Source organism: Variovorax sp. YR634, assembly GCF_900106655.1.
In the GTDB taxonomy this organism is placed as follows: Bacteria; Pseudomonadota; Gammaproteobacteria; order Burkholderiales; family Burkholderiaceae_C; genus Variovorax.
The window spans coordinates 222166-265053 of the sequence record NZ_FNOL01000007.1 but is presented as its reverse complement, the minus strand read 5'-3'; the positions used below and the strand labels follow the sequence as shown (position 1 = coordinate 265053).

The window sequence follows — 42888 nt, the reverse complement described above, 5'->3', positions numbered from 1 at the left end:
GCCAGCGTGTAGTCCCGCTGCGTGCGTTTGATGCCTGATTCCATTGACTCGCCTTTTCTGAGGGAAAAGGTGTCAACCCAGGTCAGGACGGGTCAGCCCCAAAGAAAAAGGCGCCCCGCGGGGCGCCTTTTTCATGGCCATCGATATCTGGCCGGAGGCTTTGGAGGTTGGCTCTTACTTGCGCAGCAATGCCTTCAGCGCATTCTGCAGGCGGCGCGCACTGGAAGCATCGTGCGCCGCAGCCAGCACCTTGCCGGCATCCTGGCCCCAGGTCTGGGCCGGGGCCGGATCGCCGCGCTTCGTCAGCAGCTTGAGCTGAAGTGCACGACGCGCGTCGAGTTGCTCGGCAGGCGTCGGCACTTCGGCGGCCATTTCGAGACGCAGCAGCGCTTCGGCGGCATCGTTCGCGGCGGCCGTCGGCGCAGAGCCGATGGCCTGCGACCATCCAGTGCGCACCGCGGGCGTGACCGCGCGGCCCAGTTCCTGGATGCTCGGCAAGCGGCTGGCGTCGCGCTGTTCCCATGCGCCCAGCACCTGCGTCAGGGCTTCGCCATGCGCTTGTGCTGCGAGCTTGCGCAGCGCCATGTCGGCGCGTTCGAGCGCTTCGCGTTGCGCGCGGAAGGCCGCGTCGCCCAGGCGCGGGCCGCGATCTTCGAAGCGCGGCGGACGATCGCCGAAGCGGCCGGCCGGTGCACCGCGATCGCCACGCGCGTCACCACGGGGCGCCCCACGGTCGCCGCGATCACCAGGGCGACCCGGGCCACCGGCACCAGGACGTCCACCATCGCGACGGTCACCGAAACGGCCACCGGCGCCGCGGGCTGCGGGCGCTGCTTCGGCCTTCTTGCTACTCGGGCGGTCGTCGCCGCGCATGGCCACGACTGGCTTCGGTGCGGGCTTCGGCGCCGCGGCTGGCGCTTCCGCAGCGGCGGCTTCGCCGGCGTCATGCGCCTCGCCATCGGTGCGTGCCGAAGCATCGGCGCCGTCGGCGGGCGCCACGAGATCGGCCGAAGCGGCGGGCGCTGCATCGGCGGTCGTGCCGGGCGAGGCTTCCGCATCGCTCGGGCTCGGTGCCTGCTCGGCGCTTTCGCCGAATTCGGCGGCCGCCTGCCCCGGGGCCACGACCTCGGTCGCGCCGACCGATGGGCCGTCGGTCGCGACAGCAGCCTGCTCGGCCTTCGGCGCGGGCGGCGGCGCTTCACCGCGCAGCGCGCCTTCCAGGCGGGCAATGGCGGCACGGATCTTCTGCACGTCGCCGCCGGCATTGGCTGCGTCGAGCGCCTTGGACGCTTCGAGCACATAGCGGTCGTGCTCGCTCATCGCGGCCGACGCCTTTTCGCGCTCTGCCGTCTTGCGGTTGAAAGCTTCGTCGATGGGCGCGCGGAACGCGTCCCACAGCTTCTGTTCGTGGCGGCGGTCGAGCGGCACGCTCTGCGCCTCGGCCTGCCAGCGCTGCTGCAGCGCCTTCACGGCGTCGATGCGCAGCATCGGCTGGGCGCCGAGTTCAGCCGCCTCGGCGATCATGGCCTGGCGGCGTTCGACGCTGGCCTTCTGCGCCGTCTCGAACGGAGCGCGAGCCGCGCCGAAGGCTTCGTTCCACAGCGGCTGCAGCTCTGCGAACACCTTTTCGCCCACGTGACCGGCATCGCGCCAGCGGTCGGCGAACTGGTGCAGCGCGCGGTTGTGCGCCTTCAGGTCGGTGGCGCCGGCATGCTCGGCAGCCCAGGCCTTGACTTCCTCGATCAGCGCGACGCGGAGCGCGCGATGCTCGGCCGCATCGGCGCGAACCTTTTCGAGCCAGGCCTCGACCACCTTGTGGGCTTCGTTGCAGGCTTCGTCGAAGCGCTTCCAGAGCGCGTGGTTCGGCACGCCGCCTTGGTCGGCCTGCTTCCACTGGTCGCGCAGAGCGCGCAGCGTTTCCTGCATCTTGCGGCCGCCAAGGGCCTGGCCTTCGGGGCGCTTGAGCAGGCCTTCGGCCTTGGCCACGAGGTCTTCGCGCACCTTGTCGGCGCTCCAGCGCTGCCAGCCTTCGAGTTCGCCAGCGGCCACCAGCGCGGCATGCACGCGGGCTTCGAGCGGCGCTTCGACCAGCTTGCCGTGCTCCTTGAGCACGGCGCGCAGCGCGGCAGCCGCGCCGGCGCTGGCCTTGCCATGGCCTTCGGCGGTTTCCTGTTCGAGCTTGGCGAGCGCGGCCTGCACGGCGTCTTGCGCGGCGGCGCGCACGGCCGGATCGACCTTGGGTGCGGCGGGGCGAGCAGGCGCGGCGGGCTTGGGCGCCACGACCTCACCGCGCGCGGCGCGCAGTTCGTCGGCCCACACGGGCACGGGCGGCAGCGGCGCAGCAGCATCGGCGGCAGCAGCAAGGGCCTGGGCCAATGCGCTGTGGAACGCATCGGACACCACCAGCAGTTGCGACTTGGACGATTCGAGCTGCGGCGCGAACTTGGCGTCGAGGCTGGTCCAGTTGGCGTCGGTCGTGATCTCGGCCGCCTGCTGCTGCCAGTGGGTCACGTCGGCGCGCAGCGATTCTTCGGCGGCCTGGGCGTCCTGCCAGCCCTTGGTGGACAGCACTTCGAAGCGCTGCGCCAGCAGCACGGCGGCTTCACGGTGCACCTGGGCGCGGTGCTGCAGGTCTTCGATGCCCTTGACGCGTTCGGCCAGCTTGAGCTTCAGGCCGGCCAGCGGCTCGCGCGACAGCGGCGCGCCGGCCTTGGCGGCGTCGCGCTGCCAGGCCAGTGCATCGGCGATGTTGAGCTTGGACTGCCCCAGCAGGGCCTCGGCCTTTTGCGCCCATTCGGCGGCAATTGCCTCCTGCCCCTTGGCGCGCTTGAGTTCGTCGAGCTTTTCGCGCAGCAGGCGCGCGGCGCCCTTGTCACGACCGCTCAGCTCCTTGAAGACCTCCTGCATCTGCTCGGCAGTGGGAGTGCCCGCGAGCCAGTCGCGGATGCGCGCGGCGCGCTCGCCGGAAGTCGGCGCGGTGAAGGCGCCGCCGGTGAGCGTGTCGAGGGCCTGAAGGTCGTGTGGCTTGGAAGAAGTAGAGGTCACTGCGCGAAATCGTTGTCTTGGTAGAGAAAGCGAAGGCGCCGGCAAAGGCCGGCGCACATCGACATTTTCACCCACTTGCGGCTGGCCATTGAATTCCGTCCAGAAACGGTGGCGTACGCGGGGTTGTGGGCGTGGAGGTTAACGGACTACATATATAGCAAGCTGGAGAAAAAAACCAAGTCCGCGGACCGGATCCTGATCGGGTCGTCGCGCCTCACTTCATGGTCAGGCTGAGCTCGGCGCCCGGTTTCCAGTCGCTGCCGCTGGCACTTGTGCGCACGGCTCCCAGGAAGAGGCGCTCGCTCGGCAGCTTCTTCGCGAGCAGGTAGTCGCGCACGGCCGCGCCGCGCTCGACCGCCAGCTGGCGCATCGACTCCTCGTCGACCGGCACGCTGGCGAACAGCAGCTTTTCCATGTCCGGCACGGGCAGGTCTTTGGCCAGGCCGACGAGGTTGCGCGGCTTGGTGATGTCTGCGCGCTTGTACACGGCAGTCAGCAGTTCGGGGTATTCAGCGTCGGTGACGGGTGGCACGTCGGTGCCGGTCTGGCCGCCGCGCACCGCAACGCGGCGCTTCTCGGCGTAGGCGAGCTGGCGCACGCGCTGGCGCTGGTAGGCGTCGCGCTCCTTCTCGAGGCTGGAAGTGCCGATCACCGTCATCTGCAGCGTGGTCCGGTCGGTCAGCGCCTTCGCGACCTTGTCCAGGCCTTCTTTCGCGGCGGCGCTCAGCTCGGAACTGCCGGGCTCGAAGGTGATGGCACTCGATTCACCGCTGCCGCCGCCCAGGCCGCCGGTAAGCAGGCTGAACGGTGCCGTCACGGCCTTGACGATCAGGTTGACCACGGCCTTCCAGATCAGCGGGCCGACGCTGAACTGTGGATCGTTGAGCGAGCCGCTGAGCGGCAGGTCGACGTCGATCACGCCGTTGCGGTCGGCCAGCAGGGCCACGGCCAGCTTCACCGGGAGGCTGGCAGGCGCGCCCGCCACCTCGTCGCCGAACTGCAGCTGATTGAGCACCAGCTTGTTGGTGGCCGTCAGCTGGCCATCGGGGGCGACCTTGTAGTTGACGTCCATGCTCATCTTGCCGCGCTCGATGCCGTGGCCGGCGTAGCGCACCGAGTACGGCGACAGCGGGGCCAGGTCGAGGTCGCGCATCTTGGCGGTGATGTCGAGTTCGAGCGGTTTGGCCAGCGGGTTGAGCTTGCCGGTGATTTCCAGCGCGGCTGTCTGCTGCGCCTTGCCGCGCAGCTCGAGGTCGGCCAGCGCGGGCCGGCCGCTCTCGCCCTTCGGCGGGTTCGACGAGAACGAGCTGAGCTTGCCGGTCAGCTCGCTGAGGTCGGCCGAGTAGTTGGGCTTGACGAACAGGTCGGTGAAGTCGATCTTGCCGTTGACCAGGCTCATCGGGCCGAAGTTGATGACGGGCGCAGGGCCGCTGTCCGCCTGCGCGGTGGCGACTGGCGCGGCGGCTGCCACCGGCTTGGCCGGCTCGGGCGCTCCCCCAACCATGTTTTCGGCCGACACCGGTGCGCCGCCCGAAGGCCTCGCCGGCACGGCTCGTGTCGTGGTGGTCGTGCCACCCGGGCCCTTGCGGGTGGAGGCTTCGCCCGCTGCCGCGGCAACGGCGTTGGCTTGTGCCTCGCCCTTCTTGGTCAGGTTCAGCAGGTTGAGCCGGCCGGTGGGGTCGATGATCACGCGGGCGAAGAAGTCGGTCAGCGTGGTCTCGCGCACGTCCACGTTCGGCGGCGCGTTGGGCGCCATGCTGACCTGCAGGCCGCGCAGGCTCAGGGTCTTCCAGCTCAGCAGCTGGTTGGTGTTGCGGTCGAAGCCGGGCGACTGGGTGAGCGAGACGCTGTTTGCGCGGAAGTCGTCGAGTGCGGTGTCGCCCGACAGCTTGATGCTCATGCCCGCCGGCAACGTCGCATAGCGCACCGTGCCGCGATAGCTCGCGAAGGCGCGGCGGATGTCGACGTTGAGCGCATCCGCGTAGTAGGCCTTGAAGGTATGGGCGGGGAACGACACCACCTCCAGCCGGCCCTCGGCCGCGAGCGGCTTGAGCACGACATTGCCCTTGTAGTCGAAGCGCCCCGGGTCGGAGCGCCCTGAACCGATGCGGCCGGAAACTTCGAGCGGCGACGTCGTATTGGTGTCGGGCGCGATCTTCTGGGCGTGGAGCTTGAAGGCAGTGACTTCCACGGTCACCGGGTTCGCGCCGGCCTTGTCCGCATAGGAGAGCGCGCCGTTGTCGACCGCCAGCGTGCCGATGGTCAGCGCCCAGGGCTTGGTGTTGGCGCCGGGCTGCGGCATTTCGGCAGCCGCAGGCTTGGGGGCAGCGACCTTCGCTTCGGCTTCCTTGGTGCCGCCGCCGGCCGGCGTCTTGAGCCAGCGCTCGAACATCCAGCGTTTCTCGCTGTCGCGCTCCACGCGCACCTTGGGGTTGGTCGCTGTGAACGAGGCCACGTTCAAGGTGTGCTTCGTCATGTCGACCTCGGCGTCGACCAGCTCGAAGCGGCCGACGCTGGCCAGCGCGGTCTTGGCTTGGGTCAGCGCAAGCCCATCGGCGGACAGGCGGCGCGCCTTGAACTTCAGGTCGGGCTGGGCCCAAGCGATGTCGATCTGCCCGCTAAGCTTGCCATCCAGCGTGGGCTCCAGGCTCTGCGCCAGGTAAGGTGCGGCCAGCGACAGCGGCAGCGCATCGACCTCGGTCTGCACGTCGGCCACCTTGTCTGTAGCGCTGCCCTTGAACTTGAGCGAGGCGCCGGCAATGGCCGTGCTGCCATTGAATTCGGCCGGCTTTTCCATCGGCCAGGTGACGCCGGTGACGTCGAGACCGAGGTCGGTCACGTCGACGGCGGCAGCAGGATTGACGGTTTCGTCTCGCCAGCCGATGCGCCCGCCGTTCAGGGCCACCTTGTCGACCTGCACCTTCAGAACGGGCTTTGGTGCCGGCTTGCCGGCCGGTGCGCTCGCTGCCGCGGCGGGTGGTGACGCGACCTTCTCGGTCGCGCCGGTGGCGGGGTCGGTGGCCAGCAGATTGAGCTTTCCGGCCGCGTCGCGCGCCACCGCCAGTTGCGGCTTGACCAGCGCGACTTCGCTCAGATGAAACACCGACTCCAACGGGCGCACATCGGCCAGCGCCAGCTTGAGCGAATCGAAGGCCAGCAGGTCGCGGCCACGCGCATCAGCCACCTTGGTGGCATGCGCCTCGACCGTGCCGGTGATCTTCAGGCCAGTGGTCGCGGCTTGCTCGAAGCCGATCTTCAGGTCGGCATCGAGGCTGCCTGCCTGGAGCTTCACCGGCAGGCCGCCCGGGATGTAGCCGAGGTACGGCACGAGGTCCAGCCCCTTGAACTGCACGTGGGCGTCGGTCTTGCGGTTGTCGGAGAAGGGTGTGGTGAAAGCCGCCGAGTCGAATTTGCTGCCGTTGAGCGCGAAGGCGAGCTTGGGCTCGGTGTTGATGTCGCGCTTGGAATCGAGGTTGCTCAGGAAGGGCACCTTGAGCACGAAGTCGCGCAGTTCGTGCTTGCGCTTGACGGTCTGGTCGTCGAAGTCGACGGAACCACCATTGATTGCGATGTTGTAGATGGCAAAGCGCGCCGGCTTGGCGTTCGGGTCGGGCGGCGGGCCGGCCGAGAGCTTGGCAAGGATGTCGTCGATGTCGTATTTGCCGTCGGCCTGGTGCGTGAGCAGGATTGCAGGCCCGTCGACCGTGACCGCGTCGATCACTGGTGCGAGCCGGAAGATCGACTGCAGTTCGGCGTCGGCGTAGATGCGGTTGATGGCCACCTGCGACTTGCTGCCATCCGCGGTGGCAATGCGCAGGTCGTTCAGCGTGAGTTCGAGCGTCCAGGGCTTGAAATCGATCTTGCCGACTGTTACCTGCCGCCCCAGCTTCTCGCTTGCGATCTTCTGAAGCTGGCTCTTGGCAATCGGCGGCACCGCCAGCCAGGCAATGACCCAGAAGGCCAACAGAACCAGCACCGCGACGATCCCACGTCGCACCCATTTGTTTTGTTTGATCGAAGCTACGTCCATCGCCAGAGTGTGCCGCAAACAAGCGGCAACGCGAGGTACGCAAAAAGGACGCAAGCCCACCTCCGGAAGAAATGCCAGAAACACCGAGGAACCGGCTTTGCCGGGCCTCAGGCGTTGCCCCCGGCAGGGGGGTAGGAGAAGCGACACGAAGTGCGCGCAGCCTGGGGGCGAGCCAAAAGAAAGCCCGGTGATTCGACGGAGTGTCTTGTCACCGGGCTTGATGGCGGGCACAAAACCCATGCCATCGATTCGCGCGACCGGAAGTCAATGGTTCCTGCCGTGCTGGCAGCAAGAGATTGCCACCGTGGATCCTCGGACGCTGAACCCTTGACTTGCACCTCGGGCTGCCGGACCTCGGAAAAACACCTGAAAAGCTCAGGCCCGTCCAGATTAGGCGTCGCACCCTCGGATTGCAAACGCGTTTTACAAAGGGATTTCCCTTAAGCCGAAACGCCTCGAAACGGCAACTTTTTTAAACAACTATTAGCATAACGAAGCAAATCCTTATGCTTGACCGGGTATTTAGCCACGCTAGAATCCGCCCTGCTCTGACCGCCCGACGCGGCAGAGCCACCCTGAATCCGCTGCCGAACTCCCCCGGCTTGATCAGGTCGCCGCGCCCCTAACCCCCTTCACTCCATGCGCGGAGCCTGATTCGTACCAATCCAAGCGCCGCTGCCTTCATCCATCGCCTTCCGTGGCGTTGCGACTCGGGTGCCGCACAGAAAGGAAGAGCGATGAACAAGGCGTTTGATGTCACGGCCCGCGGGCTAAGGACCTTCGTGTCCGATGTGGCAGACGGCTTTTTTGAAATTACCCACAACGGGTTTGCACTGGTCGGCCTGGCCATTGTGTTCGCGGCCCTCGCCCTGGTGGCGCGGCCCGACCTGCGCAAGACCGGCGAGGAGCAACTGATGGGCTGGCTGCAGTCGCGCAAGCCTGCGCCTGAAGTCACCGATCTCGAGCCCACCGCCATCGAGCGCACCACGGCCGCGAGCCCCGCCGATCTGCCCAAGCAGCAGGCCGCCGTGGCTTACTGGCTGAGCAAGAAGTACCGCGTGGCCGCCGAACCGCTGAGCGTGCTCGTGGCCGAGGCCTATGGCATCGGCAAGCGCACGAAGATCGACCCGACCCTGATCCTCGCGATCATGGCCGTCGAATCCAGCTTCAACCCGTTCGCCCAGAGCCAGGTCGGCGCGCAAGGCCTCATGCAGGTCATGACCCGCGTGCACGGCGACAAGTACGAAAGCGCGGGCGGCACGCTCACCGCCTTCGACCCGGTGACCAACATGCGCGTCGGTGTCAAGGTGCTGCAGGAATGCATCTCGCGCGCCGGCTCCCTCGAAGGCGGCCTGCGCTACTACGTGGGCGCGGCCAACCTCGAGGACGACGGCGGCTACGCCGCCAAGGTGATGGCCGAGCACGAACGCCTGCTGCAGGTGGCCAACGGCCGCGCGCCGTCGACGGTCACGCCGCCAACCGTGCGTCCGCAGCCGATCCCTGTGGCAACACCGCCCAAGCCTGCCGAAGAACGCACTGAGCCGGCCAAGGTGGCCCTGCTCTCCTCCGTTTCCTGAAGAGGTTTCGGGCCGGGTGTGAGCTACACTCGGCGGGTACGCGACTGGCGATAGGCGCAGCACCCGAACACGGTGCCACGCGCTGACGTGGAATACCACTGGGAAGCGTACCGCCTGACCACAACAGGCGTTCAGCCGTTCGCCTGGGCAGCCCTTGTTTGGTTGAAGAACAAGGACCTCGTCTTCAAAGGACTGCCATGTACCAACGCAACATCCTGGTCGAACAGACCGATCCCGAAATCTGGGCCGCGATTCAAGCCGAAAACGCGCGCCAGGAACATCACATCGAGCTGATCGCCAGCGAGAACTACGCCTCGCCGGCCGTCATGGCCGCCCAGGGCTCGCAGCTCACTAATAAGTACGCCGAAGGCTACCCGGGCAAGCGCTACTACGGCGGCTGCGAGCACGTCGACGTGGCCGAGCAGCTGGCCATCGACCGCGTCAAGCAGATCTTCGGCGCCGACGCCGCCAACGTGCAGCCGCATTGCGGCGCCTCGGCCAACGAAGCCGTGATGCTCGCCTTCCTGAAGCCCGGCGACACCATCATGGGCATGAGCCTGGCCGAAGGCGGCCACCTGACCCACGGCATGCCTCTCAATATGAGCGGCAAGTGGTTCAGCGTCGTGAGCTACGGCCTGGACGCCAACGAAGCCATCGATTACGACGCGATGGAACGCAAGGCGCATGAGCACATGCCCAAGCTCATCATCGCGGGCGCCTCGGCGTATTCGCTGCGCATCGATTTCGAGCGCTTCGCCAAGGTGGCCAAGGACGTCGGCGCGATCTTCATGGTCGACATCGCCCACTACGCAGGCCTCGTGGCCGCGGGCGTGTACCCCAACCCGGTGCCGCATGCCGACGTGGTCACCTCCACCACCCACAAGAGCCTGCGCGGCCCGCGCGGCGGCATCATCCTGATGAAGTCGCAGCACGAGAAGGCCATCAACAGCGCCATCTTCCCCGGCCTGCAAGGCGGACCGCTGATGCACGTGATCGCCGCCAAGGCAGTCGCGTTCAAGGAAGCCATGGCGCCCGAGTTCAAGGCTTACCAGCAACAGGTGGTCAAGAACGCCCAGATCGTGGCCGACACCCTCACCCAGCGCGGCCTGCGCATCGTGAGCGGACGCACCGAAAGCCACGTGATGCTGGTCGACCTGCGCGCCAAGGGCATCACCGGCAAGGAAGCCGAAGCCGTGCTGGGCAGCGCCCACATGACGATCAACAAGAACGCGATTCCCAACGACCCGGAAAAGCCGATGGTCACCAGCGGCGTGCGCATCGGCACCCCCGCCATGACCACCCGCGGCTTCAAGGACGAAGAGGCCCGCATCACCGCGAACCTGGTTGCAGACGTGCTCGAGAACCCGCGCGACGCGGCGAACATCGACGCCGTGCGCGCCAAGGTTCACGCGCTGACGAGCCGCTTCCCTGTCTACCGCTGATTCCGAGCAAGAAGACCTGACCGCATGAAATGCCCTTTTTGCGGTCATCTTGAAACGCAGGTCGTCGAGACCCGCGTTTCGGAAGACGCCGACTTTGTCCGCAGGCGCCGCCAGTGCAGCGCCTGCGACAAGCGCTTCACCACCTACGAGCGGCCCGACGTCAACTTTCCCGTGGTCGTGAAGAAGGACGGCAGCCGCGCCGACTTCGACTCGACCAAGGTTCGCGCCTCCATGATGCTGGCGCTGCGCAAGCGCCCGGTGAGCATCGAGCAGATCGACAACGCCCTGCTGCGCATCGAGCAGAAGCTGCTGGCCAGCGGCCTGCGCGAAATCGACTCGACCAAGGTCGGCGAGCTCGTCATGCGCGAACTCAAGAAGCTCGACAAGGTCGCCTACGTGCGCTTTGCCTCGGTGTACCGCAGCTTCGAGGACGTGGACGAGTTCAGGCAGTTGCTGCGCGACATCTGAGCCGCGCCGGCAACGGCCGTACTCTCACAGGCACCTCAACGGTTCCAGCAAAGCTGCACCAGCGCACTCGAAGCGTCGGTGCTGCTGCCCGCCAGCTTGACGCCCTGCTGGTTGACCGTGAGGGTTCCGCACTCGTCGTTGCGCGAAGCCCCCGCAGGAACGGCTTGCAAGGTGTAGCTGGTCTCGTTTCTTGCGACATAGCTGATGGAATAGTTCGCCGTGCCGGACGACGGCGACTGCCCCAGTCCGGCCGGCAGCGCGACGGTCGCCGGCGGATAGCGTCCGTTGGCGGTCATGTAGCGCTCTGTCCACTGCGCCGCCTGCAGCAACTGCTGCTTCGCGTCGGCCCGCTTGGCCCGCAGCACGTAGCGCGTGTAGCTCGGGTAGGCGATGGCGGCGAGGATGCCGATCACCATCGTCACGATCATGAGTTCGATCAGCGTGAAGCCGCGCGAGCGGCCCCGTCTACCAGTCTGTGTCCTGGATTGCTTTTTCATGGTTCTCCTCCCTTCAGTCGGTCGACATCAGGCTGCGCCAGCCGAAGCGGCGCACGACGTCGGGCCGTGTCAACGTCTTGCACTCTCCGGCGGCATTGCAGATCACGTCCTTGCCCTTTTCCTTGTTCTTCGGCTGAAGAACCATGTCGTCCTTGCCGGAGCGATTCCGGAAGCCGGCATAGGCCCCCACCGCGCCGGAAGTGGAATACGCAATGCCCTCGGGCGCCGAGCCGCTGAAGAAGTCGATTACCAGCGACCAGCCGTCGTCGCCCGTTCCGGCGGTGCAGGTGACCGAATTGCTGCCTGAGCCGGGAATGGTGCTCGAGAACAGCCCGATGCCGCTGGTCAGCACGTCACCCGGATAGACGACACGCTCTCCCGACGCAGGCAGCTTCAGGTGCCAGCCGCGCTTGGCCTCCGAGCCGGTGTAGCTCACGGCGTTGTGGGAGACGGTGCGCAACTCGGCATCGCCCTCCTCGACCGGTGTGGCGCCGATGGTCTGCGCCACGAGGTCGTTCCTCGTCGCGGTGCCCGAGCTTCCGTTGACCGGGTCCCAGATGCCGTACAGGTACTGGTCGGCGGTCGAGCGCTCGTCCCCGGAGGCGAACAGCCGACCGGTGCCGAACACCACCATGTAGCCACCGCGCGGATGCCCCACAACCACCGGCGCCGTCGTGATCGGCTGGCTGGCGCCGGCCGCGAACAGCGGCTTGTTGTCGAGGCCGGACGGGGTCGCGGCCCCGGTTGCGGCCGGACGATTCGAGCTGAGAGGCCCCATCGTGGCTTTCCACTGACGGCTGTCGGTGCCGCCGAGGTCGAACTTCCAGAGATTGCCGAGCAGGTCTCCGGCGTAGACAAGGTCGACCTTGCCATCGCCATTGAGGTCCACCGGACGTGGCGCGGACAGGCCGTTGCCCGTGTCCTTCTCCTGCGTGACCGGCGCCGGAATCTTGAGCACCGCCTTGTCGCCATCGAGATACTGGATCCACAGCACCGCCTTCTCGCTCTTGCTGTTGTAGCCGTTGCCCAGGATCAGGGCCTTTCGTTCGTTGCTCAACCGGGCGATCTGCAGCGCCCGCCCCGAGAACGAATCGAGCGCAGGCTGCTGGAACTGATGGCCCAGGTCGTCGTCCGCAAGCGCGGTCGTGTCGATCAGCGCGACGCTGGCGGCCTTGCCCTCGTCGACGCTCTCGGGCCTGGTGGCGTCGAGCACGAAGTAGCCCTTGCCACCCGCGCCCAGCGTGCCCACGAGCAAAGACTTCCAGTTCGCCGCCTTCTGCTCGTCGGTCGTCTTGGCCGAGGATGTCGGCCCCATGTAGATGTCGGCGACGAAGGCACTGCCGTCGACGTAGTACCGGTGGGTGTAGCCGCCTTCGCTGAGCCGCTTGAGATTCGGCGCCGCCGCCGTGCCGTAGAGGCCTTCGGGCACGTAGGCGAACGCCTCCTTGCCGGTGCTCGCGTTGAAAGCATGCAACATGCCGTCGTTGGCGCCGACATAGACCATCGGCGCGCGGGGGATGGCCGCGAACGCCGCATAGGCGTCGCCAGTGAAGCCGCTCTTCGGCTGTCCCGCGTACCAGACGCTGGAGCCCACGATGTCGCCGAGCACATGGCCGCGCTTGCGGAACTGGCGGCCGGCGCTCTCGTTGCTGCGGTCGCCGCGCAGGAAGTCGAGCACGGCCCGGCCGAGGGCGGTGCTCTCGGCGTCGGTGTCGGTGCTGGCCTTGAGCGCGGCCCTCTGCGCGTCGCTCAAGTCGACCCACCTGAACGGCACGCCCGCGCCGGTGGTCGCTGCGCGGCCTGCCGACGCAGCCGTGGTGCCGGAGAAGCTGAGTACAACGCGGTCCCGGTCGTGTGCGCCAGCGCTTGCCATGCGGGTATCGAGCAGATCGCGCGCCGACCAATCGGCTTTGGCAGCAAGCCGGCCGTCGGTGCCGAACTTCGTGGCGCCGAGCCTGCCGGACCAGTCGGCCGTGTCGTAGCCGGCCTGATAGACGGAAGTGCCTGTCGAGACTCGGGAAGCGCTGGCGGAAATGGAGGTCAGCGGGGTGCCGGTGTTGACCAGGACCTGTCCAAGGATGGATTTGAAGGCGCTGCTCAGGGCTTTGGCATTGGAAGCCGGCGTGAAGGTGCCACGGCTGTTCAGGGCGGCATGCCAGAGGTCCATGCGTGCATTGCCACTGAACGGATCCAGCCATTGGATCGAGCCGTCGACCACGCCGGCATAGTCTCCGCTGTAGGTGGGGTGCAATGCAGTCGTCGAGATTTTCGGTCGCGACCACCAGTCACCCGCAGCACCGAACCCGATGAAGTAGGTCGTCAGGTGCTGCCAGGTGGCCGGATCATTCTTGGGATTCCAGTACTCGGGAACCTTGGCACGCCCCACTGTCACATCGCCCGGTTCGGCAATGATCTTCTTCAGGTTGTTCGGCACGCCTGGTTGCAGATCGCGGGCCCAGTACTCGAAGGTCAAGTCAGCGAGCGTCGGACGCTTCATCCTCCCGAAGTTGTCGGCATAGGGTGCGTACGGCGCGTAGAGGGTGCCGTCCGGGAGCCAGCGGTGCGTGCCGTCTTCGTTGGCGACGATGGGCATGAAGCTCTCCAACCCCGAGGGAGGCCAGTAGTCGCCATCGGTCATGAAGATGTGGAACGACCTGCGGCAACCCGACTGCGGGGCTCCAGCCACACCCGGATCATCCGAGAAGGGGCTGTGCTGGCCGGTGATCTGCATGTACTCGCCGGCACGGGTCATCATTTCGTGAAGAGGCGTGCCCCCCGTCGCCTGAACGGCATTGACCCAGGCCATGAAATTGGCGCGGTGCGTCCGGTCCAGCGAACGCATCAGGTTCGCGTTGACACGGCCGCCGATCCTGCAAGGAAGCGCGGCGCTTCTGAATGCAGCGCAGTTGCGATCACTGCGATCGTCGTTCAGCGCCTGCCAGGCGAGGCGGATGCGGTGATCGGGAATGTTGGCCTCGGAGAAGTTCTCCCTGAGAGCAGCCTGCAGGGCAGCCATGCCGCTGCCGTACATGCTTCCGGAGTTGTCGACGGAAACGATCACGTTCGGCGCCGGCTCCGCGACCGCGGCATTTCGCGGCACCTGCGCCAGCGGATACTGCGCGGCGTGCACGACGGTCTGTGCCAGCACCAGGCCGGACACGACGGCGCGTCCCGGCAGCTTCCTGATCCTCATCTCTTTCTCTCCCTATATTCAGTTCACCCCGGAGACCGGGTCCGGATCGAAGGACACCTGCAGCTCGACCTTCGTCGCATCCCCTTTGCCGGTGCCGCTGCGCGCTCCCGTGGCAGTCGCCGTGATGCGATACAGCGGGTATTTGCTGTTCCTTCGATCGATCACCTCGATCCAGTACCTGGCGCCGCGCAGCGCCGGACTGCCGGCACTGGGCGCTCCGGTGAACTCGCCGTACCTGGCGTACTCGGCCTTGTAGGCATCGCCGCGCCAGAAGCGGTAGGCCTCGCTGCCGGCGGCGGCGGCGACCGAATCGGGTTCGGAGAAATAGCAGATGCCCCGCTCGCAGCTGTTGGGGCCGGCGTTCATGTAGGCGGTGACCCAGCCCGTATCCCGGTCGGGAAAGACGCGGACGTCTTCCGCCTTGCGGCAGCGCGCCGCGGCAAGTGCCGAACACGCCACGTAGGTCTTGCTCGCGGAATCGAAGGCCAGCTGCCGGATGTCGCGCTCCGCATCCAGCAGCGCTGCCTCGGCGGCCTCGAAGGCGCGCTGGTATTCGCGCTGGTTGCCCGCCATCGACTCGAGAAGCACCGCGGTGCGCGCGCCACCGATCAGCAGCAGGGCCGAAAGCAGCAGCATGATCATCACGATGAACAGCGTGAAGCCATGCTGCGCCGGCAGTTCGCCGGCCAGCCTGCGGGCGGGACCTGTCGCCTTCGCCGTGCTCACAACGCCCCCAGGTCGTTTCGCAGCGAGAACACTGCCGTGTAGACGCGCCGCAGCCTGCCGTCGCCGCTCGTCTTCGAGACCCCGTCGCAGTCGACATGGCTGCCTGCAGGGTTGCTCCTGGAAGTGCCTGCGAGCTGCAGGCAGAGGCGAACCGTGCGGACGTCGCGGAAGCCCTCATCGACGTCGTCGGCCGTCACGTAGCGCACCACCTGCCGGCTTCCGGATGTGGCGCTGACCCCATACATGACGTCGAAACGCTCCACACCGTCGATGACCGGCTGCGGGGTCGTATTGCCGCTGCCCCGGCACCTGAGCGCGCCGTCCGACACGGAGAACTCGCTGGTGATGAGCCGCGCGTTGCCCTGCGCTTCGGGGGCGGCCCTGTCGTATTCGCCGCCCGAAGACCGCCCTGGCTCCTGACCCAGGCAGTCCTTGAAATAGTCGGGGTTCGGCGCATAGCCCAGCTTCAGCTTGTCATTGGCGGAGCCTCCCGCAGACTCCACGCCCTTGATCGCGAAGAAAGCCCGCTCGTCGTTCAGGTTGGTGCCCCGGTCGGCACTGACGTTGAAGTAGTAGAGCGGCTCGGTGGGATCGATGGGGATGTAGCCGGCCTGCCGTATCTGCTGGCCCAGCATCCTGAAGGCCAGCGCCGAGGACTGGTTGAGCGTGTTGACGTCGTCGCCGGTCATGGCGGCGCTGCGCGTGCCGAGCATGGCCGCGATCGCGGCCAGCACGATCAGCATGCCGACGACCAGCGCGACGAGGAACTCGACCAGCGTGAAGCCGGATGGCGTTCGGCGCTTCATGGCTGCGGCACCGCGACGGCGACTTCGAGGCAGGCCTTTCCCGTGGGGCACTGCCAGTTCGGGTCGGGCGCGATCGGGTCGATCACCGCCGGCTCGTCCCAGGCAACGTGTATGAACAGCATGCCGCCCGCCGTCGCGCTGGCCTTCACGTCGGCCATCCCGCCGGGCAAGGCGGCAGCTATCGCACGCTTCCAGCTCCACAGATCGTGCGCCGCAAGTTCGGCGGCATTGCAGGCGGCCCTGGCCCCCTCGCAAGAAGGGCTGGGCCGGTCGGCTGCTGCAGCCGACCAGTCTGACACGTACCGGCTGGGCTTCGCCGCCGCTGCTGCGGGATTGGCACGGATGCGATCGGCCATGTCGCCGGCCAGCTGCATTGCGAAGTTCTGGTTGCTTACGCCGACGCTGTCGACCAGCACGCGAACCTGGAAACCGGCCAGCGCCAGCAGGCCCAGCGAGAGCACGAGCAGCGCGACCAGCGCTTCGATCATCGAGAAGCCCGACTGCACCCGATGCAGCCGGCGAACGCAAAGACGCTGCATCAGCACGAGCCGTCTCCCTTCCCCAGCCGTACGCGCCCGCCGAGCGCGAGGCATACCGCAACGATGTTGGATGAATCGGCGCTGTCGGCCGGACGAAGGCGAAAACGGCCCGCGCCGGTCGAGTGGCCCATGGGGTCGAACGACATGGTGCCAGCCGGACTCTTCTCGATGGAGACACGGCCGTCGGGGTCCTGGCGCTTGAGGATTTCGGTGGCGTCCCCGCTTCCGACCTGAGTTTCCCAGCCGCAGCTCCAGTCCCGTCCCCGGCATTCCGTTCGCTGCTGCATGGTCACCTTCACCCCTCGGCGAGCCGCCTCGGCGCGGGCATCGCCAATGCTCGCCATCAGCGCCTTGGCCATGGCTTCGACCCGATACCGTTCGACGAGGCCGTTGAAACTCGGCAGCGCCATTCCCAGCATCACGGCCATCAGTACGATCACGACCATCATCTCGATGAGCGTGAAGCCTCGTTCGGACGCGCAGAATCCGTTGTTGTCCATGTCGTGCCGCCCGCCGCCTTGCACCTGTGTGCCGGACGGGCGCTCCTCCCTGATTTCGATGGGTGCGAATTCTATTTTTCCGATTTCCCGTTGGCCGGCCAATAACGTCAATTGCGCGACAGACGGTCAAAACAAATGGATTGGCGGCGAATTGTTTTCAATGGATTTCAAAATTGACATTTGCAAGGCAATTGATTTAACAAAAGAATGACAAAAGAAAATCCGAATTTCATGATTCAGGCCCTGGATCTCGCGCGCCAGGCCGGCCCAGAGACCGATCCGAACCCCCGCGTCGGCTGCGTGCTGGCTGCGCCCGACGGCACGGTGATCGGGAGGGGCCACACCCAGCAGGTCGGCGGTCCGCATGCGGAGGTGATGGCGCTGCGCGATGCGGCGGCGCGCGGCAATTCGGTCGCCGGCGCGACGGCCTGGGTCACGCTGGAGCCCTGTTCTCATCACGGCCGTACAGGCCCGTGCTGCGATGCCCTGGTCGCGGCCGGCATCGGCCGGGTCGTGGCGGCGATGGCCGATCCCAACCCGCTGGTTTCGGGCCAGGGCTTCGAGCGGCTGCGTGCCGCGGGCGTGGCGGTCGAGGTCGGGCCTGGAGCTGATGAGGCTCGGGAGCTCAACCTCGGCTTTTTCAGCCGGATGGTGCGCAAGACGCCGTGGGTGCGGCTCAAGGCGGCGGCCTCGCTCGACGGCAAGACCGGCCTGCGCAACGGCGTGAGCCAGTGGATCACCTCCGAGCCGGCACGCGCCGATGGCCATGCCTGGCGGGCTCGCGCCAGCGCAGTGCTGACCGGCGTGGGCACGGTGCTGGAAGACGACCCGCGCCTCGACGTGCGGCTGGTGCAGACCACGCGCCAGCCGCGCGTCGTGGTGATCGACAGCCAATTGCAGACGCCCCCGGATGCAAAGCTCTTCGTGCCCGGCCGCGCGGTCTGGATCTACGCCGCCAGGCAGGACGAACAGAAGGCGGCTGCACTGGCGGCGCGCGGTGCAACCGTCACCTACTTGCCGAATGCGCAGGGCAAGGTCGACCTCGCTGCGATGCTGAAGGATCTCGCCCGCCGCGAAGTCAACGAATTGCATGTCGAGGCCGGGCACAAGCTCAATGGCTCGCTGCTGCGCGAAGGGCTGGTCGACGAGTTGTTGATTTACCTGGCACCCAAGCTGATCGGCGACGGGCTGGATATCGCCTCGGGCATCCACGTCGGCGGCGCATTGACCGAATTGACGGGCGCTCTTCCCCTCGAATTCCGCGGCTTCGAGCAGATCGGGCCCGACCTGCGCATCGTGGCCCGAGTCGCCGGAAGGGACACCTTCTGACGTTTAGCCCGAAGCCCCTCTCGTTCTCTGCGAAAATGCCGAGATGTTCACCGGAATCATCACCGGCGTGGGGCGCATCGCCGCCATCCACGACCTCGGCACCTCCTCCTCCTTTGGCAAAAGACTCAGCATTGCGGTGCCCGACGGGTATCTCGATGACGTGGGCCTTGGCGACAGCATCGCGCTCAACGGCGCCTGCATGACCGTCACCACGCTCGCTCCCGAGCGACAGCAGTTCACCATCGACATTTCCGCCGAGTCCCTCGACAAGACCGCGGGCCTGACCGACGAGGGCAGCCGCATCAACCTCGAAAAGGCCCTGCGCGCCAGCGACCGTCTCGGCGGCCACATCGTGTCGGGCCATGTGGACGGCATCGGCACCGTGAGCTTCTTCGAGCCCATCGGCGAAAGCTGGGAACTGCGGGTGGTGGCACCGCCAGCGCTGGCCCGCTTCCTCGCCTACAAGGGCTCGATCACCGTCAACGGCGTGAGCCTCACCGTCAACAAGGTGAACGACATCGCCGATGGCGCCGAGATCAGCATCAACCTGATCCCGCACACCGTCGAGAACACTTCCCTCGGCGGCCTGAAGGCCGGCTCGAAGGTCAACCTCGAAATCGATACCGTGGCGCGCTACGTGGAGCGCATGCTTCAGGCGGGCGTGCTGGTGCCCCCCTCTTCCACGTATTCCAAGGACACAGCCGAATGAACGCCTCCGTCACGCCGATCGGCGCTCCCCGCGCCGCGCGCGCCCCAGCCCCGATCTCGTCGGTCGAGGAAATCGTGGCCGAGCTTGCCGCCGGCCGCATGGTGATCCTGGTCGACGAGGAAGACCGAGAGAACGAAGGCGACATCGTCGTCGCGGCCGACCACATCACGCCCGAGGCCATCAACTTCATGGCGCGCCATGCCCGCGGCCTGATCTGCCTCACGCTCTCGCGCGAGATGTGCGAGCGGCTGCAGCTGCCGCCGATGGTGCAGCGCAACGGCGCCAAGCATTCGACCGCGTTCACCGTTTCCATCGAAGCGGCCGAAGGCGTGACAACCGGCATCTCCGCCGCTGACCGCGCCCGCACCGTGCAGGCCGCCGTGGCACCCAACGCCGTAGCTGCCGACCTGGTGCAGCCCGGCCACATCTTCCCGCTGCAGGCGGTGGACGGCGGCGTGCTGATGCGCGCCGGCCATACCGAAGCCGGCTGCGACCTCGCCGCCATGGCCGGCTGCTCGCCGGCCTCGGTGATCTGCGAGGTGATGAACGAAGACGGCACCATGGCCCGCCTGCCCGACCTGCAGATCTTTGCGGCCGAGCACGGCCTCAAGATCGGCACCATCGCCGCGCTCATCGAGCACCGCAGCCGCGTCGAATCGCTGGTCGAAAAAGTCGGCTGCCGCGAGATCCAGACCAACTGGGGCGCCTTCACCGCCCACGCTTTCCGCGACAAGCCCAGCAATGGCGTGCACCTTGCGCTGGTACGCGGCAAGTGGGCGCCCGAAGACACGGTGTCGGTGCGCGTGCACGAGCCGCTGTCGGTGCTCGACGCGCTCGAAATCAACCGCTCGCTGCACTCGTGGAGCCTCGACGCCAGCCTTTCGCACATCGCGAACGAGGGCAAGGGCGTGGCCGTGCTGCTGAACTGCGGCGAAACCGCCGGCGAGCTGCTCGCGCAGTTCGACGGCACCGCGCGCCCCGCGCAAGCGCCCGAGCGCGGCCGCATGGACCTGCGCAGCTACGGCATCGGCGCGCAGATCCTGCGCGAATGCGGCGTGCACAAGATGAATCTGCTGGGCACGCCGCGTCGCATGCCAAGCATGGCGGCGGGCTACGGGCTCGAAATCGCCGGCTACCTCACGAAAGACTGAACGACCATGCAAGGTTCAAACAAGGGCGAGACAACGCTCAACGGCAAAGGCCTGCGCATCGGCATCGTGCAGGCGCGCTTCAACGCCGACATCACCGATGCGCTGGCTTCGGCCTGCCTCTCGGAGCTCGAGGCGCTGGGCGTGGCCGCCAGCGACATCCATCACCTGCAGGTTCCCGGTGCACTCGAAGTGCCCGTGGCGCTGCAGGCGCTCGCCGAACGCGGCGGCTACCACGCGCTGGTGGCGCTGGGCTGCATCATCCGCGGCGAAACCTATCACTTCGAACTCGTGGCCAACGAATCGGGCGCGAGCGTGAGCCGCATTGCGCTCGACTACCGCCTGCCCATCGCCAACGCGATCCTCACCACCGAAAACCTCGAGCAGGCCATCGCCCGCCAGACCGACAAGGGCCGCGATGCAGCCCGCGTGGCGGTCGAGATGGCGCAACTGCTGGCCACCCTTTCATGACCGAAGACACCTCCAAGCCCCTCAAGCCCGCTGGCGCCAAGCCGCGCCAGTCGCGCGTCGGCCTCACCAGCACGGGCGCGCGCAAGGCTTCGGCCAAGTCGAACCGCAGCCGCGCGCGCGAGTTCGCGCTGCAGGCGCTCTACCAGCACCTGGTGGGCCGCAACGACCCGACCGACATCGACCATTTCACGCGCGACCTCGCAGGCTTCCACAAGGCCGATGCGCTGCACTACGACGCGCTGCTGCACGGTTCGATCGAAGGCGCCGAGCAGCTCGACGCACTGATCCGCCCCCTGCTCGACCGCAAGTTCGAAGAGATTTCGCCCATCGAGCACGCCGTGATGTGGATCGGCGTGTACGAGTTCCAGAACTGCCCCGACGTGCCGTGGCGCGTGGTGCTCAACGAGTGCATCGAACTCGCCAAGGAATTCGGCGGCACCGACGGACACAAGTACGTGAACGCCGTGCTCAACGGCCTGGCGCCGCAGTTGCGTCCACTTGAAGTGGAAGCAGACCGCGCTTCGGGGAAAGCAAAGGCATGAGGATTTCGACGCGCGCGCAGCGCATCGAGCCCTTCTATGTGATGGAAGTGGCGAAGGCCGCAAGTGCTCTGGCACGCCAGGTCGCCCACACCGACCGGCCGATGATCTTCCTGAACATCGGCGAGCCCGACTTCACCGCCCCGCCTCTGGTGCAGGAAGCCGCGGCCCGCGCCGTGCGCGCCGGCGCCACGCAGTACACGCAGGCCACTGGCCTCGACCATCTGCGCGAACGCATCGGTGCCTGGTACCGCCAGCGCTTCAACGTCGACGTGCCGGCCCGCCGCATCGTCGTCACTGCCGGAGCTTCGGCCGCCCTGCAGCTTGCCTGCCTCGCGCTGATCGAATCCGGCGACGAGATCCTGATGCCCGACCCGAGCTATCCGTGCAACCGCCACTTCGTGAGCGCGGCGGACGGCAAGGCCGTGCTGGTGCCGACCACCGCCGAAGAGCGCTTCCAGCTCACGGCGGCCAAGGTCGAGGCCGCGTGGACCGACAAGACGCGCGGGGTGCTGCTCGCGTCGCCGTCGAACCCGACCGGCACTTCGATCGCGCCCGACGAACTGCGCCGCATCCACGAGGTGGTGTCGCAGCGCGGCGGCATCACGCTGATCGACGAGATCTACCTTGGCCTCTCGTACGACGATGCCTTCGGACAGACGGCGCTGGCCATCGACGACAACGTCATCAGCATCAACAGCTTCAGCAAGTACTTCAACATGACCGGCTGGCGCCTTGGCTGGCTGGTGGTGCCCGAAGTGCTGGTGCCGGTGGTCGAGCGCCTCGCGCAAAACCTCTTCATCTGCGCGAGCACGGTGTCGCAGTACGCGGCGCTCGCCTGCTTCGAGGACGAGAGCATTGCCGAGTACGAACGCCGCCGCGCCGAATTCAAGGCGCGCCGCGACTGGTTCATTCCGCAGCTCAACGCATTGGGCCTGAACGTGCCCGTGGTGCCCGACGGCGCCTTCTACGCCTGGGCCGACTGCACGAGCTTCGCCGAAAAGCTCAGCATCTCGGGCAGCTGGGACTTCGCCTTCGAGACCATGAAGCGCGCCCACGTCGCCGTCACGCCCGGTCGCGATTTCGGCACAGCCGAGACGACCAAGTTCGTGCGCTTCTCCACTGCCAGTTCGATGGCGCACTTGCAGGAATCCATCGAACGCCTGCGGGCCATGGCAGAGAACCAGGCGCAATGAGCTACGCGTTTCCGATCCGCGTCTACTGGGAAGACACCGACGCCGGCGGCATCGTGTTCTACGCCAACTACCTGAAGTTCATGGAGCGCGGTCGCACCGAATGGCTGCGCTCCCTGGGCGTCGAACAGCGCAAGCTGCGCGAGGAAACGGGCGGCCAGTTCGTGGTGAGCGAAACGCAGCTCAAATACCATCGGCCCTCGCGGCTGGACGACGAACTGCTCGTTACAGCCGATCTTCAACAATTGGGCACTGCGTCGTTGATAATCGGTCAGCGAGTGCTATCAAAAACAGAGCAAGAGCGAACGGGGGCCTCGGCACCCGTCTTGCTGTGCGAAGGCACGATCCGCATCGGCTGGGTGGACGCCGCCACATTGCGTCCCGCACGCATTCCGAAGCAAGTGACGGGAACCCTCGAGCGCTACAGCGGCTCCATGACACAACCTTTCAAGCCATGAACCAAGACCTCTCCATCATCAATCTCCTGCTCCATGCGAGCTTCGTGGTTCAACTGGTCGTGCTGCTGCTGGTGATCGTCTCGATCGCCAGTTGGGCCGCGATCATCCGCAAGTACTTCGCACTGCGGCGCATGCGTGCCCTCAACGACGACTTCGAACGCGAGTTCTGGTCTGGCACCAGCCTCAATGAACTGTTCGCCTCGGCCGCGCAGAACGCCAAGTTCGCCGGCCCCATGGAGCGCATCTTCGCTTCGGGCATGCGCGAGTATCAAAAGCTGCGCGAACGCCATGTGACCGATGCTCCCACGCTGCTCGACGGCGCCCGCCGCGCGATGCGCGCCAGCTTCCAGCGCGAGTTGGACGCGGCCGAGCAGAACCTCTCGTTCCTGGCCACCGTGGGCTCGGTCTCGCCTTACGTCGGCCTGTTCGGCACGGTCTGGGGCATCATGCACGCCTTCACCGGCCTGGCTGCGCTGGCGCAGGTGACGCTGGCCACTGTGGCGCCCGGCATCGCCGAGGCGCTGGTGGCCACGGCCATCGGCCTGTTCGCTGCCATTCCTGCCGTTGTCGGCTACAACCGCTTCGCTCGCGAGATCGACAAGATCGCCATTGCCCTCGAAACCTACATCGAGGAGTTCTCCAACATCCTGCAGCGCAACCTGTCGGCCAATCCGACGGCTGGCGGCGCCGCATCGTCGGTGGCTCCGGCCAACCGCTGAACGGAGGCGCAGCGCATGCCCGCCGTTTCATCCCGGGGCCGCGGCCGCCGGACGATCAACGAGATCAACATGGTCCCGTTCATCGACGTGATGCTGGTGCTGCTGATCATCTTCATGGTCACGGCACCGCTCATCACGCCGAGCGTGATCAACCTGCCTTCGGTCGACCGCGCCAACAAGCAGCCCGACAAGCCCATCGAGATCGTCATCAAGAGCGAAGACGAAGTGCAGATCAAGAAAGACCCGTCCACCGGCTCGGGCGGCACCTCGATCCCCATGACCCAGATCGGCTCCGCGGCCAAGCAGGCCCAGGGCGGCGACGACCAGCGCCCGGTGGTCATCAGCGCCGACAAGTCGGTGAAGTACGAAACCGTCGTGAAGGCGATGAACCAGCTCAAGCGCAGCGGCATCGAGCGCGTGGGCCTGTCGGTCACGACCACGGGCGGCAAATAAGGCATGTCGCTCGCACTGGATCGCCCCGAGTTCGCGCCGCCGCCACAGCGCGGCACGCCGCGTGCCGTCGTGCTGGCCCTCATTGCGCATGCGTTGCTGATTGCCGCGCTGACATGGGGCGTGCGCTGGCGCAGCGACCCCGACGAAGGCGCGGTCGACGCGGAGCTGTGGTCGTCCACGGTGCAGCAGGCGGCGCCCCGCCTGCAGGCACCGCAAGCCCCCACACCTGCCCCCGCGCCGCCGCCGCCCGCACCCGCACCGCCGCCCCCACCGGTGGCGAAGGCGCCCGAGCCCGCACCCGTGCCGAAGGCGCCCGACATTGCCCTGGAGCGCGAGAAGAAGCTCAAGGAGCAGAAGGAACAGAAAGAGCGCGAACTCGAGCAGCAACAGCAGCAGAAGAAGAAAGAGCTCGAAGCCAAGCAGCGCGCCGAAGACGAGGCCCAGCGCAAGAAAGAGCAGCAGCAGAAGCTGGCCGACCAGAAGAAGCAGCAGGAAGCCGAGGCCAAGCAGGCTGAAGCCAAGAAGGCCGAGGCTGCGGCGAAGCAGGCAGCCGCCGATCGTGCCGCCGCGCTCAAGCGCATGCAGGGTCTTGCGGGTGCCAGCGGTGCCGACGATTCGAAGGGCACAGCCCAGCGTTCGTCGGGCCCTTCGAGCGGCTACGCCGGCCGCATCGCCGCGGCCGTGCGCCCGAACATCACCTTCCCCGATGCCGACATGGTCAACGGCAACCCGGCCGCGGAATTCGAAGTCAACCTGGCGCCCGACGGCACCATCGTCGGCGTCAAGCTCAGCAAGTCGAGCGGCCTGCAGGGCTGGGACGAGGCCGCCGAACGCGGCCTGCGCAAGACCGAGAAGCTGCCGCGCGACACCGACGGGCGCATCTTCCCCTCGCTGATCGTGTCGCTGCGGCCCAAGCGCTGACGGCACAACGTCGATTCGTGCATCGATTCCGGGCGGCAATGAACAACCGCCCGGAACTCGTTCGATGCCGCGCTGTCTACACGCGGACAACAACAGCCGGGCGCCACGCCCGCACAAGATGAATCCCAACGGCCGCATCCGCTACGGCAGCAGTCCGCTGCTCGCCAGCCCCACCCCCGTGTGGCGCAGCAAATTCATCGTGGCCAGCATCGCCTTCGGCTTCGTGCTGCTGGCAGGTCGGGCCGCCTATGTCCAGATCTTCAACAACGACTTCTTCCAGCATCAGGGCGAGGTGCGCTACCAGCGCACACTGGAGCTGCCGGCCAACCGGGGCCGCATCCTCGACCGCAACGGGCTGATCCTGGCCTCCGACATTCCGGCGCCCAGCATCTGGGCCATTCCCGAGGACATCGAGCGCGACGACCCCGAGGTACAGGCCAAGCTCAAGCAGGCCGCCAAGCTGCTCGGCATGCCGCAGAAGGACTTCGACAAGAAGCTGGAGGACGAGGACAAGACCTTCGTATGGCTCAAGCGCCAGGTCGACCAGCCGGTTGCCAAGGAGGTTGCGGCGCTCAACATCAAGGGCATCTACCTGCGCCGCGACTACCGTCGCCAGTATCCCGAGGGCGAGGCGGCGGCGCACCTGGCCGGCTTCACCAACGTGGAAGACATCGGGCAGGAAGGCGTGGAGCTGGCCTTCAACCAGGAGCTGGCTGGCAAGTCCGGCTCGCGCCACGTCCTCAAGGACCGGCTGGGCCACATCGTCGAGGACACCGAGGACCAGGTGCCGCCGACCGAGGGCCACGATATCCAGCTGAGCATCGACGACCGCGTGCAGTTCGTGGCCTACGAGAAGATCCGCGATGCCGTCGTCGCCAACAAGGCGCGTGCCGGCAGCGTGGTGGTGGTCGATGCGCAGACGGGCGAACTGCTGGCCATGGCCAACTACCCGAGCTACGACCCCAACGACCGCCGCAACCTCACCGGCGAGCAGCTGCGCAACCGCGCGATGACCGACGTGTTCGAGCCGGGATCGACGATGAAGCCGATCACCATCGCCACCGCGCTGCAGCTGGGCCGAGTCACCCCCAAGACCATCATCGACACCAACCCCGGACGCATCACCGTGTCGGGCGCGACCATCCACGACGACGAGAACTTCGGCGTGCTGACGGTCGAGGGCGTGATCCAGAAGTCGAGCAACGTGGGCGCCACCAAGATCTCGCAGCGCATGACGGCGCAGGAGATGTGGAACTCGCTCACGGCCGTGGGCCTCGGGCAGAAGCCGCAGACGCCCTTCCCCGGCGCGGTAACGGGCCGGCTGCGGCCGTGGAAGTCGTGGCGCCCCATCGAGCAGGCCACCATGTCATACGGCTACGGCCTCTCGGCCTCGCTGTTCCAGATAGCGCATGCGTACACCGCCTTCGCGCACAACGGCGAGGTGATCCCGGTGAGCCTGCTGAAGAACATGGGCGAGGAGCCGGCCGGCGTGCAGGTGTTTTCGCCGCTGGTCGCAAGCGAGGTGCGCCAGATGATGCACATGGCGGCCGCGCCCGGCGGCACCGCGCCGCTGGCGCAGACCGTGGGCTATTCGGTGGGCGGCAAGACCGGCACCGCGCACAAGCAGGTCGGCAAGGGCTACGCCAGCAACAAGTACCGCGCCTGGTACACCGGCATGTCGCCCATCGACAAGCCGCGCATCATCGTTGCGGTGATGGTCGACGAACCCAGCGCCGGCAAGTACTTCGGCGGGCTGGTGGCGGCACCTGTGTTCAGCCAGGTTGTGCAGCAGACGCTGCGCATCATGAACGTGGTGCCCGACCTCGCCGTGGCGCCAATGGCGCACTGAGCCCGCGAACCCGGTTCAGCGCACTACGCTGAGCCGCTTCACGTCGAGCTCGGCCTTGTTGCCGACCAGGTCCTTGTCGAACTCGCCGGAGATCTCGACGCGCACCTTGTCGTCGATCTTCACGCCGGCCGGGAAATGCTTGGCGTCGATCTCCACTTTCATGCGGCCGGTGTCGTCGGCAAAGGTGTAGTGCTCGCCGCCGTCATGCGACACGATGAAGCCGCGCAGCGTGGCGTGCTGATCATCCTTGCCGGTGTCGAGCAGTTGCTTGACGCTCATCGTCGGCACGGTGCTGGGGCCGGCGTACTGGGCGGATGCGGCAAAGGGCAACGCCAGGGCCAATGCGAGGACGAGGGATGATTTCTTCATGGCGAGTTCCTCCTTGAACTGCTGATTGGAAAAAGCAGAAAGGATCGTAGCGGGCCCGTCAAAGGGCCCACGCCACCCAAGCACTTGTCGCGCTCTTGCCGTGCGCGATCAGATCAGTCGTAGACGATCAGCGCCTTGCCCGCTTCCGCCTGCGCGGTCCAGCTGGCCAGCGCCGCATCGGTCGGGAAGAACTTGGCGCGCTCGCCCAGTTGCAGCTCGACCTGCGCGCCGCCACGCGCCATCGACAGACGCACCGGCAGCCCCTGGATCAGGTCGCCGACCTCGGTCTGCTCGGTGCGCGGCGGAAAGTCTTTCAGCAGGCGCGCGATGTCGGGCGCCTTGCCGTTTACTGCCACGCGCAGGAACTTGCCGAAGCGGCAGCGCGCCGTGGCAAGGTCCCATACCTGCTGCACTTGGAAGCGCGCCTCGAAACCACCGCGCGCGGGCTGAAGCCGACCGCTGACGATGACCAGTTCGTCGTCTTTCAGCGTGTTGCGGTTGGCGTTGATGGTCGCCTCGTCGGCGGTGGCGTCGATCGAGTCCGACTTGTCGTCGAGCTTGAAGATCGCCAGCCGGCCGCGCTGGCCGTTGATCACGCGGAAGTCGCTCACGATGCCGGCAATGACCTGCTGGTCGCGGCTGTCGAGCAGGTCGCCGATCTCGCGCTTGCAGAAGCGCCGCACTTCGTGCGAAACCTCGTCGAACAGGTGGCCCGAGAGGTAGAAGCCGACGGCTGTTTTCTCGAGCGTCAGCCGCTCCTTCACGCCCCAGGGCGTGGCGTCGACGAGGTCGGGCTCGGCGGTGGCCGAACCGTGCTCGGCGTCGCCGAAGATGTCGACCTGCGATGCATTGGCCGCGGTGGCATTCGCAAATTCGAAGGCACGGTCGAGCGAGGCGATCAGCGACGCGCGGTTCTGCTGAATGGCGTCGAAGGCGCCGGCCTTGATCAGCGCTTCGACCGTGCGCTTGTTGATGCGCTGGCGGTCGATGCGCACGCAGAAGTCGAACAGGCTCTTGAACGGCCCGCCCTCTTCGCGCGCCCGCACCACGGCCTCGACCGCGAGCTGGCCCGTGCCCTTCACTGCCCCCAGGCCGTAGCGAATGATCTTGTTGGTGACCGGCTCGAAACGGTAGTTGCCGCGGTTCACGTCCGGCGGCTCGAAGGTGATGCCGAAGTTTTTCTGGGCGTCTTCGAACAGCAGCTTGAGCTTGTCCGTGTCGTCCATTTCCACGGTCATATTGGCGCAGAAGAACTCGGCCGTGTAGTGAACCTTGAGCCAGCCCGTGTGGTACGCCAGCAGCGAGTAGGCAGCAGCGTGCGACTTGTTGAAGCCGTAGCCCGCGAACTTCTCCATCAAGTCGAAGATTTCGTCGGCCTTGTCCTGGACGATGCCATGCGTTGCAAGGGCGCCCGCGCGGAATTTCTCGCGGTGCTCGGCCATCTCCTCGAGCTTCTTCTTGCCCATTGCACGGCGCAGCAGGTCGGCGCCGCCGAGCGAGTAGCCGCCCAGGATCTGCGCGGTCTGCATCACCTGCTCCTGGTAGACCATGATCCCGTAGGTCTCGGAGAGCATCTCGGCCACGGCCGGGTGTGGGTACTCCACCGTCTCGCGGCCGTGCTTGCGCGCCACGAAGCTGGGAATCAGGTCCATCGGGCCCGGGCGATACAGCGCGTTCAGCGCAATCAGGTCTTCCAGGCGCGTCGGGCGCGCATCTTTCAGCATGCCCTGCATGCCGCGAGATTCAAACTGGAACACGGCTTCCGTCTTGCCGTCGGAGAACAGCCGGTAGGTGGCCGCGTCGTTCAGCGGGATGTTCTCGAACGCGAAGTTCTCCTGGCCCTTGTGGCGCTTCATGATGAACTCGCGCGCAATCTCCAGGATGGTGAGCGTGGCGAGGCCCAAGAAGTCGAACTTCACGAGGCCGATGGCTTCGACGTCGTCCTTGTCGTACTGGCTCACGGCCGATTCGCTGCCGGGCTGCTGGTAGAGCGGGCAGAAGTCGGTGAGCTTGCCCGGCGCGATGAGCACACCACCGGCGTGCATGCCGATGTTTCGGGTCATGCCCTCGAGCTTTTGCGCGAGCTCGACCAGCATGCGGACTTCTTCTTCCTTCTCGATGCGCTCCGCCAGTTGCGGCTCCATCTCGATGGCGTAGTTGTTCTTGTCGCCCTCGATCTTCTTCTCGGGCGGGTACTGCAGCGTGACCGACATGCCGGGCTTGTTCGGAATCAGCTTGCTGATGCCGTCGCAGAACATGTAGCTCATGTCGAGCACGCGGCCCACGTCGCGGATGGCCGCGCGCGCGGCCATGGTTCCGAAGGTGGCGATCTGGCTCACTGCGTTGCGGCCGTACTTGTCTTTCACGTAGTCGATCACGCGGTCGCGGTTGCCCTGGCAGAAGTCGATGTCGAAGTCGGGCATCGAGACGCGCTCGGGGTTCAGGAAACGTTCGAACAGCAGCTTGTATTCGAGCGGATCGAGGTCGGTGATCTTCAGCGCATAGGCCACCAGCGAGCCCGCGCCCGAGCCCCGGCCCGGTCCCACCGGGCAGCCGTTGGCCTTGGCCCACTGGATGAAGTCACCCACGATCAGGAAGTAGCCGGGGAACCCCATGTTCAGGATCGTGTTGATCTCGAACTCCAGCCGCTCCACGTAGCGCGGGCGCTCGGCCTCGCGCTTGGCCTCGTCGGGGTAGAGGTGCTTCAGGCGCACCTCCAGGCCTTCGAACGACTCCTGGCGGAAGAAGTCGTCGATCGGCATGCGCACGCCTTCGCTGACGAAGGGCGTCGGAAAGTCGGGCAGCTGCGGCTTGCCCAGCACCAGCGTCAGGTTGCAACGCTTGGCGATCTCGACCGTGTTGGCCAGCGCGCTCGGCACGTCGGCGAATAGCGCCTGCATTTCGGCGGTCGACTTGAAATACTGCTCTTCGGTGAACCGGCGCACCCGGCGCGGGTTGCCGAGAATTTCGCCTTCGGAAATGCACACGCGCGCCTCGTGCGCTTCGTAGTCTTCGCGGGCGGCGAACTGCACGGGGTGCGTGGCAACCACCGGCAGATGCAGCCGGGCCGCCAGCTGCACAGCGGCGATGACGTGCGGCTCGTCCTCGGGCCGGCCTGCGCGCTGCAGCTCGATGTAGAAGCGGTGCGGAAAAATCCCCGCCAGCCGCAATGCAAGCTCGGCAGCGCGCTCGCCCTGCCCCTGCAGCAACGGCTGCCCCAACGGCCCGGCCTGCGCGCCCGAGAGCGCAATCAGCCCGCCCGCGAGCTCTTCAAGCCATTCCAGCTTGCAGGCCGCCTGCGACTGGCCCCGGCCCACGTTCTGCGTCCACGCCCGCGCCAGCAGTTCGGACAGGTGCAGATAGCCTTCAATGTTCTGCACCAGCAGCACGATGCGGGTGAGCACGCCGGGCTCCTTGCCCAGCCCTTCCACGAAGACTTCCGCACCGATGATGGGCTTGACGCCCTTGCCGCGGCCCTGCTTGTAGAACTTGACCGCCCCGAACAGGTTGTTCAGGTCGGTGATGGCCAGCGCGGGCTGCTTGTCGGCAGCGGCGGCCTTGATGACTTCGTCGATCCGGTTGGTGCCGTCGACGACGGAAAATTCGGTGTGCAGGCGCAGGTGAACAAACATCCGGCCATTGTAGAAACTGCCACTCCACGATGTGGGTTGGCAATCCCTACAATCGCGCCCCGTGCAAGAGATTCTGAATATCGCGGCCTACAAGTTCGTGGCCATAGACGACAGCCCCGTGCTGCGCGAAGACCTGCGCGCCCGCACGCAGGCCCTGGGGCTCATGGGCACCATCCTGCTGGCGCCCGAGGGCATCAACTTGTTCCTGGCCGGCAGCGCCGACGGGGTGCAGGCCTTTCTGGCCCATTTGCGTGCCGACGCGCGCTTTGCCGACCTCGAGGCCAAGGAAAGCTGGTCCGCCGCTCAGCCCTTCCGCCGCATGCTGGTAAAGCTCAAGCGCGAGATCATCCGCATGGACCACCCGGCCATCCAGCCCGCCGCGGGCCGGGCGCCCGGCGTGGACGCCCCCACGCTCAAGCGCTGGCTCGACCAGGGCCACGACGACGAGGGCCGCGAAATCGCCCTGCTCGACACACGCAATGCCTTCGAGGTCGATCACGGCAGTTTCGAAGGCGCCATTGACTGGCGCATCGGCAAGTTCACCGAATTCCCACCCGCCCTGAACGCGCACCGCGACGAGTTCAAGGGCAAGACGGTCGTGAGCTTCTGCACCGGCGGCATCCGCTGCGAGAAGGCCGCGATCCTGATGCGCGAAGAAGGCGTGGAGCACGTGCTCCAGCTCGAAGGCGGCATCCTCAAGTATTTCGAGCAGGTCGGCGGCGCGCACTACAAGGGCGACTGCTTCGTGTTCGACGGCCGCGAGGCCCTGGCACCCGACCTGAGCGCACGCTCGGCACGCGCCAGCGCCCGCGCCTCGGAAGACCCCGACCTCGCCATCAAGCAGTAACGGCAACAACCAAGACGTCGACAGGCCTCCCATGCGCATCCTCCTGGTGGAAGACGAACTGGACATGGCCTCGTGGCTGATCCGCGCGCTCACACAAAGCGGCTTCGTGGCCGACCACGCCCCCGACGCGCGCACCGCCGAGGCCTTCATGGCCGGCACCGAATATGACGCCATCGTGCTCGACCTGCGCCTGCCCGACAAGCACGGCCTGAGCGTGCTGGCCGACATGCGCAATGCCGACGACCGCACGCCAGTACTGATCCTCACGGCGCAAGGCGCCCTGCAAGACCGCGTACGCGGCCTTAACCTGGGCGCCGACGATTTCCTCACCAAGCCTTTCGAACTGGTCGAACTCGAAGCCCGCCTGTCGGCCCTGGTGCGCCGCAGCCGCGGCAAGCAGCACCCGCGCCTGCAGTGCGCCTCGCTCTCGTACGACAGCCAGAGCCACGCCTTCACGCTGCGCGGCACGCTGCTGTCGCTCACGCCGCGCGAGCAGGCCGCGCTCACCGCCTTGCTGATGCGCAGCGGCGCGCCGGTCGGCAAGTCGCAGCTTTTCGCCAAGGTGTTCACCAACGACAGCACCGCCGGCCCCGACGCCATCGAGGTGGTGCTGCACCGGCTGCGGCGCAAGCTCGCGGACAGCGACGTGCGCATCGTCACCGTGCGCGGCCTGGGCTACATGCTGGAGAGCATTGCCGATGGATCCTCAGCCCCAGCCCAACCCGAACTCCCCGGCGAAGGCGACTGAGCCGCAGCCCCAGCGCTTCGGCATCCGCGCGCGGCTGCTCGCGCTGCTGCTGCCCGGCATCGTCGCGCTGCTGGCGCTCGACAGCTGGAACGACTACAAGGCCCTGACCGATTCGCTCGTGGTCGCCTACGACCAGAGCCTGCTCGAACCCGTGCAGGCGCTGGCCAACGGCATCGTGGTGGCGAGCGACGGCAGCGTGCGCGTGCAGGAGCCGTTCTCGATCCAGGCGATGTTCGAGTCCACGCACCTGCGCTACAAGTACCTGCACGTCGGCGTGCAGCGCATTCCCAAGGGCGAAACACTCGACGTGAATTCGCCCGAGACCACGCTCATGGGCGTGCCCGGCCTGCCCCGCCCGGCACAGCAACCGCCCGACGGCACGCCGGTGTTCTACGACGCGGTGCACGAGCAGCACCCGGTGCGCGTGGCCGCGCTGCGGCAGACGGTGTACGACAACGTCCACCCCGGCGTGGCCTACAGCGTGCTGATCCAGGCGGCCGAGGGCACCGGCCCGCGCACCGAGGCCCAGGCCGAGTCGCTGCGCCAGGAGCTGCTGCGCGACACGCGCATGGTGCTGGTGATGGCGCTGCTGGTGTGGCTCGGCGTGGCGTGGACGCTGCGCCCGCTGGAGCGCCTGCGCAGCTCGCTGCGCGAGCGATCGCGCGACGACCTGACGCCGCTCGACGCCAGCGGCGTGCCGCAGGAGGTCGCGCCGCTGGTGGACGCAGTGAACCACCACATCGCGGGCCATCGGCGCATGGTGGCCGAGCAATCGCAGTTCCTGGCCGATGCCTCGCATCAGCTGCGCACGCCGCTGAGCATCCTGTCGATACAGGCGGGCTACGCGGTGCGCGAAACCGATCCGGCGCGCATGCGCGAGTCGCTGCATGCCATCGTCGGGCAGCTCGCGCGAACGCGCCGCCTCAGCGAACAACTGCTGGCGCTGGCCCATGCCACCACCGAAGACGAAGTCGCCCCTGCCGAGCCCACGGTGGTCGACCTCAACGCCATCGCGCGCGAGGTGGTGCTGCAATACCTGCCGCTGGCGCGCGAGAACGACCAGGACCTGGGCTGGGTCGATGCGCGCGGCGACAACGCCGCCGAACGCATCGCCACCGCAGGCGACGACGGAGAAGACACGGACGGCACCGACGAAGCCGGCGATGAAGACGACTCACCCGTGCTGCCCGTGGCGGCCAATGCCGCCGAACTGCACGAGGTGCTTGCCAACCTTGTGCACAACGCCATCAAGTACACGCCGCGCGGCGGCAACATCACCGTGACCGTGCGGCGCGAGGCCTCATATGCGCTGGCTGAGGTGTGCGACAGCGGACCGGGCATCGCACCCGAAAGGCGCGACAGCGTGTTCGAGCGCTTCCATCGCGATCCATCCGTGGCTGCCGTTGCAACACAGGGCGCGGGCCTCGGCCTCACCATTGCTCGCAGCTATGCGCGGCGCAACGGCGGCGAGATCGAACTGGGCAACGCCGACACGCCCGAGAGCCCCAACGGCGGCGGACTGCGCGCGATCCTCAGGCTGCCGCTGCGCGCCTTCTGAGGCCCTTTTTTGCAAGGGTTTCACCCGATACACCGGTACGTGATTACACGTATTTTGCGGGTCGCCGGGCCGTTTGCGCCTGCTCCGAAAGGCGATTGAAAGCCTCGATTCCTAGACTGCGCTCCTTCCAATCGAAGGAGACTCAATGCAGCACCAGCTCGGTGAAGATCCGGCCTCGCACGCGCTTCGGCCCGCTTCAAAATTCAAAAAAGATTACTACGGCGGCGCCCTGCTGATCGTCATCGGACTGGCCGCCGTCTATGCCGGCATCGGCTACCGCGTCGGCGAGCTTGCGCACATGGGGCCGGGCTTCTTCCCGGTCGCGCTCGGTGCGCTGCTGGCACTCACGGGGCTGCTGATCGCTGTCTCCGCGCGCGGTGACAAGCAAGCTGAAGGCGCGAGCGAAGAAGCCGCGTCGCACGGCCATCCGGGCGGCATGCCCGACATTCGCGGCGGCATCTGCATCATCCTGGGCATCCTCGCGTTCCTGCTGTTCGGCGAGTACGGCGGCCTGCTGCCGGCCACCTTCGCCATCGTGTTCATCTCGGCGCTCGGCGACCGAGACAACACGCTGACCGAGGCGCTGCTGCTGTCGCTGGCGATGTGCTTCATCGCGGTGGTGATCTTCTGGTGGGCGCTCAAGCTGCAGCTGCCCCTGTTCCAGTGGGGAGGCTGACACCATGATCGGTCAATCGCTCCACGACCTCTGGTTCGGCTTCGGCGTGGCCTTCCAGGGCTCGAACCTGATGTGGTCCTTCTTCGGCGTGCTGGTGGGCAACCTGATCGGCGTGCTGCCGGGCATGGGCGCGTTGCAGGCCATCTCGATCCTGCTGCCGCTCACCTACGTGATGCATCCGGTGCCCGCCATCCTGATGCTGGCCGGCATCTTCTACGGCTCGCAGTACGGCGGCGCCATCGGCGCCATCCTGATGAACATGCCGTCGCACCCGCCGCATGCGGTGACCTGTCTGGACGGGTACCCGATGACCAAGCAGGGCAAAGGGGGCGTCGCGTTAGGGGTAACGATGATCGCCTCGTTCTTCGCGGCGTCCGTCGGCATCATCGTGATGATCTTCGCCTCGCCCCTGCTGGTGCAGATCGCGTTCAAGTTCGGCCCGACCGAGATCTTCTCGATCATGCTGCTGGGCCTGCTCGCCGGCTCCACCATGTCGCGCGGCTCGCCGCTCAAGGGCGTGGCCATGACGCTGTTCGGCCTGCTGTGCGGCGTGGTCGGCACCGACGTGAACAGCGGCAGCTTCCGCTTCGCGTTCGGCCTGCCCGAGCTGAGCGACGGCCTCGAACTGGTGGCGATCTCGATGGGCCTGTTCGGCGTGGCCGACTTCCTGCTCAACGTGAACCGCATGAAGACCATCGGCGACACCGGCACGCTCAAGCTCAGCGACATGCGCCCGAGCAAGGAAGAGCTCAAGCGCGCCTTCCCCGCGATGATCCGCGGCACCATCGTCGGCACGGTGTTCGGCGCAATGCCCGGCACGGGCCCGACCATCACCACCTTCATTGCCTACGCGCTGGAGCGCAAGGTGTCGAAGACGCCGAACAAGTTCGGCACCGGCATGATCGAAGGCGTGGCCGGCCCCGAGGCCTCGGCCCACTCGAAGACGCAGGTCGACTTCATCCCGACGATGAGCCTGGGCATTCCGGGCGACGCGGTGATGGCGCTGATCCTGGGTGCGCTGCTGATCCAGGGCATCCAGCCCGGCCCGCAGCTCATTACCGAGCACCCGGACATCTTCTGGGGCCTGATCGCCTCGTTCTGGATCGGCAACGTGATCCTCGTGATCCTGAACGTGCCGCTGATCGGCGTGTGGGTGAAGCTGCTGAAGGTGCCCTACAAGTACCTGTTCCCGGCCGCGATGTTCTTCATTGCGACGGGTGTGTACAGCACGCAGAACAGCCTGTTCCAGATCTGGGAAGTGCTGGTGTTCGGCATCGTCGGCGCCCTGCTGATGTCGCTGGAATTCTCGGTCGCACCGATCTTGCTGGGCTTCGTGCTCGGGCCGATGGTGGAAGAGAACTTCCGCCGCGCGCTGCTGCTCTCGCGCGGCGACATGTCGGTGTTCGTGACACGGCCGATCAGCGGCACCTTCATCGGGCTGTGCGTGCTGCTGCTGCTGGGCGTGGGCTACTCGGCCTGGCGCGGTCGCGGTGGCCGCAAGGGCATGGTCGAGCTTCCGAAGGCACCACCAGGTGCATCGCCGTCGGAAACTGTGGCGATCGGCAACGAGTAACCGCAGAAACAAAAAGGGCCCGATACGTCGGGCCCTTTTTCATTGGCGCTCGAGTTTCAGCTTCAGACCGGCGTGGTGCCCGTATCGGGTTCGCGCACACCAAAGGGCTTGCCGGGCAGTGGAATGAATTCGGTCTCGCCGGGCACGTGGCCCATGCGCTGGGCGGCCCAATCGGAGCCTGCTTCGAGGATGCGCTCGCGCCGGCTCGATACGAAGTTCCAGGTGATGTAGCGCGGGCCGTCGAGCGGCTCGCCGCCGATCACCATCAGGCGTGCGGCGGCGCTCGCCGTGAGCACCGCGCCTTGCCCGTCGGGCAGCACGGCCATGGTGTGCGCTTCGACCGGCTCGCCATTCACGCTGACATCGGCATCGACTGCGTAGATGGCCAGCTCGGATGCGAGCGCAGGCAATTCGAAGCGCCCGCCTGCAGGCAAGGCGATGTCGAGGTACACGGTCTGCGAAAGCGTCTTGACCGGCGAGCGGGCACCGAAGGCTTCGCCCACCAGCACGCGCACCGCCACGCCCTGCTCCACCAGCTCGGGAATCGCATCGGCCGGCGTGTGCTCGAAGCTGGGTTCGGTTTCTTCATGCGCCTGCGGCAGCGCGGCCCACAGCTGCAGGCCGTGGTTCACGTAGGTGTCGGCCTTGAGGCGATCGGGCTTGCGCTCGGAGTGCACGATGCCCTTGCCGGCGGTCATCCAGTTGATGGCGCCGGGAAGAATCTCCTGCACGCTACCCAGGCTGTCGCGATGCATCATCGCGCCCTTGAAAAGATACGTGACCGTCGAGAGGCCGATGTGCGGATGCGGCCGCACGTCGTGCTCGCTGCCCGGCTGCTCGGTGGCCGGGCCGAAATGGTCGAAGAACACGAAGGGGCCGACCGAGCGGCGCTGCGCCGCGGGCAGCAGGCGCCGCACCTTGAAGCCACCGCCGAGGTCCTTGTCGTGCGGCTTGAGCAGTTGGGTCTCGGGGGCGGTGTCGGTCATCGTGTTTCTCCGTGGGTGGCGGGTGCCGGTTATTCGCGCGATCTTGCCACTGTGGCAATGCGCTCGCCGAATGCGCGGGCCGTGTCGAAGTCGCCTTTCAGCATTTCAGCCGGGCTCGCATCGGACGGCGATTGCGTCAGCAGGCCGCCGTAGCCGCCCACGTAGTTCATCGAGTCGCGCGTGGCGGCCTTGCTGTTGCTCGGCAGGATGCCCATGCTGACCCAGATGCCGCTGTGCTGCATCGCGAGCGTCCACAGGTAGGTCATGGTCGTGACCTTGTCGCCGTTCATGGTGGCGCTGTTGGTGAAGCCGGCGAAGAGCTTGTCCTTCCAGCCCTGCGTGTACCAGACCTTCGACGACGCATCGGCGAACTTCTTGAACTGCCAGCTCACGCCGCCCATGTAGGTCGGCGAGCCGAAGACGATGGCGTCTGCCGCGGCCAGCAGCTCCCAGCCGCCTTCGGGCAGGTTGCCGTCCGCGTCGATGGCGAGCAACTGGGCGCCCGCGCCGTCCGCTACGGTTTGCGCCACGCGCTGGGTGTGGCCGTAGCCGGAATGGAAGACGACGACGATGTTTGCCATGTTTGGGTGCTCCTGAGTGGGTGAGGTGTTGCGATCAGCGCTTGTCGATGCTGAAGCGGCCGGCACCGAAGCCTGCGAGGGCAAGCAGGCCGCCTGCAATGGCGATGTTCTTGTTGAAGTTGATCTGCTGCATCATTTTCATGGCGTCGGGTGCGGACCAGTACTTGTGGAAGAACAGCGCGGTCGCCACGGTGAAGATTGCCATCACGATCGCGGTCCAGCGCGTCTTGAAACCCAGCAGCAGCGCGATGCCGAGACCCAGCTCGACGATGATCGCAATGGCCGCACCCACTTCGGGCAACGGCAGGCCGACGGACGTGATGTAGCCAACGGTGCCGCCGAAGCCCATGAGCTTGCCGATGCCGGCGGGAATGAACAGGTAGGCGATCAGGATGCGGCCGATCAGGGCCAGCGTGTCTTGTGCCGAATTGGGTGCAGTGGTTGTAGTTGCCATGATTGAAAAACTCCTCGGTTGTTGAAATTGAAAAGGGAAAAGAAAAAAGAAAAGCCGGGCGGCAAGCGCCCGGCAAGGGGGATCAGGCGGCCAGGTCGAACACCAGCACTTCGGCGTCCTTGCCGGCGCCCAGCGTCAGTTGCGATTCGCCTTCCAGCATCGCGGCGTCGCCGCCCACGAGCTTCTGGCCGTTCACTTCGAGCTCGCCGCGCACCAGGTGCACATAGCTCTTGCGCTTCGGGTCGAGCGCCAGGCTGGCTTTTTCTTCGCCATCGAGCAGGCCGGCGAACAGGCGCGCATCGGCATGTACCGTCACCGAGCCATCGGTGCCGTCGGGCGAGGCCACGAGGCGCAGCTTGCCGCGCTTCTCGGCGTCGCTGAACTTCTTCTGCTCGTAGCCGGGCTCGATGCCGCGCACGTTCGGCTGGATCCAGATCTGCAGGAAGTGCGTGGTCTCGTCTGCCTTATGGTTGAACTCGCTGTGCATCACACCGCGGCCCGCGCTCATGCGCTGTACGTCGCCGGGCGGAATGCTTTCCACGTTGCCCATGCTGTCCTTGTGCGCCAGCTCGCCCGAAAGCACGTAGCTGATGATCTCCATGTCCTTGTGGCCGTGGGTGCCGAAACCGGCGCCCGCCGCCACGCGGTCTTCGTTGATCACCCGCAGGTTGCCGAAGCCCATGTGCTCCGGGTCGTAATAGTTGGCAAAAGAAAAGCTGTGGAACGAGCGCAGCCAGCCATGGTCGGCATAACCGCGTTCCTGTGATTTACGGACTTGCAACATCGTCGAACTCCTTCGGCCCTGCCCTGTGGGGGTGTGCGGGCCTTTTTCGTATGCCGCGCCGGATGCGCAGCGGATGTAAAGAACTTTAGGTCCGCACCCCATTCGGAAAGACGCCGCAGTTTGATGGCACCATTCAAATAATTTGATCAATGGAGCCGCCATGCCCAGCCCCCGTGACGTGCTGACCCCCGATGCCCTCTCCATGCTCCAGACCGTGGCCAGCACCGGCAGCTTTGCCGCCGCCGCCCGCGCCCTCGACCTGGTGCCCAGCGCGCTGAGCTACCGGGTGCGCCAGATCGAGGACGCGCTCGACGTGCTGCTGTTCGACCGCAGCGCCCGCCAGGCCAAGGTGACCGAGGCCGGTGCCGAACTGCTGCGCGAGGCCGACCGGCTGCTCAACGAGATCGACGCAGTGGCCAACCGCGTGAAGCGTGTGGCCACCGGCTGGGAGCCGATGCTGACCATCGCGGTCGACAGCGTGATCGCGCGCGACCCGCTGCTCGACCTGGCCACAGCCTTCTTCGCGCTGGAGCCGCCCACGCGGCTCAAGCTGCGCGACGAAACGCTGCTGGGCACCATCGAGGCGCTGACCAGCGGCGAGGCCGACCTGGCCATCGGCGCGGTGCTCGATGCCGCGAGCCTGGCACTCACCGCCACGGGCATCCGTACCCGGCCGATCGGCGAGCTGTGCTTCGTCTATGCGGTGGCGCCCCACCATCCGCTGGCGCGCCTGGCCCAGCCGCTGAGCGACGCGGTGATGCGGCAGCACCGCGCGGTGGCCGCAGCCGATTCGGCGCGGCACGGACCGAGCATGACGGTAAACCTCATGGGCGGGCAGGACGTGCTCACCGTGCCGAGCATGCAGGCCAAGATCGCGGCGCAATTGCACGGACTGGGTGGCGGCTTCCTGCCTGAGCCGATGGCGCGGCCGTACATCGAGGCCGGGCATCTGGTCGAGCTGAAGACCGAGCGCATGCCGCCAATGGGAACGATGCATTGCGCATGGCGCGTGCGCAGCGCGGGCAAGCCGGGGCGGGCGCTCGAATGGTGGCTGGCGCAGTTCGAGCATGAAGGCACGCGGCGTGCGCTGCTCGAGCGGCATCGGGGTCGATGAGGGGTTGACGAGTATTGCCGAGGATTCGCGCAGCGCCGCTAAGGGTGTGTCCTCAGGCGAAGCGGCTCTCGGACCGATGTAGAGTGCAGACACATCCAACCGCATTCCATCCAGAAGAAAAGAGTTCGTCATGAGCACTCGCGCAACTGCAAAGAAGCCGGCCAAGGCCGCCGACCGTCACCGAACCCCAGCCACCCCGCGCGCGCCGCGCAATTTCGCCGTCATCGGCGCCGGCATCGCCGGGGTGGCTTGTGCACGAACGCTGGTGCAGGCCGGCCACAAGGTCACGCTGTTCGAACGCGAGGCCGCGGCCGGCGGGCGCATGGCGAGCATCGACACCGCCTTCGGCCGCTTCGACAGCGGCGCGCAGTACTTCACCGTGCGCGACCCGCGCTTTGCGCTGGCGCTCGAAAGCACGCCCGGCCTGTGCAAGCGCTGGAGCGCCAACCTCGTGCGCGTGCTCGACGCCCATGGCCGCGTGGCCGAGGCGGCCCTGCCCTCGCTCGAGCCCCACTGGGTGGCGCAGCCCGGCATGGACGCGCTGGCCGCCCACTGGGCCAAGCCGCTGGGCGACAGCCTCATTACCGGCACGCAGGTCACGCAGATCGAGCCCGATGCGCTCGATGCGAAGCGCTGGCAACTGCGCACCGCGGGCGCCGACGATTCGCAACACGTGTATTCCGGCTTCGACGCCGTGCTGCTCGCCGTGCCGCCCGCACGCACCCGCGCGCTGCTGGGCGACGGCAAGCTCTCGGCCACGCTCAGCCGCAAGATCGAGCCCGTGCGCATCGCGCCCTGCTGGACGCTGATGGTCGCCTACCCCCAGGCCAACCAGCCCACCATGTCGCACCTCGGCCCGCAGTGGAATGCGGCGCGCAGCACCCACCACCGCGTGGCGTGGCTGGCGCGCGAATCGTCCAAGCCCGGCCGCGAGCCCATCGAGCGCTGGACGCTGCAGGCCAGCGCCACCTGGTCGCAAGAGCATCTGCGCGACACACCCGCGCGCGTTGAAGCCAAGCTGCTGCGCGCCTTCGCCGAGATCACCGGCATCCACGCCACGCCCGCGCACGCCCAGGCCCTGTGCTGGAACGAAGCGCAGACGCAGGTGCCCGTGGGCACGACGCACCTCTGGGACAGCAAGGCCCGCATCGGCGTGGCCGGCGACTGGTGCACCGGCCACCGCGTCGAAGACGCCTTCCTCTCGGGCCTGTCGCTCGCGCTCGACGTCATCTGATCGGGAGATGAGGGAGACCGGCCGCTTCGCGCCCTCGCCCACCGGCCCGTTGCATGCGGGCTCGCTGGTGGCTGCGCTCGCGAGCTGGCTCGACGTGCGCGCCCGCGGTCCGCGGGCGCGCTGGCTGATCCGCATCGAAGACGCCGACACCGAGCGCTGCCTGCCCGGCATGGGCGAGCACATCCTCCAGCAACTGGCCGACTGCGGCCTGCTGCCCGACGAAGCTCCGGTGTGGCAGACGCAGCGCACCGCGCGCTACGAAGCCGCGCTGGCGCGGCTGCAGGCGCGCGGCCTCGCCTACCCCTGCGGCTGTTCGCGCAAGGACATCAACGAAGCCCTCGCGCGACTCGGCCAGCGGCACGAGCGCCACGGCGAGCGCGTCTACCCCGGCACCTGCCGCGACGGGCTGCACGGCAAGCCCGCGCGGGCCTGGCGCTTCGCCACCGAAAAATTCGAGGCCGACCGGCCGCCCACGCCGGGCGTGCCCTGGGATGAAACGGCCGATTCCGGCACGGGCAGCGAACTCTGCTGGACCGACCGCCGCCTCGGCCGCCAGTACCAGAACGTGAGCCGTGAAGTCGGCGACTTCGTGCTGCGCCGCGCCGACGGCCCCTGGGCCTACCAGCTCGCCGTGGTGGTCGACGATGCCGAACAGGGCGTGACCGACGTGGTCCGCGGCGAAGACCTCGCCGACAACACCGCCCGCCAGATCCTGCTGCAGCGCGCGCTGGGCTTTTCCACGCCCAGCTACCTGCATACGCCGCTGGTGCGCGGCGCCGACGGCGACAAGCTGTCGAAGCAGAACGGCGCAACATCCATCGACACAGGCTCCCCCGCCGCCGCGCTGGCCGCGCTCGATGCGGCCGCGCGCGTGCTCGGCCTGCATCCCACCACGGCCGCCAACTGCGCGGACGCCCTGGCCGGTTGGGTGCCCGAATGGCGCGCTCTCTACAATTCGCGGCCTCCATGAACTTTCCCGACACCGTGCCCAACGACATCCCGCGCAGCGAAGATGCGCCCACTCCAGACGCCAGCGACGAAGAACAAGCGGCCAAGCCACACCCGCTGCACCGCCGCCTCAAGAGCTTCGTCAAGCGCGCCGGCCGCACCACCGAAGGCCAGGCACGCGCCTTCTCCGAACTGGGCCCGCTGTTTCTCGTGCCCTACAAGCCCGAACCGCTCGACCTGACTGCGGCCTTCGGCGGCCGCGCCGGCCCGACCGTGCTGGAAATCGGCTTCGGCATGGGCGAGGCCACGGCGCACATCGCGACCGTGCTGCCCGAAACCAATTTCTTCTGCTGCGAAGTGCACGAACCCGGCGTGGGCGCGCTGCTCAAGCGCATCGGCGAGCAGTCGCTGTCGAACATCCGCATCTGCGCGCACGACGCGGTCGACGTGCTCGACCACATGCTGCAGCCCGGCACACTTGCCGGCGTGCATGTGTTCTTTCCCGACCCGTGGCACAAGAAGCGCCACAACAAGCGCCGCCTGATCCAGCCCGAGTTCGTGACCAAGCTCGCGCAGCACCTGCGCCCCGGCGGTTACATCCACTGCGCCACCGACTGGCAGCCCTACGCCGAGCAGATGCTCGAAGTGCTTGCGGCCGAGCCACTGCTGCGCAACACCGCCGAGGCCTACGCACCCAAGCCCGAATACCGCCCCCTCACCAAGTTCGAGAACCGCGGCATCAAGCTGGGGCATGGGGTGTGGGACCTGGTGT

General features: G+C 66.9%; 36 protein-coding genes, 1 pseudogene and 1 riboswitch (1 of these 38 only partly in view). Of the genes and pseudogenes, 23 read left to right on the top strand and 14 right to left on the bottom strand.

The window, feature by feature from the left end; genetic code table 11:
• Nucleotides 1–174 precede the first annotated feature (174 nt).
• The gene (locus tag BLV60_RS15470) at nucleotides 175–3045 is read right to left on the bottom strand and encodes a DUF349 domain-containing protein (protein ID WP_093055964.1); all 2871 of its coding nucleotides are present in this window, start codon (nucleotides 3043–3045) and stop codon (nucleotides 175–177) included.
• A gap of 214 nt (nucleotides 3046–3259) precedes the next feature.
• Entirely contained in the window at nucleotides 3260–7075 is a 3816-nt protein-coding gene (locus tag BLV60_RS15465) for a DUF748 domain-containing protein (protein WP_093055962.1), read from the bottom strand.
• Between the two features lie 737 nt (nucleotides 7076–7812).
• Between BLV60_RS15465 and BLV60_RS15455 the strand changes: the two genes are divergently transcribed.
• From BLV60_RS15455 to nrdR, 3 genes are all read left to right on the top strand, one after another.
• Nucleotides 7813–8652 carry a lytic transglycosylase domain-containing protein gene (locus BLV60_RS15455; RefSeq protein WP_093055958.1) on the top strand — a complete coding sequence of 280 codons (840 nt, stop codon included), beginning with the start codon at nucleotides 7813–7815 and terminating at the stop codon, nucleotides 8650–8652.
• 30 nt (nucleotides 8653–8682) lie between these two features.
• Nucleotides 8683–8808, top strand: a riboswitch (ZMP/ZTP riboswitch).
• Between the two features lie 41 nt (nucleotides 8809–8849).
• Nucleotides 8850–10094 (top strand): serine hydroxymethyltransferase, encoded by a 1245-nt coding sequence (gene glyA / locus BLV60_RS15450; RefSeq protein WP_093055956.1) that lies wholly within the window; start codon nucleotides 8850–8852, stop codon nucleotides 10092–10094.
• 24 nt (nucleotides 10095–10118) lie between these two features.
• Nucleotides 10119–10562 (top strand): transcriptional regulator NrdR, encoded by a 444-nt coding sequence (gene nrdR / locus BLV60_RS15445; protein ID WP_007836918.1) that lies wholly within the window; start codon nucleotides 10119–10121, stop codon nucleotides 10560–10562.
• Between the two features lie 35 nt (nucleotides 10563–10597).
• Here the strand turns inward: nrdR and BLV60_RS15440 are convergent, their stop codons facing one another.
• From BLV60_RS15440 to BLV60_RS15415, 6 genes are read right to left on the bottom strand one after another with little or no spacing between them, the layout of a single operon-like run.
• Nucleotides 10598–11059 carry a type IV pilin protein gene (locus BLV60_RS15440; protein ID WP_093055954.1) on the bottom strand — a complete coding sequence of 154 codons (462 nt, stop codon included), beginning with the start codon at nucleotides 11057–11059 and terminating at the stop codon, nucleotides 10598–10600.
• A 13-nt stretch (nucleotides 11060–11072) separates the two neighbouring features.
• Nucleotides 11073–14252, bottom strand: coding sequence for a PilC/PilY family type IV pilus protein (locus tag BLV60_RS15435; RefSeq protein WP_093055952.1), 3180 nt, complete (start codon nucleotides 14250–14252; stop codon nucleotides 11073–11075).
• An 18-nt stretch (nucleotides 14253–14270) separates the two neighbouring features.
• Complete coding sequence (locus BLV60_RS15430; protein ID WP_093055950.1) at nucleotides 14271–14978, bottom strand: pilus assembly PilX family protein; 708 nt, start codon at nucleotides 14976–14978, stop codon at nucleotides 14271–14273.
• Nucleotides 14975–15784, bottom strand: a complete 810-nt coding sequence (locus BLV60_RS15425; protein ID WP_093055948.1) for a PilW family protein — start codon at nucleotides 15782–15784, stop codon at nucleotides 14975–14977. The genes BLV60_RS15430 and BLV60_RS15425 overlap by 4 nt, the downstream gene beginning before the upstream one ends.
• Complete coding sequence (gene pilV, locus BLV60_RS15420; protein WP_176928809.1) at nucleotides 15781–16323, bottom strand: type IV pilus modification protein PilV; 543 nt, start codon at nucleotides 16321–16323, stop codon at nucleotides 15781–15783. Before pilV ends, BLV60_RS15425 begins: the two co-directional genes overlap by 4 nt.
• Complete coding sequence (locus BLV60_RS15415) at nucleotides 16323–16934, bottom strand: GspH/FimT family pseudopilin (protein ID WP_256329126.1); 612 nt, start codon at nucleotides 16932–16934, stop codon at nucleotides 16323–16325. The genes pilV and BLV60_RS15415 overlap by 1 nt, the downstream gene beginning before the upstream one ends.
• A 96-nt stretch (nucleotides 16935–17030) precedes the next feature.
• Between BLV60_RS15415 and ribD the strand changes: the two genes are divergently transcribed.
• From ribD to BLV60_RS15360, 11 genes are all read left to right on the top strand, one after another.
• Nucleotides 17031–18152, top strand: coding sequence for a bifunctional diaminohydroxyphosphoribosylaminopyrimidine deaminase/5-amino-6-(5-phosphoribosylamino)uracil reductase RibD (gene ribD / locus BLV60_RS15410; RefSeq protein WP_093055944.1), 1122 nt, complete (start codon nucleotides 17031–17033; stop codon nucleotides 18150–18152).
• 43 nt (nucleotides 18153–18195) lie between these two features.
• Nucleotides 18196–18861, top strand: a complete 666-nt coding sequence (locus BLV60_RS15405) for a riboflavin synthase (RefSeq protein ID WP_093055942.1) — start codon at nucleotides 18196–18198, stop codon at nucleotides 18859–18861.
• Nucleotides 18858–20012, top strand: coding sequence for a bifunctional 3,4-dihydroxy-2-butanone-4-phosphate synthase/GTP cyclohydrolase II (gene ribBA, locus BLV60_RS15400; RefSeq protein ID WP_093055940.1), 1155 nt, complete (start codon nucleotides 18858–18860; stop codon nucleotides 20010–20012). The genes BLV60_RS15405 and ribBA overlap by 4 nt, the downstream gene beginning before the upstream one ends.
• 6 nt (nucleotides 20013–20018) lie before the next feature.
• Complete coding sequence (ribH, locus tag BLV60_RS15395) at nucleotides 20019–20480, top strand: 6,7-dimethyl-8-ribityllumazine synthase (protein WP_093055938.1); 462 nt, start codon at nucleotides 20019–20021, stop codon at nucleotides 20478–20480.
• On the top strand, nucleotides 20477–21022 hold the full coding sequence (nusB, locus tag BLV60_RS15390) for a transcription antitermination factor NusB (RefSeq protein WP_007837974.1): 546 nt from the start codon (nucleotides 20477–20479) through the stop codon (nucleotides 21020–21022). The genes ribH and nusB overlap by 4 nt, the downstream gene beginning before the upstream one ends.
• Nucleotides 21019–22215, top strand: a complete 1197-nt coding sequence (locus tag BLV60_RS15385) for a pyridoxal phosphate-dependent aminotransferase (RefSeq protein ID WP_093055936.1) — start codon at nucleotides 21019–21021, stop codon at nucleotides 22213–22215. The genes nusB and BLV60_RS15385 overlap by 4 nt, the downstream gene beginning before the upstream one ends.
• Nucleotides 22212–22670 carry a tol-pal system-associated acyl-CoA thioesterase gene (ybgC, locus tag BLV60_RS15380; protein ID WP_093055934.1) on the top strand — a complete coding sequence of 153 codons (459 nt, stop codon included), beginning with the start codon at nucleotides 22212–22214 and terminating at the stop codon, nucleotides 22668–22670. Before BLV60_RS15385 ends, ybgC begins: the two co-directional genes overlap by 4 nt.
• On the top strand, nucleotides 22667–23389 hold the full coding sequence (gene tolQ / locus BLV60_RS15375; RefSeq protein ID WP_093055932.1) for a protein TolQ: 723 nt from the start codon (nucleotides 22667–22669) through the stop codon (nucleotides 23387–23389). The genes ybgC and tolQ overlap by 4 nt, the downstream gene beginning before the upstream one ends.
• Nucleotides 23390–23404: 15 nt before the next feature.
• Nucleotides 23405–23842 carry an ExbD/TolR family protein gene (locus tag BLV60_RS15370; protein ID WP_093055930.1) on the top strand — a complete coding sequence of 146 codons (438 nt, stop codon included), beginning with the start codon at nucleotides 23405–23407 and terminating at the stop codon, nucleotides 23840–23842.
• A gap of 3 nt (nucleotides 23843–23845) precedes the next feature.
• Nucleotides 23846–24763 (top strand): cell envelope integrity protein TolA, encoded by a 918-nt coding sequence (gene tolA, locus BLV60_RS15365; protein ID WP_093055928.1) that lies wholly within the window; start codon nucleotides 23846–23848, stop codon nucleotides 24761–24763.
• 118 nt (nucleotides 24764–24881) lie between these two features.
• Nucleotides 24882–26612 (top strand): peptidoglycan D,D-transpeptidase FtsI family protein, encoded by a 1731-nt coding sequence (locus BLV60_RS15360; protein ID WP_093055926.1) that lies wholly within the window; start codon nucleotides 24882–24884, stop codon nucleotides 26610–26612.
• Between the two features lie 15 nt (nucleotides 26613–26627).
• On the opposite strand, the gene BLV60_RS15355 is transcribed toward BLV60_RS15360, so the two are convergent.
• Both BLV60_RS15355 and dnaE read right to left on the bottom strand, forming a co-directional pair.
• Complete coding sequence (locus tag BLV60_RS15355; RefSeq protein ID WP_093055924.1) at nucleotides 26628–26981, bottom strand: YgiW/YdeI family stress tolerance OB fold protein; 354 nt, start codon at nucleotides 26979–26981, stop codon at nucleotides 26628–26630.
• 113 nt (nucleotides 26982–27094) lie between these two features.
• Nucleotides 27095–30613: a DNA polymerase III subunit alpha gene (gene dnaE, locus BLV60_RS15350; protein ID WP_093055922.1), complete on the bottom strand. Its 3519-nt coding sequence runs from the start codon at nucleotides 30611–30613 to the stop codon at nucleotides 27095–27097.
• A gap of 61 nt (nucleotides 30614–30674) precedes the next feature.
• Here dnaE and BLV60_RS15345 point away from each other — a divergent pair, with 61 nt between their 5' ends.
• The 5 genes from BLV60_RS15345 to BLV60_RS15325 all read left to right on the top strand — a co-directional run bounded on the left by BLV60_RS15345 (nucleotide 30675) and on the right by BLV60_RS15325 (nucleotide 36015).
• Entirely contained in the window at nucleotides 30675–31460 is a 786-nt protein-coding gene (locus BLV60_RS15345) for a sulfurtransferase (protein ID WP_093055920.1), read from the top strand.
• Between the two features lie 31 nt (nucleotides 31461–31491).
• Nucleotides 31492–32208 carry a response regulator gene (locus BLV60_RS15340; protein ID WP_093055918.1) on the top strand — a complete coding sequence of 239 codons (717 nt, stop codon included), beginning with the start codon at nucleotides 31492–31494 and terminating at the stop codon, nucleotides 32206–32208.
• A complete protein-coding gene (locus tag BLV60_RS15335; protein WP_093055916.1) occupies nucleotides 32159–33766 on the top strand; it encodes a sensor histidine kinase in 1608 nt (535 codons plus the stop codon). The genes BLV60_RS15340 and BLV60_RS15335 overlap by 50 nt, the downstream gene beginning before the upstream one ends.
• A 145-nt stretch (nucleotides 33767–33911) precedes the next feature.
• A complete protein-coding gene (locus BLV60_RS15330) occupies nucleotides 33912–34442 on the top strand; it encodes a tripartite tricarboxylate transporter TctB family protein (RefSeq protein WP_176928806.1) in 531 nt (176 codons plus the stop codon).
• A gap of 4 nt (nucleotides 34443–34446) precedes the next feature.
• Nucleotides 34447–36015, top strand: a complete 1569-nt coding sequence (locus tag BLV60_RS15325) for a tripartite tricarboxylate transporter permease (RefSeq protein ID WP_093055914.1) — start codon at nucleotides 34447–34449, stop codon at nucleotides 36013–36015.
• Nucleotides 36016–36077: 62 nt separating this feature from the next.
• Here BLV60_RS15325 and BLV60_RS15320 read toward each other — a convergent pair whose 3' ends face one another.
• From BLV60_RS15320 to BLV60_RS15305, 4 genes and pseudogenes are all read right to left on the bottom strand, one after another.
• Nucleotides 36078–37001 (bottom strand): pirin family protein, encoded by a 924-nt coding sequence (locus BLV60_RS15320; RefSeq protein WP_093055912.1) that lies wholly within the window; start codon nucleotides 36999–37001, stop codon nucleotides 36078–36080.
• Between the two features lie 29 nt (nucleotides 37002–37030).
• Entirely contained in the window at nucleotides 37031–37582 is a 552-nt protein-coding gene (locus tag BLV60_RS15315) for a flavodoxin family protein (protein WP_093055910.1), read from the bottom strand.
• Nucleotides 37583–37616: 34 nt separating this feature from the next.
• Nucleotides 37617–38054: pseudogene (locus BLV60_RS15310) on the bottom strand (DoxX family protein); the annotation flags it as partial.
• Nucleotides 38055–38118: 64 nt separating this feature from the next.
• Complete coding sequence (locus tag BLV60_RS15305; RefSeq protein WP_093055906.1) at nucleotides 38119–38820, bottom strand: pirin family protein; 702 nt, start codon at nucleotides 38818–38820, stop codon at nucleotides 38119–38121.
• A 160-nt stretch (nucleotides 38821–38980) separates the two neighbouring features.
• Here BLV60_RS15305 and BLV60_RS15300 point away from each other — a divergent pair, with 160 nt between their 5' ends.
• The 4 genes from BLV60_RS15300 to trmB form a co-directional block, all read left to right on the top strand.
• Entirely contained in the window at nucleotides 38981–39934 is a 954-nt protein-coding gene (locus tag BLV60_RS15300; RefSeq protein WP_093055904.1) for a LysR family transcriptional regulator, read from the top strand.
• 130 nt (nucleotides 39935–40064) lie between these two features.
• The gene (locus BLV60_RS15295; RefSeq protein ID WP_093055902.1) at nucleotides 40065–41168 is read left to right on the top strand and encodes an NAD(P)/FAD-dependent oxidoreductase; all 1104 of its coding nucleotides are present in this window, start codon (nucleotides 40065–40067) and stop codon (nucleotides 41166–41168) included.
• Nucleotides 41169–41175: 7 nt separating this feature from the next.
• Nucleotides 41176–42138, top strand: coding sequence for a tRNA glutamyl-Q(34) synthetase GluQRS (gene gluQRS / locus BLV60_RS15290; RefSeq protein WP_093055901.1), 963 nt, complete (start codon nucleotides 41176–41178; stop codon nucleotides 42136–42138).
• A protein-coding gene (gene trmB, locus BLV60_RS15285; RefSeq protein WP_093055899.1) for a tRNA (guanosine(46)-N7)-methyltransferase TrmB crosses the window boundary here: on the top strand, nucleotides 42135–42888 show its 5' portion. 17 nt of this gene lie beyond the right edge of the window; the window shows 754 of its 771 coding nt (coding positions 1–754); the start codon lies at nucleotides 42135–42137; its stop codon lies beyond the right edge, outside the window. Before gluQRS ends, trmB begins: the two co-directional genes overlap by 4 nt.

Bases quoted from the DNA above. Each gene is read 5' to 3' on its own strand.
- BLV60_RS15435 (WP_093055952.1), bottom strand. From the start codon at position 14,252: ATGAGGATCAGGAAGCTGCCGGGACGCGCCGTCGTGTCCGGCCTGGTG.
- BLV60_RS15295 (WP_093055902.1), top strand. From the start codon at position 40,065: ATGAGCACTCGCGCAACTGCAAAGAAGCCGGCCAAGGCCGCCGACCGT.
- ribD (WP_093055944.1), top strand. From the start codon at position 17,031: ATGACAAAAGAAAATCCGAATTTCATGATTCAGGCCCTGGATCTCGCG.
- dnaE (WP_093055922.1), bottom strand. From the start codon at position 30,613: ATGTTTGTTCACCTGCGCCTGCACACCGAATTTTCCGTCGTCGACGGC.
- BLV60_RS15405 (WP_093055942.1), top strand. From the start codon at position 18,196: ATGTTCACCGGAATCATCACCGGCGTGGGGCGCATCGCCGCCATCCAC.
- BLV60_RS15325 (WP_093055914.1), top strand. From the start codon at position 34,447: ATGATCGGTCAATCGCTCCACGACCTCTGGTTCGGCTTCGGCGTGGCC.
- BLV60_RS15440 (WP_093055954.1), bottom strand. From the start codon at position 11,059: ATGAAAAAGCAATCCAGGACACAGACTGGTAGACGGGGCCGCTCGCGC.
- BLV60_RS15305 (WP_093055906.1), bottom strand. From the start codon at position 38,820: ATGTTGCAAGTCCGTAAATCACAGGAACGCGGTTATGCCGACCATGGC.
- BLV60_RS15320 (WP_093055912.1), bottom strand. From the start codon at position 37,001: ATGACCGACACCGCCCCCGAGACCCAACTGCTCAAGCCGCACGACAAG.
- pilV (WP_176928809.1), bottom strand. From the start codon at position 16,323: ATGCAGCGTCTTTGCGTTCGCCGGCTGCATCGGGTGCAGTCGGGCTTC.
- BLV60_RS15340 (WP_093055918.1), top strand. From the start codon at position 31,492: ATGCGCATCCTCCTGGTGGAAGACGAACTGGACATGGCCTCGTGGCTG.
- nrdR (WP_007836918.1), top strand. From the start codon at position 10,119: ATGAAATGCCCTTTTTGCGGTCATCTTGAAACGCAGGTCGTCGAGACC.
- tolA (WP_093055928.1), top strand. From the start codon at position 23,846: ATGTCGCTCGCACTGGATCGCCCCGAGTTCGCGCCGCCGCCACAGCGC.
- glyA (WP_093055956.1), top strand. From the start codon at position 8,850: ATGTACCAACGCAACATCCTGGTCGAACAGACCGATCCCGAAATCTGG.
- BLV60_RS15330 (WP_176928806.1), top strand. From the start codon at position 33,912: ATGCAGCACCAGCTCGGTGAAGATCCGGCCTCGCACGCGCTTCGGCCC.
- gluQRS (WP_093055901.1), top strand. From the start codon at position 41,176: ATGAGGGAGACCGGCCGCTTCGCGCCCTCGCCCACCGGCCCGTTGCAT.
- BLV60_RS15300 (WP_093055904.1), top strand. From the start codon at position 38,981: ATGCCCAGCCCCCGTGACGTGCTGACCCCCGATGCCCTCTCCATGCTC.
- ribBA (WP_093055940.1), top strand. From the start codon at position 18,858: ATGAACGCCTCCGTCACGCCGATCGGCGCTCCCCGCGCCGCGCGCGCC.
- BLV60_RS15355 (WP_093055924.1), bottom strand. From the start codon at position 26,981: ATGAAGAAATCATCCCTCGTCCTCGCATTGGCCCTGGCGTTGCCCTTT.
- BLV60_RS15455 (WP_093055958.1), top strand. From the start codon at position 7,813: ATGAACAAGGCGTTTGATGTCACGGCCCGCGGGCTAAGGACCTTCGTG.
- BLV60_RS15360 (WP_093055926.1), top strand. From the start codon at position 24,882: ATGAATCCCAACGGCCGCATCCGCTACGGCAGCAGTCCGCTGCTCGCC.
- BLV60_RS15425 (WP_093055948.1), bottom strand. From the start codon at position 15,784: ATGAAGCGCCGAACGCCATCCGGCTTCACGCTGGTCGAGTTCCTCGTC.
- ybgC (WP_093055934.1), top strand. From the start codon at position 22,212: ATGAGCTACGCGTTTCCGATCCGCGTCTACTGGGAAGACACCGACGCC.
- BLV60_RS15335 (WP_093055916.1), top strand. From the start codon at position 32,159: ATGGATCCTCAGCCCCAGCCCAACCCGAACTCCCCGGCGAAGGCGACT.
- nusB (WP_007837974.1), top strand. From the start codon at position 20,477: ATGACCGAAGACACCTCCAAGCCCCTCAAGCCCGCTGGCGCCAAGCCG.
- BLV60_RS15385 (WP_093055936.1), top strand. From the start codon at position 21,019: ATGAGGATTTCGACGCGCGCGCAGCGCATCGAGCCCTTCTATGTGATG.
- BLV60_RS15370 (WP_093055930.1), top strand. From the start codon at position 23,405: ATGCCCGCCGTTTCATCCCGGGGCCGCGGCCGCCGGACGATCAACGAG.
- tolQ (WP_093055932.1), top strand. From the start codon at position 22,667: ATGAACCAAGACCTCTCCATCATCAATCTCCTGCTCCATGCGAGCTTC.
- BLV60_RS15315 (WP_093055910.1), bottom strand. From the start codon at position 37,582: ATGGCAAACATCGTCGTCGTCTTCCATTCCGGCTACGGCCACACCCAG.
- BLV60_RS15465 (WP_093055962.1), bottom strand. From the start codon at position 7,075: ATGGACGTAGCTTCGATCAAACAAAACAAATGGGTGCGACGTGGGATC.
- ribH (WP_093055938.1), top strand. From the start codon at position 20,019: ATGCAAGGTTCAAACAAGGGCGAGACAACGCTCAACGGCAAAGGCCTG.